The 50,999-nt window shown below is 69.3% G+C and carries 70 protein-coding genes and 1 tRNA gene (2 of these 71 cut by a window edge); 19 read left to right on the top strand and 52 right to left on the bottom strand.

Annotated features, from left to right (window positions below; translation table 11 throughout):
- The 30 genes from AC0IW9_RS00875 to AC0IW9_RS00730 all read right to left on the bottom strand — a co-directional run.
- Nucleotides 1–255, bottom strand: the beginning of a protein-coding gene (locus AC0IW9_RS00875) for a hypothetical protein (protein ID WP_471646312.1). It extends 357 nt beyond the left edge of the window; the window shows 255 of its 612 coding nt (coding positions 1–255); the start codon lies at nt 253–255; its stop codon lies off the left edge, out of view.
- Entirely contained in the window at nt 255–749 is a 495-nt protein-coding gene (locus tag AC0IW9_RS00870; protein ID WP_471646311.1) for a hypothetical protein, read from the bottom strand. Before AC0IW9_RS00870 ends, AC0IW9_RS00875 begins: the two co-directional genes overlap by 1 nt.
- Before the next feature lie 148 nt (nt 750–897).
- Nucleotides 898–1,341, bottom strand: coding sequence for a hypothetical protein (locus AC0IW9_RS00865; protein ID WP_471646310.1), 444 nt, complete (start codon nt 1,339–1,341; stop codon nt 898–900).
- Nucleotides 1,341–1,754, bottom strand: a complete 414-nt coding sequence (locus AC0IW9_RS00860) for a hypothetical protein (RefSeq protein ID WP_471646309.1) — start codon at nt 1,752–1,754, stop codon at nt 1,341–1,343. The genes AC0IW9_RS00865 and AC0IW9_RS00860 overlap by 1 nt, the downstream gene beginning before the upstream one ends.
- Nucleotides 1,735–2,166 (bottom strand): hypothetical protein, encoded by a 432-nt coding sequence (locus tag AC0IW9_RS00855; RefSeq protein ID WP_471646308.1) that lies wholly within the window; start codon nt 2,164–2,166, stop codon nt 1,735–1,737. Before AC0IW9_RS00855 ends, AC0IW9_RS00860 begins: the two co-directional genes overlap by 20 nt.
- Complete coding sequence (locus AC0IW9_RS00850) at nt 2,166–3,083, bottom strand: hypothetical protein (RefSeq protein ID WP_471646307.1); 918 nt, start codon at nt 3,081–3,083, stop codon at nt 2,166–2,168. The genes AC0IW9_RS00855 and AC0IW9_RS00850 overlap by 1 nt, the downstream gene beginning before the upstream one ends.
- 45 nt (nt 3,084–3,128) lie before the next feature.
- Nucleotides 3,129–3,851, bottom strand: a complete 723-nt coding sequence (locus AC0IW9_RS00845; RefSeq protein WP_471646306.1) for a hypothetical protein — start codon at nt 3,849–3,851, stop codon at nt 3,129–3,131.
- 12 nt (nt 3,852–3,863) lie between these two features.
- Nucleotides 3,864–6,425 carry a sialate O-acetylesterase family protein gene (locus AC0IW9_RS00840; protein ID WP_471646305.1) on the bottom strand — a complete coding sequence of 854 codons (2,562 nt, stop codon included), beginning with the start codon at nt 6,423–6,425 and terminating at the stop codon, nt 3,864–3,866.
- A gap of 17 nt (nt 6,426–6,442) precedes the next feature.
- The gene (locus AC0IW9_RS00835) at nt 6,443–6,862 is read right to left on the bottom strand and encodes a hypothetical protein (RefSeq protein ID WP_471646304.1); all 420 of its coding nucleotides are present in this window, start codon (nt 6,860–6,862) and stop codon (nt 6,443–6,445) included.
- On the bottom strand, nt 6,852–7,283 hold the full coding sequence (locus AC0IW9_RS00830; RefSeq protein ID WP_471646303.1) for a hypothetical protein: 432 nt from the start codon (nt 7,281–7,283) through the stop codon (nt 6,852–6,854). The genes AC0IW9_RS00835 and AC0IW9_RS00830 overlap by 11 nt, the downstream gene beginning before the upstream one ends.
- Nucleotides 7,283–7,543 (bottom strand): hypothetical protein, encoded by a 261-nt coding sequence (locus tag AC0IW9_RS00825; RefSeq protein ID WP_471646302.1) that lies wholly within the window; start codon nt 7,541–7,543, stop codon nt 7,283–7,285. The genes AC0IW9_RS00830 and AC0IW9_RS00825 overlap by 1 nt, the downstream gene beginning before the upstream one ends.
- Complete coding sequence (locus AC0IW9_RS00820; protein ID WP_471646301.1) at nt 7,543–10,887, bottom strand: phage tail protein; 3,345 nt, start codon at nt 10,885–10,887, stop codon at nt 7,543–7,545. The genes AC0IW9_RS00825 and AC0IW9_RS00820 overlap by 1 nt, the downstream gene beginning before the upstream one ends.
- Nucleotides 10,888–11,055: 168 nt before the next feature.
- Nucleotides 11,056–11,487: a DUF6950 family protein gene (locus tag AC0IW9_RS00815; protein ID WP_471646300.1), complete on the bottom strand. Its 432-nt coding sequence runs from the start codon at nt 11,485–11,487 to the stop codon at nt 11,056–11,058.
- Nucleotides 11,484–12,065, bottom strand: a complete 582-nt coding sequence (locus tag AC0IW9_RS00810; RefSeq protein ID WP_471646299.1) for a hypothetical protein — start codon at nt 12,063–12,065, stop codon at nt 11,484–11,486. Before AC0IW9_RS00810 ends, AC0IW9_RS00815 begins: the two co-directional genes overlap by 4 nt.
- Complete coding sequence (locus AC0IW9_RS00805) at nt 12,065–12,691, bottom strand: hypothetical protein (protein ID WP_471646298.1); 627 nt, start codon at nt 12,689–12,691, stop codon at nt 12,065–12,067. The genes AC0IW9_RS00810 and AC0IW9_RS00805 overlap by 1 nt, the downstream gene beginning before the upstream one ends.
- Nucleotides 12,691–14,895: a hypothetical protein gene (locus AC0IW9_RS00800; protein ID WP_471646297.1), complete on the bottom strand. Its 2,205-nt coding sequence runs from the start codon at nt 14,893–14,895 to the stop codon at nt 12,691–12,693. The genes AC0IW9_RS00805 and AC0IW9_RS00800 overlap by 1 nt, the downstream gene beginning before the upstream one ends.
- Nucleotides 14,892–15,038: a hypothetical protein gene (locus tag AC0IW9_RS00795; RefSeq protein ID WP_471646296.1), complete on the bottom strand. Its 147-nt coding sequence runs from the start codon at nt 15,036–15,038 to the stop codon at nt 14,892–14,894. The genes AC0IW9_RS00800 and AC0IW9_RS00795 overlap by 4 nt, the downstream gene beginning before the upstream one ends.
- Before the next feature lie 68 nt (nt 15,039–15,106).
- Entirely contained in the window at nt 15,107–15,655 is a 549-nt protein-coding gene (locus AC0IW9_RS00790; RefSeq protein ID WP_471646295.1) for a hypothetical protein, read from the bottom strand.
- Nucleotides 15,655–16,605, bottom strand: coding sequence for a phage tail tube protein (locus AC0IW9_RS00785; protein ID WP_471646294.1), 951 nt, complete (start codon nt 16,603–16,605; stop codon nt 15,655–15,657). Before AC0IW9_RS00785 ends, AC0IW9_RS00790 begins: the two co-directional genes overlap by 1 nt.
- Nucleotides 16,606–16,617: 12 nt before the next feature.
- Nucleotides 16,618–17,058: a phage tail terminator protein gene (locus AC0IW9_RS00780; protein WP_471646293.1), complete on the bottom strand. Its 441-nt coding sequence runs from the start codon at nt 17,056–17,058 to the stop codon at nt 16,618–16,620.
- Nucleotides 17,059–17,060: 2 nt separating this feature from the next.
- Complete coding sequence (locus AC0IW9_RS00775) at nt 17,061–17,642, bottom strand: hypothetical protein (RefSeq protein ID WP_471646292.1); 582 nt, start codon at nt 17,640–17,642, stop codon at nt 17,061–17,063.
- A complete protein-coding gene (locus tag AC0IW9_RS00770; protein ID WP_471646291.1) occupies nt 17,639–17,956 on the bottom strand; it encodes a head-tail adaptor protein in 318 nt (105 codons plus the stop codon). The genes AC0IW9_RS00775 and AC0IW9_RS00770 overlap by 4 nt, the downstream gene beginning before the upstream one ends.
- Nucleotides 17,956–18,609, bottom strand: a complete 654-nt coding sequence (locus AC0IW9_RS00765; RefSeq protein ID WP_471646290.1) for a head-tail connector protein — start codon at nt 18,607–18,609, stop codon at nt 17,956–17,958. The genes AC0IW9_RS00770 and AC0IW9_RS00765 overlap by 1 nt, the downstream gene beginning before the upstream one ends.
- 20 nt (nt 18,610–18,629) lie before the next feature.
- Nucleotides 18,630–18,914, bottom strand: a complete 285-nt coding sequence (locus AC0IW9_RS00760; RefSeq protein ID WP_471646289.1) for a hypothetical protein — start codon at nt 18,912–18,914, stop codon at nt 18,630–18,632.
- A gap of 81 nt (nt 18,915–18,995) precedes the next feature.
- Nucleotides 18,996–20,306, bottom strand: coding sequence for a phage major capsid protein (locus AC0IW9_RS00755; protein ID WP_471646288.1), 1,311 nt, complete (start codon nt 20,304–20,306; stop codon nt 18,996–18,998).
- An 8-nt stretch (nt 20,307–20,314) separates the two neighbouring features.
- On the bottom strand, nt 20,315–21,199 hold the full coding sequence (locus AC0IW9_RS00750) for a head maturation protease, ClpP-related (RefSeq protein ID WP_471646287.1): 885 nt from the start codon (nt 21,197–21,199) through the stop codon (nt 20,315–20,317).
- The gene (locus AC0IW9_RS00745) at nt 21,186–22,403 is read right to left on the bottom strand and encodes a phage portal protein (protein ID WP_471646286.1); all 1,218 of its coding nucleotides are present in this window, start codon (nt 22,401–22,403) and stop codon (nt 21,186–21,188) included. Before AC0IW9_RS00745 ends, AC0IW9_RS00750 begins: the two co-directional genes overlap by 14 nt.
- An 84-nt stretch (nt 22,404–22,487) precedes the next feature.
- A complete protein-coding gene (locus AC0IW9_RS00740; RefSeq protein WP_471646285.1) occupies nt 22,488–24,131 on the bottom strand; it encodes a terminase large subunit in 1,644 nt (547 codons plus the stop codon).
- Nucleotides 24,132–24,163: 32 nt separating this feature from the next.
- Nucleotides 24,164–24,586: a hypothetical protein gene (locus tag AC0IW9_RS00735; protein ID WP_471646284.1), complete on the bottom strand. Its 423-nt coding sequence runs from the start codon at nt 24,584–24,586 to the stop codon at nt 24,164–24,166.
- A gap of 143 nt (nt 24,587–24,729) precedes the next feature.
- On the bottom strand, nt 24,730–25,113 hold the full coding sequence (locus AC0IW9_RS00730) for an HNH endonuclease signature motif containing protein (protein WP_471646283.1): 384 nt from the start codon (nt 25,111–25,113) through the stop codon (nt 24,730–24,732).
- Between the two features lie 39 nt (nt 25,114–25,152).
- Here AC0IW9_RS00730 and AC0IW9_RS00725 point away from each other — a divergent pair, with 39 nt between their 5' ends.
- Together AC0IW9_RS00725 and AC0IW9_RS00720 are read left to right on the top strand one after the other, a co-directional pair.
- Complete coding sequence (locus tag AC0IW9_RS00725) at nt 25,153–25,713, top strand: helix-turn-helix domain-containing protein (protein ID WP_471646282.1); 561 nt, start codon at nt 25,153–25,155, stop codon at nt 25,711–25,713.
- A gap of 233 nt (nt 25,714–25,946) precedes the next feature.
- Nucleotides 25,947–26,390: a helix-turn-helix domain-containing protein gene (locus AC0IW9_RS00720; protein WP_471646281.1), complete on the top strand. Its 444-nt coding sequence runs from the start codon at nt 25,947–25,949 to the stop codon at nt 26,388–26,390.
- A gap of 65 nt (nt 26,391–26,455) precedes the next feature.
- Here the strand turns inward: AC0IW9_RS00720 and nusG are convergent, their stop codons facing one another.
- From nusG to AC0IW9_RS00670, 10 genes are all read right to left on the bottom strand, one after another.
- Nucleotides 26,456–27,067 (bottom strand): transcription termination/antitermination protein NusG, encoded by a 612-nt coding sequence (gene nusG / locus AC0IW9_RS00715; RefSeq protein ID WP_471646280.1) that lies wholly within the window; start codon nt 27,065–27,067, stop codon nt 26,456–26,458.
- 15 nt (nt 27,068–27,082) lie between these two features.
- Entirely contained in the window at nt 27,083–27,259 is a 177-nt protein-coding gene (locus tag AC0IW9_RS00710; protein ID WP_471646279.1) for a hypothetical protein, read from the bottom strand.
- Nucleotides 27,256–28,173 (bottom strand): DUF1376 domain-containing protein, encoded by a 918-nt coding sequence (locus AC0IW9_RS00705; RefSeq protein WP_471646278.1) that lies wholly within the window; start codon nt 28,171–28,173, stop codon nt 27,256–27,258. The genes AC0IW9_RS00710 and AC0IW9_RS00705 overlap by 4 nt, the downstream gene beginning before the upstream one ends.
- Nucleotides 28,170–28,361 carry a hypothetical protein gene (locus AC0IW9_RS00700; protein ID WP_471646277.1) on the bottom strand — a complete coding sequence of 64 codons (192 nt, stop codon included), beginning with the start codon at nt 28,359–28,361 and terminating at the stop codon, nt 28,170–28,172. Before AC0IW9_RS00700 ends, AC0IW9_RS00705 begins: the two co-directional genes overlap by 4 nt.
- A complete protein-coding gene (locus tag AC0IW9_RS00695; protein WP_471646276.1) occupies nt 28,358–28,597 on the bottom strand; it encodes a hypothetical protein in 240 nt (79 codons plus the stop codon). Before AC0IW9_RS00695 ends, AC0IW9_RS00700 begins: the two co-directional genes overlap by 4 nt.
- Nucleotides 28,597–29,106 carry a hypothetical protein gene (locus AC0IW9_RS00690; protein WP_471646275.1) on the bottom strand — a complete coding sequence of 170 codons (510 nt, stop codon included), beginning with the start codon at nt 29,104–29,106 and terminating at the stop codon, nt 28,597–28,599. The genes AC0IW9_RS00695 and AC0IW9_RS00690 overlap by 1 nt, the downstream gene beginning before the upstream one ends.
- Nucleotides 29,107–29,110: 4 nt before the next feature.
- Complete coding sequence (locus AC0IW9_RS00685; protein ID WP_471646274.1) at nt 29,111–29,761, bottom strand: hypothetical protein; 651 nt, start codon at nt 29,759–29,761, stop codon at nt 29,111–29,113.
- Nucleotides 29,762–29,763: 2 nt separating this feature from the next.
- Nucleotides 29,764–29,955: a hypothetical protein gene (locus AC0IW9_RS00680; RefSeq protein ID WP_471646273.1), complete on the bottom strand. Its 192-nt coding sequence runs from the start codon at nt 29,953–29,955 to the stop codon at nt 29,764–29,766.
- A 178-nt stretch (nt 29,956–30,133) separates the two neighbouring features.
- Nucleotides 30,134–30,262: a hypothetical protein gene (locus AC0IW9_RS00675; protein ID WP_471646272.1), complete on the bottom strand. Its 129-nt coding sequence runs from the start codon at nt 30,260–30,262 to the stop codon at nt 30,134–30,136.
- Nucleotides 30,263–30,476: 214 nt separating this feature from the next.
- On the bottom strand, nt 30,477–30,764 hold the full coding sequence (locus AC0IW9_RS00670) for a hypothetical protein (protein ID WP_471646271.1): 288 nt from the start codon (nt 30,762–30,764) through the stop codon (nt 30,477–30,479).
- Between the two features lie 223 nt (nt 30,765–30,987).
- On the opposite strand from AC0IW9_RS00670, the gene AC0IW9_RS00665 reads away from it, so the two are divergent.
- Complete coding sequence (locus AC0IW9_RS00665; RefSeq protein ID WP_471646270.1) at nt 30,988–31,242, top strand: hypothetical protein; 255 nt, start codon at nt 30,988–30,990, stop codon at nt 31,240–31,242.
- A 2-nt stretch (nt 31,243–31,244) separates the two neighbouring features.
- Here the strand turns inward: AC0IW9_RS00665 and AC0IW9_RS00660 are convergent, their stop codons facing one another.
- The gene (locus AC0IW9_RS00660) at nt 31,245–31,484 is read right to left on the bottom strand and encodes a helix-turn-helix domain-containing protein (RefSeq protein ID WP_471646269.1); all 240 of its coding nucleotides are present in this window, start codon (nt 31,482–31,484) and stop codon (nt 31,245–31,247) included.
- A gap of 93 nt (nt 31,485–31,577) precedes the next feature.
- Here AC0IW9_RS00660 and AC0IW9_RS00655 point away from each other — a divergent pair, with 93 nt between their 5' ends.
- From AC0IW9_RS00655 to AC0IW9_RS00590, 14 genes are all read left to right on the top strand, one after another.
- The gene (locus AC0IW9_RS00655) at nt 31,578–31,928 is read left to right on the top strand and encodes a helix-turn-helix domain-containing protein (RefSeq protein ID WP_471646465.1); all 351 of its coding nucleotides are present in this window, start codon (nt 31,578–31,580) and stop codon (nt 31,926–31,928) included.
- Nucleotides 31,929–32,003: 75 nt separating this feature from the next.
- A complete protein-coding gene (locus AC0IW9_RS00650; protein ID WP_471646268.1) occupies nt 32,004–32,294 on the top strand; it encodes a winged helix DNA-binding protein in 291 nt (96 codons plus the stop codon).
- Entirely contained in the window at nt 32,291–32,620 is a 330-nt protein-coding gene (locus AC0IW9_RS00645; RefSeq protein WP_471646267.1) for a hypothetical protein, read from the top strand. Before AC0IW9_RS00650 ends, AC0IW9_RS00645 begins: the two co-directional genes overlap by 4 nt.
- Nucleotides 32,617–32,913: a hypothetical protein gene (locus AC0IW9_RS00640; protein ID WP_471646266.1), complete on the top strand. Its 297-nt coding sequence runs from the start codon at nt 32,617–32,619 to the stop codon at nt 32,911–32,913. Before AC0IW9_RS00645 ends, AC0IW9_RS00640 begins: the two co-directional genes overlap by 4 nt.
- The gene (locus AC0IW9_RS00635) at nt 32,910–33,311 is read left to right on the top strand and encodes a hypothetical protein (RefSeq protein WP_471646265.1); all 402 of its coding nucleotides are present in this window, start codon (nt 32,910–32,912) and stop codon (nt 33,309–33,311) included. Before AC0IW9_RS00640 ends, AC0IW9_RS00635 begins: the two co-directional genes overlap by 4 nt.
- Nucleotides 33,312–33,408: 97 nt before the next feature.
- Nucleotides 33,409–34,341, top strand: coding sequence for a YqaJ viral recombinase family protein (locus AC0IW9_RS00630; RefSeq protein WP_471646264.1), 933 nt, complete (start codon nt 33,409–33,411; stop codon nt 34,339–34,341).
- Complete coding sequence (locus AC0IW9_RS00625) at nt 34,338–35,276, top strand: hypothetical protein (protein WP_471646263.1); 939 nt, start codon at nt 34,338–34,340, stop codon at nt 35,274–35,276. Before AC0IW9_RS00630 ends, AC0IW9_RS00625 begins: the two co-directional genes overlap by 4 nt.
- Nucleotides 35,277–35,301: 25 nt before the next feature.
- On the top strand, nt 35,302–35,523 hold the full coding sequence (locus AC0IW9_RS00620) for a hypothetical protein (RefSeq protein ID WP_471646262.1): 222 nt from the start codon (nt 35,302–35,304) through the stop codon (nt 35,521–35,523).
- Between the two features lie 4 nt (nt 35,524–35,527).
- Nucleotides 35,528–36,421 (top strand): hypothetical protein, encoded by an 894-nt coding sequence (locus AC0IW9_RS00615; RefSeq protein ID WP_471646261.1) that lies wholly within the window; start codon nt 35,528–35,530, stop codon nt 36,419–36,421.
- Nucleotides 36,418–36,627 (top strand): hypothetical protein, encoded by a 210-nt coding sequence (locus tag AC0IW9_RS00610; RefSeq protein WP_471646260.1) that lies wholly within the window; start codon nt 36,418–36,420, stop codon nt 36,625–36,627. The genes AC0IW9_RS00615 and AC0IW9_RS00610 overlap by 4 nt, the downstream gene beginning before the upstream one ends.
- Nucleotides 36,620–36,841 (top strand): hypothetical protein, encoded by a 222-nt coding sequence (locus tag AC0IW9_RS00605; protein ID WP_471646259.1) that lies wholly within the window; start codon nt 36,620–36,622, stop codon nt 36,839–36,841. Before AC0IW9_RS00610 ends, AC0IW9_RS00605 begins: the two co-directional genes overlap by 8 nt.
- Entirely contained in the window at nt 36,834–37,850 is a 1,017-nt protein-coding gene (locus tag AC0IW9_RS00600; RefSeq protein ID WP_471646258.1) for a hypothetical protein, read from the top strand. Before AC0IW9_RS00605 ends, AC0IW9_RS00600 begins: the two co-directional genes overlap by 8 nt.
- Complete coding sequence (locus AC0IW9_RS00595; RefSeq protein ID WP_471646257.1) at nt 37,843–38,097, top strand: hypothetical protein; 255 nt, start codon at nt 37,843–37,845, stop codon at nt 38,095–38,097. The genes AC0IW9_RS00600 and AC0IW9_RS00595 overlap by 8 nt, the downstream gene beginning before the upstream one ends.
- Nucleotides 38,094–39,164 (top strand): tyrosine-type recombinase/integrase, encoded by a 1,071-nt coding sequence (locus AC0IW9_RS00590; RefSeq protein WP_471646256.1) that lies wholly within the window; start codon nt 38,094–38,096, stop codon nt 39,162–39,164. The genes AC0IW9_RS00595 and AC0IW9_RS00590 overlap by 4 nt, the downstream gene beginning before the upstream one ends.
- 28 nt (nt 39,165–39,192) lie before the next feature.
- On the opposite strand, the gene AC0IW9_RS00585 is transcribed toward AC0IW9_RS00590, so the two are convergent.
- The 11 genes from AC0IW9_RS00585 to thrS form a co-directional block, all read right to left on the bottom strand.
- A tRNA-Arg gene (locus tag AC0IW9_RS00585) sits at nt 39,193–39,269 on the bottom strand.
- Nucleotides 39,270–39,349: 80 nt separating this feature from the next.
- On the bottom strand, nt 39,350–40,465 hold the full coding sequence (leuB, locus tag AC0IW9_RS00580; protein WP_471646255.1) for a 3-isopropylmalate dehydrogenase: 1,116 nt from the start codon (nt 40,463–40,465) through the stop codon (nt 39,350–39,352).
- Between the two features lie 17 nt (nt 40,466–40,482).
- Nucleotides 40,483–41,094 carry a 3-isopropylmalate dehydratase small subunit gene (leuD, locus tag AC0IW9_RS00575; RefSeq protein ID WP_471646254.1) on the bottom strand — a complete coding sequence of 204 codons (612 nt, stop codon included), beginning with the start codon at nt 41,092–41,094 and terminating at the stop codon, nt 40,483–40,485.
- A complete protein-coding gene (gene leuC, locus AC0IW9_RS00570) occupies nt 41,094–42,524 on the bottom strand; it encodes a 3-isopropylmalate dehydratase large subunit (protein WP_471646253.1) in 1,431 nt (476 codons plus the stop codon). The genes leuD and leuC overlap by 1 nt, the downstream gene beginning before the upstream one ends.
- 70 nt (nt 42,525–42,594) lie before the next feature.
- Nucleotides 42,595–42,999 carry a 50S ribosomal protein L19 gene (gene rplS, locus AC0IW9_RS00565; RefSeq protein WP_471646252.1) on the bottom strand — a complete coding sequence of 135 codons (405 nt, stop codon included), beginning with the start codon at nt 42,997–42,999 and terminating at the stop codon, nt 42,595–42,597.
- Nucleotides 43,000–43,024: 25 nt separating this feature from the next.
- Complete coding sequence (gene trmD / locus AC0IW9_RS00560; protein WP_471646251.1) at nt 43,025–43,783, bottom strand: tRNA (guanosine(37)-N1)-methyltransferase TrmD; 759 nt, start codon at nt 43,781–43,783, stop codon at nt 43,025–43,027.
- Nucleotides 43,780–44,277 carry a ribosome maturation factor RimM gene (rimM, locus tag AC0IW9_RS00555; protein WP_471646250.1) on the bottom strand — a complete coding sequence of 166 codons (498 nt, stop codon included), beginning with the start codon at nt 44,275–44,277 and terminating at the stop codon, nt 43,780–43,782. The genes trmD and rimM overlap by 4 nt, the downstream gene beginning before the upstream one ends.
- Nucleotides 44,278–44,323: 46 nt before the next feature.
- A complete protein-coding gene (gene rpsP, locus AC0IW9_RS00550) occupies nt 44,324–44,665 on the bottom strand; it encodes a 30S ribosomal protein S16 (RefSeq protein WP_290317834.1) in 342 nt (113 codons plus the stop codon).
- A gap of 51 nt (nt 44,666–44,716) precedes the next feature.
- Nucleotides 44,717–46,114: a signal recognition particle protein gene (ffh, locus tag AC0IW9_RS00545; protein ID WP_471646249.1), complete on the bottom strand. Its 1,398-nt coding sequence runs from the start codon at nt 46,112–46,114 to the stop codon at nt 44,717–44,719.
- Nucleotides 46,115–46,259: 145 nt separating this feature from the next.
- On the bottom strand, nt 46,260–46,772 hold the full coding sequence (infC, locus tag AC0IW9_RS00540) for a translation initiation factor IF-3 (RefSeq protein ID WP_471646248.1): 513 nt from the start codon (nt 46,770–46,772) through the stop codon (nt 46,260–46,262).
- A 72-nt stretch (nt 46,773–46,844) separates the two neighbouring features.
- Nucleotides 46,845–48,794 carry a threonine--tRNA ligase gene (gene thrS, locus AC0IW9_RS00535; protein ID WP_471646247.1) on the bottom strand — a complete coding sequence of 650 codons (1,950 nt, stop codon included), beginning with the start codon at nt 48,792–48,794 and terminating at the stop codon, nt 46,845–46,847.
- A gap of 131 nt (nt 48,795–48,925) precedes the next feature.
- Here thrS and AC0IW9_RS00530 point away from each other — a divergent pair, with 131 nt between their 5' ends.
- Together AC0IW9_RS00530 and AC0IW9_RS00525 are read left to right on the top strand one after the other, a co-directional pair.
- A complete protein-coding gene (locus tag AC0IW9_RS00530; RefSeq protein WP_471646246.1) occupies nt 48,926–50,386 on the top strand; it encodes an NYN domain-containing protein in 1,461 nt (486 codons plus the stop codon).
- 30 nt (nt 50,387–50,416) lie between these two features.
- A protein-coding gene (locus AC0IW9_RS00525; protein WP_471646245.1) for a protein adenylyltransferase SelO crosses the window boundary here: on the top strand, nt 50,417–50,999 show its start. The gene runs 881 nt beyond the window's last position; the window shows 583 of its 1,464 coding nt (coding positions 1–583); its start codon is at nt 50,417–50,419; its stop codon lies off the right edge, out of view.

Here is a 50,999-nt window from a genome sequence, read left to right as displayed (position 1 = left end):
CAGGGTCATCGCCCGGGCGTTCACCATCTCCTCATTCTCGGCCCGGCGCTGCTCGACCGCAATTTCCGCCAAGCGGATCTGCAGCTCGGCGCGCTTTTCCGGCGGCAGGTTGGCGATCGCTGCCGGGTCGGTGCTGCCGGTGACGGCCTGCACCACGGAGACTGCCTGGGCAGCGACGGCCGAGGCCTTCGAGCCACCTAGCCATTCGGCTAGGGTGGGGGCGAGCTGGAGGATGGCGGGCAGGAGCGCGAGCATTACACGGCCTCCGACGCAGCAGCCGCTGCAGCCCACCGGCCGGGCCAGAACTCGGGGTGCGGCCGGCCTGGCCGCCAGTTGCGGAGATAGACCTGCCACCCCCCGGTCTGCTCGGCCGGCAGCGGCGTTGGATCAGCCCAAAGCAGCATCCGCGCAAAGGCACACGCCAGCACATCATTCTGCTCCAGCGCCACATGCACGCTCATCGGGTCGGCCGGCACCAGCAGCGAATCGCAGACCGCCTGCGCCGCCTTGGCCGTGGCGCGATGCTGCAGCACCCCCGCCACCCCACCGCCGCGTTCGAACTGCCAAAGTCCACGGGCAGCCCCCTTCCCACCCCCGGCGATCACCTGGGCGCGGGCACGGAAGCCGCTCTCCTGCCCGGCAATAGCCAGCAGCATAACCCCTGCGCGTCGGTCGCTGCGAATGCCGAGCGTCGCCAACCAATCGAGCGTGGGCGCGACAATGAGCCGCAGCGCCAGGGAGGCGTCCATGGAAATCTCCAGCTTGTGAGAAATGCCGCTTTGCCCGGGCGGCGCGGGGTGGGCATGCTCGACGTGCTGCGGGGGCCATCCCCGGCAATCGCCAGGCCCGCAGCACAAGCCGCCGGTGACCCCCTGCAGGGTCCCGGCGGTTTTCGTTTCAGCCCTTGGGCATATCGAAGGGCGGCAGCGGTGGCGCGTCTTCCAGCGGACCGGGCCATGCCGGCGGCTCGACGCTGTAGAGCCTCGCCATGCTCTCCGCCGTCTGCCGCGCCGCCCGGGCCGCGCTCAGCGCCTGCATGAGCTGGATACGCCAGGTGTACGCGAGGTCGTACCAGCGCCGCGCCACGTCCCAACCGCGGTAGCGATCGGCATTCGTGGTGATGAGCAGCGCCTGGCAGCGCTCGAGGTCAATGCGCTGGTCAGCGATGATCTTGTCGCGCTGCCCGGCCAGCATCTGCAGCTGCTTGTCCTCGGCCGCCTCGCGCGCATCCTCGCGCTTGTCGTATCGGCCGGTCCTGTAAAGGTAGATTTGCCACCCCGCCATTGAGACCGGGGTCAGGATGGAGATGAGCGCCGTTAGCCAAGGCGGGATGTCCGGCATCACCCACGGCGCCCGGCCAAGCGAGCCATGCTCACGAGATTACTGACGGCGAAAACGGCGTAGAGGCCCCAGGACGGTGCGCCAGGATCCACCTGCACGATGCTGATGGTGAGCATCGTCCACCATGCGGCAAGGGTGAAGGCACCGCACCAGCGCGCCGGATAGTGGCCGGAGAGCAGAGCAGCCATCTGGGACAGTCCAAGTGCCACGCCGGAGAACTCCCAAAAATGCGTCCCGGCGAGAGCCCCCAACACGGTGAAGCTGGGACGGCTGGTGACGTCACCAGCGCCGATGATCGTAATCACGGACCAAAGGGCGGCGGCGGCGCCCGACCAGGCTTCGGACCAGAAGGGCGTCCGCTGGAAATAGTCGAGAGCGGTGTAGGCAGCGCGCCTAGCGGTACGGATGGGCATGGCGATGGCGCCTCACATGTGCGTCCACCGGCCGGGCGACCTTGATCGTCGCGGCCAGCGCCAGCAGGGCATAGGTCCCTGCCCCGGTGCCGATCGGGTTGGCCTGGAAGACGCAGAGCGCCACCAAGCCGTGCCAGGCGCTCAGGATGACGGTGGAGGCGACCCAGAACGGCCAGGAGCGTGTCCACCACGCCGAGCCGCCGAGCACCGCCACAAGCCCGCTGGCAATGGCCCAGGCGTGCTCCGACGCCACCGCGGCCATGCCTGCGAAGGCACCGCCGCCGGTGGCGAAGGTGTCCCCGTGCCAGGACAGCACGAGGCAGAACCAAGCCGGCACGGCGGATACGATCAGGTGCAGCACGGCCCAGCCGTCGCGGGTGAGCTCGCGGAGGGAGTGCCGGACGAAGATCATCAGCCGAGCTTGCGGTACGACGCCGCATGCACGGTGAAGATCTGATCGCCGGTCTGCGCCTGCGCTGCCCAGGCCGGCTGGGTGCCAACCCCGAGGCAGCCATCGCAGGCGCCGCCGTCCGCCTTTTCCCGCGGCACATGCTCGGTGAATCGGGCCTTCTCGACGCCATCGACCTTGATGACGATCAGGTCGCGGGACCAGGTCGTCTCATAGACGTGGCGCTCATCGGCCCGGATGCCGGCCAGCCACTTCATTTCCGACTGGTCGTGCCCGGTGTGGCCGTCCCAGTGCAGCGTGGCGATGGCATTGCCGTCGAAGTCGTTTTCGACGATGTCGATTTCCCAGCGCCACACGTCATCCGCCGGCCAGATGCAGGCGAACTTGCCGGGGGCGTTGGACTTCGAGCCGGAGAGCTCCAGCGTGTAGACGCCATAGCCCTGGCCGTCCTCCTTCGGCTTCTGCATGACCCCGGACGGGGAGAAGCCCTCGCCGGCCCAGGATGCGACATCGACCTGGCCGTCGTGCTCCCAGACGCGCCCGTAGTGATGCCGCAGCTTGTCCAGGCCGGCCCAGACCTGCACGCCAGCGGCCGGCACTGTGGCGACCGGCGGCTTGATCTCGACCGGCGCTGGGCCCTCGGCCGGCTTCGGGCTGGCATCGGGCGTCGGCGCCGGGATCTCCGGCCCTTCACGGGTGCCGTCCGAGTAGATCCGGATCTCCACCCAGCGGCCGGTCGCCTTGAAGTAGGCCTGCGTCGCCAGGCCAGTGAGGGTCCAATCGACCGCTTCTCCGACCGGCGCGGACGGCTTGACCACCGGCGCCGGCGGTCCAGCCGCGGGAGGGGTGGCCAGCGCGGTGGACAGGGTGTCGATGGCAAGACGTGCGGCCGCAAGCGCCGCCGAGACTGCGGGATCCATGGGGTGCCTTTCGTGGGGTGGAAGGTAGCTGGCGCCGTGGGGGCGCTAGACGGTGATGCCGCGCTCGGCCATGCGGGCGGCGATATACGTCCGCAGGGTCTGCAGCTGGGTCAGGGTCAGCGCCTGGCCGTAGAGGGCGCACAGCGCGATCTGCGACATGCCGCCGGCGGTACCGCCGAGCACCGAGCCAGTGCGAAAGCCGGGCGCCGCCAGGGCCCGAGCATTCGTGGCGTCGGCCGTGGCCGCTGAGGTCCCATCGGTTAGGTTGTAGAGGATGACGCCGACCCCGGCCTGGGCGACTGCGGCATAGAGGCGCCAAGCGGCGAAGCCGGCGGCGATGTTCAGCGTCGCGGTGCGAACGGTCTTCACGCCCCCGACGGTCCAGTAGGCCGAAGCCCGCAGCACCGTCGCGCCACCGCCATAAATCGAGAGCCCGTCATTGCCATAGCCGCCCGGGGCGATGCGGCTGGCGCCGGCAGCCTGGGTGTCGTCGCTGCGCGCCACGAACAGCATGGTGCAGTCGCCGGTCTCAGCAATCGCATCGGTCAGGTAGTTTGCCGCGCCCAGCAGGTTGGCATAGGTGGGCTGGACGTCCGGGGCGCCGACGGCGACCGCTGCCGGCAGCCCGGCCGCGGCGAGGTTGCGGCGGCTGCGCGCCAGGTTGGAGCCCAGGCGATGCCAGACCAGCAGGTTGGACCGGATCGGCGGAGCTTCGCGGATTGGGTCGAGCGTCGCCGTCACGCCGACGGGCGAGAATGAAAGCGCCATGCGTTGGGTCTCCTAAGCCGCCACGGCGGCGCGCTGGAAGCAGCAGAGCCAGTTGTCGGCCGGGTATGGCTTATCGACGAGCGCCGCGACGTTCTCGGTCGCCGCCATGCCCGCGGCGACGGTGTAGCGGTAGGGCAGCACCGTCGCGTCGCTGTCGCGGACGCAGGTATTGCCCAGCACCGTCTGCCGCCTGCCCGCATAGAGCGTCGGCGCGACCAGCACCCGGTCGAAGCGGATGCGGATCACGGCATCGGCGACGACGTCGACCGCCGTGATGGTCGGGGTGCCGAGGCTGTCCGCGACCTCGAAGCCCTTGGTCGCATAGTCCGTGGCGGCATTCAGGACATAGGGCAGGCCGAAGCGGACCGGCGGCGCCGGCACATGCAGAACGAGCAGGATCTCGTTGCCGCGGTAGAGGATGGCGATCGGCGAGAGCGGCTTCCACCTCAGCCGCTGCACCAGCACGCGGAACATGACCTTGCCGAACTGGCAGCCGAGCCAGCGAAAGCCGTTGGCGTCGAGGTGGATGCCCTTCTCGGTGTAGGGGTAGAGCGGCCCCACCATAAAGGCGTCGGGCTCCTCCTCGCTGAACTCGAGCTGCGCCTGGCCGATGCGGATATCCTTCGGCGCCGGGTCCGGGGGATAGGTGACCCCGTAGCCCGAGGTCTGCGCTATGAAGAAGGCCGCGGTCCGCGCCTGGCCGAACTTGGCCACGGCGACGTCGGCATGCAGATCCGCCCGCAGCTGCCGCACCGCCGCTTTCCAGGCCGCCGCATCGGTGCCGGCCGAATAGTCGTCCTCGCCCTGGATATAGCCGGTGGCGACATGCCGGACCGCGCCGCCGGTCAGCGCCTGCGCCTTGGTCCCGGCGTCGACCAAGCGGCCGTAGAGGCCCGGCGTGGCGCCTTTCGACAGCTGCGCGATCGTCGTGCCGGAGACGCCGCAGACCGCGGTGATGAGCTGGCGGGTCGCATCAGTCGCCTGGTTCAGCTGGTCGAGCCAGAGCCGCTTGAGGGTATTGGCTGCCGAGACCGCCGGCGACTGTCCCAGGTTCGCGGCGCTGGCCGGGTCGAGCGCGGCGATCTGCGCCGGGTTCAGCACGCCGCCGGTGCCGTCCATGACGGTGCCGACCATCGGCTTGAGAGCCAGGGTGCCAACCTGGGCATAGGTGGTTGCCGTCTCGGTGCCGGGCATGACAGCATCGCCGATCATCAGGTTGCCCAGCGTCTGCACGGTATCGAGGGCGGGGAAGCCCTGCTTGGCCATCAGGTTGGACTGCCCCATCCAGGCGGCCAGGCCATAGGCAAGGTCGAAGGGCTGGGCCCCGGTGACCGGCTGCCCCATGACGGCGGCCCGCTGGCCGAGCGCCCAGGCGTTCCACTGCCGAATCTCGTCCGTGCTGAAGGCCGGCCGGACGACGGTCGGGGTGCCATCCGTGGCGACGGTCAGGACGTCGGCGCCGTCACTGGTGGCGATGGCCCGGGTGCCGTCCGCCCGATGCAGCAGCACCAGGCCGCCGCCGGCGAGGTAGCCGGGGCCCGCGTCCAGGAGGACGCCGCCGGCGCCGTCGTCGATTGCGAAGCCTGCCCCGCCGTCGTCCCGGGCGAGTGCCCCCTCGAGGACCGTCCCGCCGCGGACCGGATCAAGCTCGATCCCGCGCGAGCCGTCCGCTGTTTCCAGCCGGGCCGATCCGGCGTTGGTCCCCTCCCGCAGCGTGCTGGACCCGATGCGCTGGGTCTTGCCATCGCCGGAAAGGGTCCGCAGCACGCCGCCGTGGCCATCGGTGAATTCCTCCGCATCCGGATTGTCGGAGGCGGCAGCAACGACGCTGGTCAGGTTCTGCGCGTTGGCCGCGCTCGTCGCCGCCGCGGCTTCGCTGGTCTGCGCCAGGATCCGCGCGGCGTCCGCCGCCGCCTGGCTCGCGGCAGCGGCCGCCGCCTTGGCGTCGGCGGTAGCCCGGGCTTGCTCGGTCGCTGTCCGGTCGGTCGCCACCGCGCCCCGGTCGGCGGCGACGGCTTCGACCATGGGGCCGACCGCCTCCTCCCCAGCGCTGCCTGCCGCGGCCATGAGGCTTTCGCCAGTGATATGCCGGGCCTGCTCGTCTTGGACGCCGACCAGCTTCAGGCCCGGGAGGCTTGCGGCTTCAGGCGTCCGATCGGCTCGGACCATGGTCAGCAAGCCGCCCTCCGGCAGGACCAGAGGCAGGCCGGTCTCGTCGACAAGAATCGGGCCGGTCGGGAGGGCTGGAGACAGCGCCGAGCCGGTGACGGTGACCGGCAAGTCCGGCGTCGCGGCGCCGTCGCAGGCCGCCCGGAAGCGCCACTGGCCGCCCTGGTCTAGGAGGAGGGTGTAGAGCCAGACCCCGGTCCCGCTGGCGTCCATGGTACCGGCCGGGACGGCCAGCTCGACCCCGTCCGGCCGGGAGATCAGCAGCGCGGCGCCGCTGACCGCCACGGGCGCGCCGCCGGCATTGGCAAACGCGAGGCGCAGGGTCAGCGCGGCGTTGACGACGACCGGCGGCGGCAGGGGATCGGTCAGGCCCTCGATCGAGAGCGCGGCGCGGACGAATGCCATGGGCGGGGATCCTTGGGCTAAGGCGAGGGCCAGGGGATGCCACTGGCGGCGGCGGCGACCTCGGCTGGCGTGCCGGCAGCCTCGACCCGCAGCTTGGCGCCGCGGCGGAGGGCCTTGATCAGCGACCCGGTCGACTGCCAGGCGTCGGCCTGGGCGACGACCTGCTGCGCGGCCTCGAGCAGGGTGACGGTGATGCCGACCTCGGCGAAGGCGGTCATCTCGGCGACGACGAAGGGATAATCGGCGGAATCCAGCGTGGCGCCGGCGGCGACCGCGGCGACGGCAGCCCGGCCTTCGGCTTCGGTCGCCTGGTATTCCAGCGCCTGCCCGGCGCCGCCGGTGACGAAGGCCAGGCGCGCCGCCTCGGCCTCGGTGTCGATCCGGACCAGGGCCGCCGCCTTGATCGCCGCCAGGGGCGGGCCGAGGTCAAACCGCATGGATGGTGCCCCGCCAGGCGAGATAGGCCGGCGCGGCCTCGATCGTGATCTCGATCGCGCCGGCGACCGTGCTGGTCAGGACGATCTCGCCGTCCGCGACATCGATCGCGCTGCTATTGGTCGAGCTGCGGACCAGGACCCGGCAGGGCTCCGGCAGGCCGGTGATGACGGCCTCGGCGATGCCGTCCGCGGCGATGGTGGTCGCGCTGATCGTCGGCGCCGGCATGGCCTCCCGCGGCACGACGACGCCGTCGAGGATCCGGAAGGCGGCGGGCGCGGCGGCGACGGCGGCATAGGCCGCCTCATCCTCGAGCCAGGCGACCGCGAAGCCGGGCATGGCCTCCTGCGCCTCGACATCGGCCTCGGGGCAGAGGCCGGCGCCGATGATCAGGCCGTCGCGGAGAATGGCGAAGTACCGCATCACTTCTTGGCCCGCATGACAGAAAGCCGCGAGATGCCCTCGACCGTGGCGGAGTTGAAGCGATCGGTCGCCGCCCCATAGGTCGCATTGTACTTCGACCCGACGACGAACCAGAGCGCATAGATATAGGTGCCGGGTGCCAGCTCCTCGACATAGCTGAAGCCATTCTTGACCCAGCCGACGAAAGACCACTCCGCACCGTTGTGGCGCATGAGCGCGATGCCGTAGCTGTTGACGAAGAGGTCGGTCGGTATCGCCATTATTCTGCGCCTCCCCCGCCGCCGCCACCATCGCCGCCACCGCCCGCGCCACCGCCGCCGCCGTCGATCAGCAGGGTGGCGACCCGCGTCTCGTTCGGATTGCAGACGATCAGCACGCGGCCGTCGGACGTGCCGCCGGGGATGCTGACGCCGACGGATACCAGGCCGACGACGGCATAGCCGTAACTGCTCGGCCCGGACTGGGTGACGTTGTTGTAGGTCGACACGGTCGCCAGGCTGGTGACTGCCGAGCCAGTGATCTTCTCGGTACCGACGACCAGGTTCCGGACCTGGATGCTGTCGGAGATGATCTCCTCCGCCGCCAGGTGATATGCCCGCAATTCGTGCGCCGCGATCTCGGCCGCGCGCAGGCCGCCGAAGGAGCCGATGCCGGCGCGCAGGCTGTTGAAAGTGCCTGCGTCGGCGAAGAGAGCATCCGTGTTGACCTGCTCGGCGGTGACGGTGCGCGTGCGAAGCTGCCCGCCAGAGATCTCGGTCACGCCACCGGCCGCCCAGGCGCCGACCTCGGTCGCGTGGGGCGGCGCTGCGCCGATCGCCGTCTTGGTGAAGAACAGGATCGGGTTGCTGCCGCCAGTGCCGACCAGCTGGATGCGGAGGATCGCCGTCGCCGTCCCGGCCGGCGCAGTGCCGAGCAGGGTATGCTGAGCGAAGTCGGCATCCCGGCCCCCGCCGCCCGGCGCCGTCGTCCCGTTGGAGGTCAACCGGGAAATCTCGAGGCCGGCGCTGTTGCAGAAGATGATGCTGATCACCGCGGCGCAGCGGTTCGTCCCGATGGCCGCACGCGCCTGGACGACGTCGCCCGGAGAGAAGGGAACGCCGGCGATGCCGGCGACCGGCCGCCAGTCTGCATAGGCGCCGGAGCCGACCGGGACGACCACGGTCGGCAGCCAGAGGAAGCCGGAGCCGAGACCGGAGAGGCTATAGGCGCCGAACCCGCCGCTGTAGGATGAGCCGAAGGCGAGGGCCGGGGTGCTGCCGTAGGCGGCCCCGATCCAGCCATCGGTCGTCCGGGTGAGCGTGCTGTTCCAAATGACGTTGCTGTCGCCGACGGCCAGATGCGACGTGTTGACCTGGCCCGCCGCGATCTTGGCCGCGAGGATGCTGTTATCGAGCAGCTTGGCCGCGTCGAGGTCGTTGATTTGCTCGTCGGTCAGCGTGCCGCCCGGGCCGAGGCCGGACACGGTCCGCCGCCAGACGCCGCCCTCGCGAGTGTAGAGCTTGCCGTCCTCCATATTGGTGGCAACCGTGCCGTCCGGCATGTCGACCGAAAGGTCCTCGATCAGCTCGATCGGCTTGATGTTGCTGGCGAACTTGGCGGTCGTCAGGATGGCGTTGCCGATATCGTCGGTCAGCAGGAAGGACGAGGTCCCCTCGACCGGCCCGGCGAAGCCTGAGACGTTCCCGCTCCGATCCCGCGCCCGGACCCAGTAATGCCGCGTCGTGTCGGGCGGCAGGCCGGTGCGGAGGAAGACGCTGGCCCGGGTTTCGCCGATCAGCACCCGCGATCCGGGCGTCGGGTTCGCGCCCTCGTAGACCTCGATCGCGGCCAGGTCGCGCTCCGGCGGCATGGCCCAGGAGACCGCCACCCCGCGCAGGACGCCGGAGGTCGCCAGGCTGCCGGGGACGGATGGCGGGGTGACGTCGGCGCCGGCGGTCGGGGTGGCCAGGGCGGACCAGAGGCCCCGCGACAGACCGGTGACCCCGCGGACCCGGACGTTGTAGGCCTGGCCGGAGATGACCGGCTCCAGCACCGCGAAAAGCACCGGCATGGCGACGTCGCGCGACAGCCATTCGCCGCCGGGGACCTGCCACTGGACCTCATGCGCGAGAACGAAGGGATTGGCGGCGGCCGCCCAGGCAACGTCGAGGGCCGGCGCGACGGTGCCGTCCGCCTGCAGGGCGGTGGAGACGGTGACGCTGACCCATTCGGGCGCCGGAATCGAGAGCGGGTCGACGAGCGTCGTATTCGGGTTGTCGGGGACGCCGATCGCCGCGTCATAGAGCCAGGCGTAAGCCGCGATCTGCTCCTCGGTGAGGGTCAGGGTGACCGTCGCGTCGGAGGGGTTGAAGGTGAAGGCCGAGATCCGGAAGGGCTTCGCCGCCCAGCCGAAGTCCGGGAGGGTGACGGCGATGGTCTGCCAGATCGAGAACTGGATCGCGGCGTAGCGGACCGGCACCTTCAGGGTCAGCGGGTTCCGCATGCGATAGAGGGTCTGCCGCGCCAGGCGCTGCGCCCGGGTCGCATCGTCGACGAAGACCAGCTCGACCTCGCGCCAGATCTCCTCGCCGTCGGCGGCGACCCCGGCGGGATCCTGGAACTGCGGGTATTCGGAGGCCTGGAAGAAGCGGGCCGGGTCGATGAAGGTCCCGCGGACGCCGTTGAACAGCTCGGCGCGCGACGGCATGGTCTGCAGCTCGACCGGGCCGGCGAAGTCGCTCGGGCCGAGGGAGGCCGAGGGGCTGATATAGGCCCCGCCGTGCAGCCGGTACTGGCCGGAGACGTAGACCAGGGCGCCCGCGCCGGCGGCGAGCATCTTCTCCATGATGTCGATTGGCACCTCGTCGAGGGTGAAGGTGCCGTTGACGGTGTAGCGGGTCTGAGTGACCGAGCCGTCGGCGTTCAGCGGGACCTGCTCGTCGCTGAGATTGGCCGCCGCGATGAAGCTGTCGGCGTCCAGCTCGTCGCCGGCGCAGGCCAGGCCATGGGCGCCGGTGAGATAATCGAGAATGCAAAGCGCCCAGTTAATCGAATAGCCGGAAGTCCCGGAGCGCGGATCGAAGATATTGTTTTTCCCGCGGACGGTGGCCGCGATATTCGGAATGCCGCTGAATATGTCGCGGTCATAGATCAGCCGGACATGCAAATACGCAATGCCGCGCAGGATATGGGTCGCGTCCCATCCGTCCGGGCTTTCCGCGATCAGGCTTGGATCCGCGGCGACCTGATCGCCGAGATAAATGCCAAAGCCGGCCTTGCCCGCATATTTGCCGAAGACGACCTGCCCGGCGTCGATATCGGTCAGCGGGACCTCGGTATCGTCGATCCAGAGCGTCTCGACCGCGTCGATCGGATGCCCGGCCAGGGCGACGACCAGGTGCAGGACGCTTTGATCCTCGCCAGAAGAGAAAGCGTAGAGGATTGGCCCGGAGACTTTCTGCCGGCCATAGATGATTCGGCGCGGCGAAATCGGCGAGCGGACGAGCTGCTTCTGATCGGTCGCCGAGTTGTCGAGCGTGGCTGCCTTCGCCTTGGGCGCGGTCGAGGAGAACAGCATACCGAGGCCCATGGCGACGACCGAGCCGATGACGGTGCCCGCTATCAACGCGCCGGTTGCTCCCAAGAGAGCGATAACGGCTGGCGCAGCGGCCACGGCGTAGGTCGCCACAGCGGCCACGACAGCGATTAAGAGTGGCGGCATTGCGCCTCCGAATTGTCCGGCCCGGCCGGAATGCTGTTGGGGGCGGCCCGCTTTGCATGGGGGCCAGACGCGCTAGATTGCCCAGGTCCGCTTCGCATACCGCCGCGGCAGGAAGCGCAGCCCGTCGAGGCCGGTGATCCCGATGCGGTCGTCGAGGACGACGCCGACCAGCATCTGGTTACCGGTGTCGACCAGGGCCCAGTCGCCCCGCATGGCGAAGGCCGGCGGGCATTCGGGGGCGCCGAACTCCTCCATCGTCTGCGCGACCGCCGCCTCGAAGCCGCCCCGCTCGGCGAGGATGGCCTCGAGCGCCGCCTCGTCGTCATAGGAGCCGCGGATCCAGGCGGCCGGGTCCTCGCCTGTCAGGGCGACCGTGACGTCGGCCGCGAAGCCGGCACAGTCCTGGCCGCCCCAGTAGAAAGGCGCCTCCCGGCGGTCCTCGACGATCGCGGCCAGCCGCTCCGGCCAGTCGGGAAAGCGGCGCCGGGCCGGTGCGGTCCTCACCGGTTATGGTCCCACCAGGCGCGGCCGGGCCAGACCAGCGCCTTCTCGACGGTCGAGGCGACGAAGCGCAGGCCGGCGTCGTCGGGGTAGACCCGGCGCTGATCCTCGTCGGTGTAGCGCCGGACCTTCGGCCGCTCCCAGTCCGCCAGGCGGTTCTGCAGCCGGACGGTCACCGTCGCGGTATCGCCGACGCGAACGTCCATCTGATCCATTCGGCCGCGAAAGAACAGGATCGGCGCGGCGATCGGCTGATAGGTGGCCGGGTCGAGTGGGACCTCCCAGACCGTGCCGCGGCGGCCCTGGTAGGCCTGGATCAGGGCGATTGCCACGCTATCCCGCGGTATGCCGGAGAGCTGAACCGATAGGTCGAAGCTCCGCAGCTCGGCGCTTTCCTCGATAGCCGAGATCCCGCCGAGGGCGCCGACCCCGAGGAAGGGCGAGCCATTCAGGACGATATCCGCCGGCGACCCGTTCATCCGAACGAAGCCGGAGGGGAAGTCCAGCTCGATCGCCACCGTCCGGACCGGGGTCTCGCTGGCGACCGCCGCCGCGGCGGCCGGGGATAATCCTCGGGTCATCAGAAGATGGCCTCCTCGATCTGCAGCGACACGGCGGCGAAGACCCCGCGCTCGTAGTCGAGCCCCTGGTCGTCGCTGGACAGCCGCCAGATCGCCTTCGGGGCGGTGATCTCGATCGGCGTGCCATTGGTCGGCGAGCGGCGGATCGGCGGGGCGATTGGCAGCGGGCCGAGGCCGGCGTTATCGGTGAAGACGTCCTCGGTCAGCATGTGCATGACGGCGCGGCCGGTCGGATCGGTCCAGCCGACCAGGTCGCCGGTCCGGAAGGCGTAGGCCCCGCCGCCGGCCGCCCATCCGGTGGTGATCAGGACACGGCCGCTCTGCCCGGCGCCGCTGACCGCCGGCGCGCCGCCGCGGGTGCCACGCCGGGGCATGGTGGCCGACGGCCCCCAGCGGAACCGCCCGGCCCGGCCGCCGAGGGAGGCGATAAAGGCCTGCATGATGCGCCACTGGGCCTCCGGCAGGTTCGCCCAGCGCAGCTCGGCCATCCAGCGGGAGCCGGGCTGCTCGAGGGTCTGCTCGGTGCCGTCGAAGGGCGAGCGGCCGCCCGACTGGGTATTGGCGGCGAGTGCCAGCCGGGCGGAATTCGGGTTCCGCAGGGTGGCGGGCCAGTTGAGGATCGCCATCAGCGCCGCCCGAAGGTGCGCGCATCGGCGCCGCCGCGGTTGACCCGCGCGGTCAGGTCGGCGCGGGAGGCGGCGAGGATGGCGGGGACGCGCCGGGCGAGGACCGCATCGATCCGCTGCTCGACCCCGGCGTCGGCGCCGCGGGCGTCGATGGAGATCTGAGGCCCGCCGCCGCCCCCGTTCATGGTGACCGGGATGGTCCGGCCGTCCGGCAGGGGGACATAGGCCTCGGCGTTGACCCGACGCTCGCCGAAGATGGCGACCTGCGGGCTGCGCGCGATACCGCCGCCGGCGTATTTCTTCAGGGGAAGGTCGCCGAGCGCCGTCATGATCCCGCCGTTCGCATAGAGGCCGCCGTAGGCCGGTGTGGCGGCCGGAGCCGGGGCAGCGCCGCCGCCGAAGTAAGAGCCGATCGCGCCGGTGATCTGCCCGCCCAGCGCCCCAGCCGCCTGCTCGAGCTGCTTGCCGACGGTCGCTTTGAAGATGATCTGGGCGATCTGCTTCTCGAGCGAGGTCAGCACGTCGCCGACCTTCTTCCCCTCGAAGGCGACCCCGCTGAAAGCCTCTTCGAAGGCGCTGCCGATATTGGCGACCGCCCCGGAGAAGTCCTTCAGCTTCCGCATCTGCTCGTCGCCGAAGGCCAGGTCGCCGGCGTTCTTGATCCGCTGCAGGGCCTCCGGGGAGGCCGGATCGAGGCCCTGCCCGGTGATGCGCTGCCGCTCGTTGAACTCGCCGAGGAAGCGGGCCCGCTCGTCCGGCAGCATGCCCATGGCGGTGCGGTTCGCACCCTGCTGCCCGAAGGCCTGGCCCTGCTGAAAGAGCGCGTTGCGGTTCTGGATCGCCTCGTTCAGCCCGACGATCTGCTCCCGCTGGCCGCGGATGGTCGCCAGCTGCTCCTCGAGCGCCGCCTTGGTCCGCGGATCGGTCTCGGTCTTGATCCGCGCCTGAATGGCGAAGGTGACCTTGTCGACCTCGAAGGCCTGGCGCGCCAGCATCGCCTCCCGCGGCGTCTCGGCCGTGGCCAGGGCCTGCGCCAGCTTCAGCTGCTCATTCGAGCGCAGGATCTCCGCCTGACCGCCGCGCAACGCCGACTGGAAGCGGTTCTCCTCCGCCTGCGCCGAGCGGCCCGCCGCCGCCGCGCGCTTGGCCTCGGCCTCGGCCGCCTGGGCGACGGCGTAGGCCTGGCTGTCGGTCGCGGCGGCGACCCGGGCGCGAATGACCCGCTCCGCCTCGAGCCCGACCAGGCCCTTCTCCCGGGCCTCATTCTCGCCGCGGATCCGCGCCTGCTCGATCGCCGCCTGCTGCGGGTTCATGCCGCGGACCCGCCGGGCCTCGGCCGCCTCGCGCTCGGCACCCTCGATCAAGTCGCGGCCGGCGCCGAAGCTGCCCGGGGAGCCGTTGAGCCGGTCGAGGGTCGCCCGCTCCCGCGTCTGCCGCCGGGTGGCCTCGTCCGCCTCGAAGCGCGCGGCCTGCAGCTGCTGCTCGAGCGCGGCGATCGTCGCCGCGCCCTCGGCCGGGGTCTGGCCGGTGACGCCGCGCCGCCTCGCCAGCGCCGACGGCGAGGGGCCGGTCGAGGCGCCGCCGCGGGCGCGGGCGAGATCCGCCTCCAGCTCGGCGATCCGGCCCCCGGCCTCCTCGGCGTCGTTGCTGGCCTTGCCCAGCTCGGTCGTCGCCGCGGTGCGGGCGTTGCTCAGCTGCTCCTGCCGCAGCCGGGTCGTCTTCTCGATCGTGGTCTCGAGCAGGCTGTTGATGGAATTCTGCCCGGCGATCCATGCCTGGTTCGCTTTGGTGATCGCCTCGACGCTGGTCGCCACGTCGAGCAGCTTCAGCACCAGGATGCCGACGGTCAGCACGGCGCCGGCGATCGCGCCACCGGTGCCGAACACGCCGAGGAACTGCGAGGCCTGCTGCGACAAAGCGGTCATCGCCGAGGTCCCGCCCTGAACCTGGACCGCGAAGTCCTGCAGCTGGTAGCCGGCGGACTGGACGCCCTGCTGCAGGCGGCCGAACTGGGCCGTGCCTTCCTTGGCGCCCTCGCTGACCTGGGTCAGCCCACCGCCGCGGGCCCCGGCCTTCGCCGTCGCCGCCTCGAGCCGGCGCAGCGCCTCCTCGCCCGCCGTACCCATGGCGCGGAGGTCGGCCTGCAGCTTCTCGGCATTGCCGACCGAAAGCTGCAGGGTGATCGCGCGAGTGCTGCCGCTCATTCTGCAGTTTCCTTGCGGTCAGCCAGGCCGGAGCGAATGCCCTCAGCCGCGGCCATGACGAGATCGGCCGCGATAGCCGCCGGGACGCCAGCGGCTTTGGCGAGGGCGAGCGCCCCGCCCATGTCGACCGTGGCGACCGTCATCCCGCCGCCGGTCAAGCTGGCCTCGGCCGCCCGAAGGCAAGCTGCGCCATCGGCGGTCTGCGGCAGGTTCAGCTCGCCTGGACAGGCGGCGCATCCTGGTCGTTCGCCGGCGCCGGCGCCGGGCCACTCGGCTCGGTCTGGGCAGCCGCCACAGGATCGGGCGCCGCCGCTGTATCGCCACTGGCAGAGGTCCCGGAGCCGTTTCCCTCCGTGTCCAGCTGATCCAGCTGCTCGCGGAGGAGGCGATAGAACTCGCGGCCGAGGTCCGGATGCGCAGCGAAGGCGGCCAGGGCTGGCGCGGAAACCGGCAGCGGCTCGCCTGCCTCATCGCCCAGGCCTTCCCACTGGAGGATGGCATACCGGGCATAGGCTTCGCAGAGGAACTGCCACTGCAGGCCCGCCAGCCAGGCCGCATTCGCGCCGTTCGGCCCGTCCGCCGGGAGTGGAGTGCCGGCGGCGGCCGCATCCTCCGCCTCGATCTTCGCCGGGCGAACCCGGTTGAGAGCGTCGGAGAAGGCGGCCTCCGAGATCGCGGTGGTGAGCGGCCGCACCTGCACCTTGACGCCGTGCGGCAGGGTCAGCCAGCGCGGCTGCCGGTCGAGGGACAACTTGAGCATCAGTACGCCGCCACTTGGTTCTTTAGGGTGACCTGCAGCAGGCAGGCCGCCGTCGGGTCGTAGCCGGCGATGAACGGCAGGGTCATCGACACGCCCCGGGGGCCATCGACCGCGCGGCCGCGGCGCTGGAGGAAGGCCCGGGGATAGAGGAAGGTGATCGAGGTGTTCGCCGCGATGGTGAGGCTGTACTCGATCGCCACCGGGGTCTTCGCTATGGCCATGTCGACCTGGCTATGGTCCTTGAAGCGCAGCTGCACCTCGCCCGAGCCCTTCGACTGGCCGAAGTCGACCCCCTCGACCTGATCATCGCTGCGGATCGTGTCGTCGACCGCCGCCATGTCGTTCGTGAACCGCATGGTCCCGCCGGTGACCGCCGCCAGGGTGGACCCGGCCAGCCTCACCAGACCCTGCGGCCGCTGGAACCGGGTGAAGGCGGCGGTCGTCGGCGTACCGGCCCCGCTGCTGCCCGCGGTGATCTCCTGCATGCCCAGCAGCCCGATGGTGGCGTCGGCGCCGCCGGTGTCCGAAACCCCGATGTCCAACGTGTTGGCTCGGACGCCGAGGTAACGCTCGAAGCGGGTGATGTCCGGGAAGGCCTTCTCGAAGCCCATGCTGGGCAGCGCGGCAGAGCCCGACTTGAAGACGTGGGTGTAGTTCGTGGTCCCCGTCGTGGTCGGCGAGCCCAGCAGCAGCCGGAGCCACTTGCCGAAATGCACGGTATCGAGCGGCACCCGGGCCGGGCCGCCGACGGTCACCTTGCCATAGAAGGGATCGGCTGCGTCCCGGTTCGGATTGGCCGACAGGATCTCGTCCTGCGACAGCTCCTGATCGGCGCCGAGGCCGAAGGTGAAGCAGGGCATCTGGTCCCAGTTGCCCGTGGGAGCGGTGTTCTCGGTGGTCTCGATCTTGGAGTAGAGCTTGAAGCTCGCTCCCTGCGCGCCGACTGGCATGGCGATGCTCCTTCAGGTTAGGTCGCGGACCAGCGCCGTCGACGTGATGTCGCACTGCGCCCAGGACCTGGCGCGGGTGAAGCTTTCGCCCTCGGCGAGGGTCAGGCCGTCCATCAGGATCAGCCCATAGAGGGCCGGATCCGGCGACCAGCCGAGCAGCGCGTCGCGGACCTGGGTGAAACAGGTGATCAGCTGCTCGCTGGCGTCCTGCCCGCGCGCGTCGACGGCGGAAGAGACCGCGAGGACGATGGACAGCTGCGAATTGACCTCCTGGTCCAGGCCGGAGAGCAACTCCTCGCCGGTCGGGGTGATCCCCTGCAGCAGGACGAAGGCATGCGGGACCGGGAGATCGTCGGCGGTGACCGCCCGCTTGTAGTCGATCGACCCGGCGACCCGGTTCTCGAAGATCGGGCACTCCGCCCGCAGGCGCGGGATGATCAGTCTCGGCCGCATGGTTATCTCCCGAAGGCGACGAAGAGGTCGACCGCCCGCTCGACCCGGGCCTGCATCTCGACGTCGAGCCGGGCCTGTAGCGGTGAGAAGACCGGCCGCGGGGCGATGGCGCCGACCCGCCGGTTCACGCTCTTGCCCCGCTGGCTGCGCTGGGTCCGCTGCTTGGTGCCGAACTCGAGGAAGTGCCGATAGAAGGCCGTCCCGCGGTCGGCGAAGATGGTCGCGCCGTAGGCCTTCGTCTTGACCCGGATCGAGCGCAGCTCGGTCCCGGTGAAGCTGGCTGGCGCCTCGCCCGGCGCGGAGGCCCGGTAGGCCCGCGTCTTGACGCTGCGGCGCACGACGGTCCGGACATTCGCCGTCCGCCCGAAGATGATGGTCTTACGGCTGCTGCGGCGGAAGGCGGCCCGGCTGGACTGTCCCCCGTAGGCCTTGCCCGATTTGGGCCGGCGCAGCTCGTTCTTCAGCTCGGCCTCGAACCGCTTCGCCAGGTCGCGGACCGCGCCGCGGAGCGTCTCGTCCAGCCGGCGCGCGGCGATCTGCAGGTCAAGGAAGGTCTCGCGGCCGCTGATCTTGAGGTCGATCACGTCGTCAACTCTTCGGCCATGATTTCGAGCCAGGTGCGCCGCCCGTCGATATCGCGGGCGTCGGTCACGCTGAACCGCCGGCTGCCCTGGCTGATGAAGTCGAAGGCGGCGGCGTCGCGGTACCGCATGACGATGCGATGCGTCGGGCCCTCGCCGACCTGGATCGTCGCGGCGTAGACCGAGCCCTTGGTCGCCTCGATCTGCGCCCAGGTATGCGCGATGGCGGTATAGGTCTCGGTCAGGCTGACCTCGGCGTCCGGCGCCTGGGTCCGCTTCTCGAGGGCGACGTGATGCCGCAGCCGGCCGGCCGGCATCAGAGCACCCGCGGCAGGCGGTAGGGGGTCAGCAGCCGCTCGACCGCCGGATTGGCCTGCAGGTTGCGGTTCTGCGTTCCCTCGCGGTTCTCGAAGAAGTCGCCGATCAGCAGGAACATGGCCGCTTTGAGTGGGGCCGGGACGGCGCTGGGGCTGGCATAGCCGGCCCGGTACTGGATCCGGACCGCACCGCGGAGGCTGGCGACCACGCCCGGCCAGACGCTGCCGGGGTAGACCTGCGCCGGGGTGGCGAAGTCGCCGCTGGGGGCGTCCAGCTGCCACGCCGAGGTCGGCAGGATGGTGGCCGCGCCGGCGGCGTCATAGGTCGAGATCGAGAGCAGGGAGATGCAGGGCGGCATGGGCAGCTCGATCGGCGCGCAGCGCCCGGGGAAGCCGGAGAGGCGCAGCTCCCAGTCCTGCGGCAGCAGGGCCCGGCCGGTGATGGCCTCGACGTGCTGCCGGGCGGCGACGATCCAGCCCTGGATCAGCGCGTCCTCGGCCGTCGTCTCGACCTTCAGGTGCGCCTTCGCCTCGAGCAGCACGATCGGCTCGACCGAGGGCGGCGCGACCTGGCGGAGGACCGTGGTGCCGCGCTGCAGCGCGACCTCGCCGCCGAACCAGCCGAGCGCGGGGTATCCAAGATCAATGGGCATGGCCTACCCCGCGCCGCTGGTCAGTACGTCGGATCGTTGAAGTCGATCTGGCTGCTCTCGGCCGGCAGGCCCTTGCGGGGCGTGCTGTCGATCGCCGGATGCCCCATCGGCAGGGCGTCGACGACCGCCTGCTCGACGGTCGCGCCCGACGTCGCGGTCGTCGTGGTCGCTTCGGCGGTGCTGCCCTCGGTCTCGGGCTTCGAGGAGGGATTCGCGGCCGCGGCCTGCTTCGCCTCCGCCAGATCCTTCTCGCGCTCCGCGGCCAGCTCGGCCTCGGTCTTCTGCGCCTGCGCCTTCGTCGTCATGCTCTCGCCCTCTGTTTGCTGGCTGTTTGACTGACTGCGCCCCGAAACGGGGAAAGGGCGGCCCGAAGGCCGCCCCGTCTGCTACGCCGCGACCTTTAGGAGCCGCATCGGCTCGGGGTTCTTCACCCCGCCGCCGACCCGCTTCGTCGTGTAGAAGCCGACATAGGGCTTGTTGGTCAGGGCATCGCGCAGGACCCGGATGCCGACCCGGTCGACGACAACATAGGTCGCGGCCAAGTCGCCATAAGCCGCGACGATGTTGCCGGCCGCGACGTTCTGCATGTCCGGCAGGTCGACGACCGGCTGCCCGCCGATGGTCGCCGGCTCGCCCGCCTGGAAGCTCGGCTGCCAGAGATACTGGCCGTTGCTGTCCTTCAGCTTGCGCGCCGCGGCGGTCGAGGAGCGGTTGATGAAGAGGCGCGCATTGGCCTGGAAGGCGGCCGGCAGGTCGTAGAACAGGCTGATGAAGCCATCGGTCGTCAGTGCCGCCGCGGCGCCGCTGTTGACCACGGGGATCGCACCCCAGGGGTGCCGGGCCGCATTGGTGCCGCCGGTCGCATAGGTCAGCAACCCATACGGCTTATTCGTGCCGTCGCCGGTGGCGAAGGCGATGCCCTCCTGCCGAAGGAACTCGGTCTCGACCTCGTCGGCGAGCCAGGTCTCGACGTTGAACTCGATATCGTCGAGCGCGTCCTGCGTCGAGAACGGGAAGGCATAGATCTGCCCCGGGGTGAAGGTCAGCGGCGCCAGCGTCGGCGTCGAGGTGGCCGGCCGGGACGCGGTTTCGCCGACCCAGCCGCTGCCGACCGCGCGGTCGGAGAACAGATGGGTATAGCCGGCCTTGGTGATCGACTTGACCGTCGCGTACTGGCGGAAGGGCGAGACGATCTTCAGCTTCTTCTCGACCTCGCGGTCCCACTCGATCGGCGCGGCGTAACCGCCATCGCCGGCCGAGCCGACCGAGATCGCGGCGCGGATGCCGGTCTTCTGCGCCGCCCGGACCTCGCGCTCCTGCTCGCCGGTGCGGAACCAGTCATCGAAGGTCTGGGCATAGGCCCGGTCTTCGGCCGACTGGGGCTCGCGGGTGCCGCCGGCGCCGGCGTTGATGCCGGCGAGCTGCAGGTTCGCGGTATCGAGGGCGGCTTGCAGGCGACCGACGTCCGCGCTGATGCGCTCGACCTTCTCGTCGAGGACGACGTCAGCCTTGGCCTTCAGCGCCTTGTCGTTCTCCTGCTTGAAGGCCTCGAAGGAGGTCTGCAGGTTCGCCAGGATCTTCGCCGGATCGACGCCGGCATCGGCGCGCGGCGCGGCATAGACGGCGCGGGGCCGGCGCGCCGCGTGCGACGAAAGCGCCGTGGATGCCGCCAGGCTGGCGGCGCGGGGGATATGCATCGGGGGTCCTATGACTTGAAGGAAGCGAGGAGATCGACGGCAGCGCCGATCCACGGGGGAGTGCCAGCGTCCGGCTTGGCATCGCGGGCAGCGTCCGGCTTGCCCTTGATCTGAGAGAGGATCGCCCGGGCTTCGGTCCGCGGGTGTTCCTTGCAGAGTGCTAGCTCCGCGACATTCAACGCCGACCGGACCTTGCCCTGCTCGCGGGCGGCCGGATCCTCGGCGATGGCATCGGAGGCGAGGAGGGCATCGGCGAAGCCAAGCTCGACCGCCTGGCTGCCGCCGAAATAGGTCCCGTCGCCGCGCGCGGCTTCCATCCAGCCAACCACCGCCTTGACGTCCTGCCCGGTGCGGGTGGCGTAGACGTCAGCCATCGCTGCGTCGAAGGGCTCCAGCCAGGCGGCGGTCTCGAGCATGTCGTGCCGATTGCCGACCGCCATGACCCAGCAATTGTGGATCATCAGGAAGGAGGCGGCGCCGATCTGGATCTCGTCGCCAGCCATGGCGATGATCGAGGCGGCGGAAGCGGCCAGGCCGAGGATCTTGACCGTCACCTTGCCCGGGTGCTCGCGCAGGATGTTGTAGATCGAGATCCCTTCGAACATGTCCCCGCCGGGGCTGTTCAGATGGACCTCGACGTCCCGGGCGCCGATCGATCGCAGCGCCGCGGCGACCCGCTTCGCGGTGACCCCGCCGCCGGTCCAGAAGTCCTCGCCGATGACGTCGTACATGGTGATGACGTTGTCGCCGACCTCGCCGGCTGCCTTGATCCCGGCATTCCACTTCTCGAAAGCGGCCGGCCGGGAGGGCGTGGCGACGTCGCCGGGGCGGCGGGCGTCGATCTTGCCCGGCTTGCCCTTCGCATAGACCGTCGGCCGATTACGCTGCTGCATTGCCGGGGGCTCCTGCTTTCGCCGGGGTGGCCGGCTGGGTCATCGGATTGGTCAGCTTGTCGGCGTCCGGGTCGGTGCTCCGGCCCTGGCCGGTGACGTCGCGGACCTCGTTCTGCGTCATCCAGCCCCGCGCGCCGCCGGCGCCGAGCGCCTTGGCGAAGAATTCGGCCTGGTCTTTCAGGGTGCCGCGCAGCAGCTCCTGCTCGTCGAAGTCGGCGCGGTAGCCCTGCCTGCGCTCCTCGCGGGTGAGGCAGACCCGGCCGATGCCCTCCTCCCAAATGCGGAACCAGGGGGCGAGGCCGAACCGGACGAAGAGGATCGCCAGCTGCTCGATCCCGGTCCCCCAGCTGGTGTCGTCCATCATCAGCAGCGGCCGGGGGACGCCGAAGGCCCGGGCGACCTCCTCGATCTGCATCGTCCGCTGCTCGACGTGCTGGCTATCCCGCGACGTGCTCGGCAGGGCCTTCATATCGAGGCCTTCCTCGGCGACCAGCCACTCCGCGGCATTGTCGGCGCCGGACTTGGCCCGGAGGCTTTCCCTCAGCCGCTGAACCGCCCCGTCGCTGAGGGTCTTCGGGTGCGACAGCACGCCGCCGGCGAGGACGCCGTTGGCGAAGAGGCGGGCGGCGGCGCGCTCGGCCTGCAGAGCGATGCCGATCGCCTCCTGCGCCACGCCCAGCCGCGAGATCCCGTCGACCCCGTCCTTCGTCAGCCCGCGGAGATGCAGGATCTCGGCCTGGTTGTAGTCGACCGGCCCGCCGCGCTCGCGGTTGTAGGTATAGGTGATCGTCCAATCGAGGTTCTGCCGCCAGGTCACGCGGCTGGGGTCCAGCGGGATCAGCGCCAGGATCCGGCCGGCGGAGCGGATGACAAGCGCATAGGCGTTGCCGTCGATCAGCAGCCGCGACTGCATGTAGGCCTTGAAGTCGAAGGGCGATTGCCAGCTGTTCGGGCTGTCGGTCAGGACGTCCCACAGCGGATGGCTGGTCGCATCCTCGACCTTCCCCTTGGCGCCTCGCCGCAGGTAGAGCGGCAGCATGCCGATCGAGGAGGTCAGGACGTCGATGCAGCGCCAGACCGCCATGTTCCGGAGCGCGGTATCGCGGCCGACCGTAGCCCCGGAGGCGGTCTTTCCGCCCTTCAGGTAGTCCGCCAGCGCGGGGTCGAGCAACGACATGCCCCACATGCCTTGGGCGTCCGCCATGGGCGGCGAGGCCGAGGCCTGCAGGTCGTCGGATCCGCGGAATAGCTCGCGGACAGCCGCTAGAAACGCCATAGGCCCCTCGCTTCAGGACAGCAGCAACAGGCCGCGGCTTTCGTAGACCGAGGGGCCCTGGCTTTCCGGGTTCATCGCCATCAGGGCCGCCGCATTGAACAGCGCGATCAACGGGTCGATCTTCGCCGATCCGGCGGTCGCCTTGGTGATGGCGATCGCGTTGCCCTTCTGCTCCGCCTTGGCATTGCCGAGGACCCAGTCCATCAGCGGTTGCCCGCCATGGACCATGGTCCGGTCCGCCAGCCGCCGCTCGACCGTCTTGATCGCCCCATTCAGCCGCCAGCCCTGCGGGATGGCGATCACGGTCCCGGGCTCGATCTCTTTCTGCGCTAGGGCGTCGACGATCGCCGAAATTCCCGCCTGGTCGACCCCGACCCCGTTCTTCTCCGGCAGCAGGCCCGCCGCCTTGATCCGGTCGACGATGTCGGCGACCTCGGCCGCGTCGTCGACACCATCCTCGACCAGCACCAGGTCGCCCTGGTCGGCGAAGTCCCGCAGCCGGGAGGCGATCTCCTTGCGCCGCTCGAGGACCGAGGGATGCGCCCAGGCCCGGCCCCATACCAGCCACTGCCGGGTCAGCCGGTCCCGGCCGATAACCGCCAGGCCGAGGAGATCGTCCAGCCCACCGCCATCGATCCCGACGACCACCGCATCTGACCGCTCGAGGATAGCCTCGAGGTCGACCCCGATCGCCCTGGCCTTCAGCCAATGCTCGGCGCCGACCCAGCCATCGCCGGACAGCCCGAGCCCGATCTCGACGTTCGCATGCTGCGAGGCGAAGAGGAGCAGCGCCTCGGTCCCGTCCTGCTCCGCCTTTGCCAGTTCGCGGTCGAGGAAGGCCAGATCGACCGACTTCCCAAGGTTCGGATTGACCCGGGCCATGTGCGCCGGGGTCTTCCAGCCATTGTCCTGCGCCAGCGCCGGCGGCAGCTCATAGAGGACCGGCAGCAACGGCAGAGCCTGCTTGCCATCGCGGACCCGGCGGGCGGTGTTCAGCTCAGCCCGGAAGACTCCGGCCGGGACGGTCTTCGACTGGGTTGAGATCTGCAGCAGGAACCCCTCTGGCCGGGACGCAAGCGCACCGCGGAGCTCGACGAAGACTTCTCGGGCCCGCGGCTTGGCGGCGAAGACGTGGGTTTCGTCGATCAGGATGTAGGCCGCCTTGACCCCGGTAATCGCGTCGGTGTCGGCCGCCTTGATCTGGATCATCGCGCCGCTCTGGCGATGCTCGATCGTCCGGATATGCCGGCTGATCTTGAAGAGAGCCTTCAGGTCCGGGTCGAGGGCGATCATCCCGGTCGCCGAGCGGAAGGAGATATCCGCAATCTCTTTCGTCGGGGCGATCAGCAGCAGTTCGGCCTCGGGCCGCTGGTTCATGATCGCCGCGGTCAGGATCACGCCGGCGGCGTTGGTCGACTTCCCATTCTTCTTGGGGATCAGCAGGAAGGCCTCGCTGATCGCCCGCCGGCCGGTCTGCGGATCCAGCGCCCCGAACAGGCCCCGGACGATGTCCCGGAACCAGTCGCCGGTCGCATCCGCCAGCGCCGGCGTGCCGATCACGTCCGGCAGCCGGAGGCGGTTGAAGATCCGGACCGCCTTCTCGGCTTCCGGCGACCTCATCCATGACAGGTCGGGGACCAGCGAGCGGCCCGCCATGATCCGGTCCTGCCAGTCGGGACAGGCGACCATCAGTTGGGCGCGCGACCGCGGAAGGCGAGATCGCTGCCCCATTCGGAGCCCTGGCCCGCAAGTTCCGCCGCCCGCTGTGCCTGCTGCTTCTTTCCGAGCTTCTCCGGCTTGGCTTCGGGCTGGGTCTCGCCGCCGCTGAAGGCATTCTCGGCGGCGACCCGATGGGTCATCAGCTCGAGGTGCTTGCCGGCCGAGACATTCCCCTTCCGGGCCGCGGTGTAGAGCAGTTGCAGGATCTCGGCACGGCGCCGGGCCGGGCCGTCAGCCAGCTCGGCCGCGAAGTGCTTCCGCAGGGCCGGCTCGCTGCAGCCGATGACCGCGGCGATCCCGATGTGCTTCATCCCGCAGGCGGCCAGCTCCTCGACCTGCAACCGCTGCTCGTCGGTCGGGACAATCTCCGGGCGGCCGTGTTTCGCTGGCATGAGGATTCCAGAGCAGGCCGGAGGGCCGAAAATCCGGTCCGGCGAAAATTATCTTTGCGTGCCGGGGGCGCGGTCCCGGCGGCGTCGAGGGCCAGACTTTCGACCCCCCCCTCCCCGATCCGCGACCGGGGCCGCGGTGGCGCCTACCCCTGCCCGCTGGCCTGCCGCTGCGACGCCTGGGCGTGGCAGGGCCGGCAGATGGGCGCCAAGTTGCTGAGGGCTAGGCGGCGGGGATCAGCCAGGCTGGTGAACCCCTCAAGGTGGTGGACCTCGACCGCTTGGGTCACCCTGCCCTGCTCGGTGCAGCTGCGGCAGAGAGGCTCAGCCTCGAGGACCTGCAGCCGAACACGGCGCCAGTCGGCGTCATAGCCCCGGGATGCGGCGCTGCCCTGCCGGCCGGTGAAGCCGGTACCAGCGCCGGCGCTGCCGACCATGAGGCTCGGCCGAGGGGCGCTGCTGGTGTCGAGCACAGCGAGGGGTGAGATGAGCTGGCGCAGACGAGGCGTGCGGGGCGGGTTGAAGGTCATTGCGTCGGCTCCACCTGATCCTGTTACATCTCGGATCGCATGAACCCGCCAGCATTTGGAGCAGAAGGTCGACCCGCCCCTGACCAGGCCAGCCAAGGGTTCGCCGAAGTCATTTTTCGAGACGACATTCAGAGCAGCATTCAATTTGAAGTAGGAACCATGATCAAACTGCCTGCGAAAGACCTGACCAGCCTCCCAGACAATGGCGACGTTCCCGCTCGAGACTTATCGAGCAGGAAAGCAGATGAGGTTGATCATTATGTTGGTCGACGCGTCAAAGAGCGTCGGATGATGTTGGGCTTGAGCCAGTCCGATCTCGCTGAGAAGGTCGGCGTATCTCACCAACAGGGCCACAAATATGAAACCGGGATGAACCGTATTTCGGCAGGACGTCTTTCGGTCATAGCAAACGTTCTAGACGTTGCTCCAGCTTGGTTTTTTGCAGAATACCAAACATATTTGATTGATACTGCGGCCCCAAAGCAAAAGAAAATGCTCTTGGAGCTTATAAGCAACTTCAATCTTATCACCGATCCACAGCACCAAGACGCAATATCTAAGTTAGCGCGAGCGTTGGCAGCGACACCTTACAGACCTTAGGGCGATTTCCAGTTGATCGGGACTACCACTCCGACATCATCAGCAGGACCCACGTCATCCGGATTAGCCTATCAACTCAGTCACAGCCACGGCAACGCGACGTTGATCGGCAAACAATAACTCCATAGTGAGTGATTAACTTCCGCGTGCGTCTATGAAATTTACCGAACAAGTCATCCCCATTCATTCGGACGTTTAGTACTCAAGGTAGACATATTCTGCAGAGAATGATCGTGAAGACGAACCTTGATGTGAGTTCAGGCGCTGAGCCAGGGGCAGACGATCTTCATGATCCCGCCCAGACTTCGGGCTTCAAAAAGGCCGACAAGGTCGATCAGTATGTTGGTCGGCGAATAAGAGAGCGCCGGCTGATGGTGGGAATGAGCCAGTCTGAACTCGCAGCCAAATTGGGCATCAGCTACCAACAGGCTCACAAATACGAACGTGGTCAAAATCGAATAGCGGTCGGTCGCTTAGTTGTCGCTGCACAAGCCATGAACACTGACCCAGCTTGGTTTTTTGAGGGCTACGAAAGCTCAAGCCTTGCAGTTACGGCACCAAAGAATCAGCGAATGATGCTCGAGATGATGCGTAACGTCGAACTCATTCAGGATATCAGGCAGATCGAAGCGATTTGTGCGATGGCGCGGGCAATGACGGCGAAATCAGAAGACTGAAGCTATCCAGTTCCGGAGAACTGCTTCCAGGGTTGCCAGCACGTAGTTCGAATTCACTGCCGCGGTCAGGGAGTAGGCTCAACTTGGTCTCGGCGCATCTCCGCACGCCGCGGCCCGCCGAGCACTTCGAACAGCAGCCCCACCCGCTCGTCGGTGCTCCACTCGCAAAAAGCACGACGCCCGGCGAAGGGCCCGCCCGTGATGCGCACCCAGGTGCTGGGATCCAGCGGCGGCAGCAGGTCGGGAACCGATAGATCCTCGATCACGCCTTCCTGGCTGGCCCGGCTGAGCAGGAGCATCATGAACCCGACCGAAACAACGGCAGGCGCTTCGCTGTTGCCGATGGCCGAGATGATGCGGGCTACCCCCGGCTCGCCCTTGATGCGCTGCCAGCGGTCACTCGGCTGCCACAGCACGAACAAGTAGCCTGGGAAGGCGGCGCGCGTCTCGGTGCGGCTCGGGCGCTTGCCCGTGGCCGGCAGCCTGATGCGAATGAGGGGCAGGAATGCCTGGAAGTCGAGGCTGCGAACGGAGGCGGCCGCCAGGCGCTCAGCCTGGTACTCGGTGGCGATGACGTGCCACTCCTGGTCCACCATGCGTCCGCAGTCCTGGTCGCCGAAGAGGGCGCCGGGAGGACGATTCGAGCCATAGCGATCGCCGAATCCGGTGTCAATCATTCCCGAAGTGGCCCCTCATGCTGGCTTCCTCGCGGCGGCTTCCGCCTCAGCGCGCTGGATGACCCCGTCGTCGAAGCCGGCCGCCTTCAACCGGGCCGCCGCCTCGATCCAGTCCCGCGTGTCGCCGATCGCCGCACGCCGCGCTGCCTGCTCGGCGCGGAACTGGGCATCGAGCGGGAATGCCTCGCTCACGCCGCAGCTCCCACCGCCACCAGGTCCACCCGCGCCCCAACCGCCGCCTCCAGCGCTGGCCCCCACTCCCGTCGGACGTGGTCGGCGTGGAAGCGCTTCGGCGCCTGGACCGTGGCGCGGCCATCGTGCACCTCGCCGACCTCCAGCGGCTCGATCCAGGTTCGGAAATCGAGGAGCGACATGCCGCGGGCCCGGAACGTCGGCCACAGCGGCGAGGTTGGCTCGGGCAGCGGTGGCGCGGCGGCCGGCGGCGGCCTAGCGGCTTCGGCCACAGCCCGCGGATTGGTCCCGGTGGCGCGGAGCCCGGCGTGCTGCCCGGCCCATCCCGGCGGCCTTGCCTTCCTCCCGATCGGAGATCCGGCCTGTTCCCCCGGCGCGCCAGCGTCGGGGGTTAGGGGGTTTCTTTCTTCTCCCTGTCCCTGTCCCTGTCCCTTGCGATCCTTTAGGGATTCCTCTGGCGATCCTTCCGCGATCCCCTGGCGATCCTCCGGCGATCCTTCTGCGACGTTTTCCGCATCCTTCCGCGATCCCCAACGGACCTCATTCCCCTTCCTTCCGCGAGCCCGCTGCAGGAGCTTCTTCTCCCAGGCCTCCATGGCCTTCTCAGCCACTACGGGGTGATAGAGGCGCCCGTCCGAGCACTTCACCCAGCCATGCATCGCCATGGCCTTGACCTTGCTCCAGCGCGGCCCGGCGCCACTGAGGTAGGCGAGGTCACGGGCATCATCGGGCAGGCTGGCGGCGGGAACCTGCCCCCATGCCTTGCACCAGAGCGCCACCGCCGCCTTGAATTCCTCGCCGGTGCTGCGGGCGAAGAGGCTGCTGTCGAGCAGTCGGGCGCAGTCCAGCGGCATGAAGCCGAAGTCCCGCAGGTCACAGTCGGCCGGCGTCAGCGGCTCCGGGAGCTCGGTCATGCGGCGTTCCTCGAGGGCATCTGCCCCGCCATGAAGATCTCGGCTTCGGTCATGGCCGCGACCTCGGCTGCATCGCGCAGCAAATCGGCAATGAGGCTTGGCAGCAGCTTCACCGGCACGCCGCGGCCCATGCCTTGCAGCATCTGGAGCATCGCAGCATTGGCCCGCATGCGATCGGCGACGGTCATGTCCGCACCTCGAAGACCAGCGACACCACCAGGCGCCCCTGGCACTGCAGGATGATGGCTGGGGCGTCGGCGCTGACCTGCGCCCCGATTGCGCACCAGCCTCGAGCCTCGCCGGCCCACACCTCGGCTGATCCCAGCGCCGCCAGCAGCGCCGCGGGATCGATGCCACGCGTGGCGCCTGGCGCGGGGCCGGTGGGCGCCGGCGGTGGCTCCAGCGGGGTGAGCAGGTCGAGCATCAGGCGCTGACCTTGGCGCCGCTCAGCAGCGCCGGCTGGCGGTGCCATCCGGTATGGTAGGCCCAGCAGACGAGGGCATCGGCGGCGTCGTCTGTGGCCGGCGTGAAGCCCTGCTCGCGGGCCCACGCCAGCACCGCCGCCTTGCTCATGCCCTTCGGGAAGGTGCCGCGGCCCAGCACGTCCTTGCGGGCGGTCTGGACGTGGACCCGGGCGTAGGAGACGCCGTTGTCGAAGCACCAACTCGCCACATGCGCGGCCAGGCCCAGCGCCATCTCGGCGGCGTTCTGCGAGGAGAAGTCGCCGGAGACCAGGGGCGCCTCGCAGATGATCTCGCTGAAGCCATGCACGGCAAGCGCGTCGTCCAGCCAGCTGATCAGCGCCATATAGACGGCGCCATGGCAGGCGCCCTCCAGCTGCACCGCCCCAGCCCGCGGGCGGGCGCCTACGGGGCCGACAGCCCAGCCGGTGCGGCGGGCCAGATCCAGGGCCAGGACGATGCGCACGGCCATGGATTCAGTCCATCGCCCGATGCGAGGCGGCGCTCGATCCCCGCGGCCGGCCGCGGCTACGGCTGCCGGGCTTCGGCGCGGCGCGGCGCTCGATGCCCGCCTTCCCCTTGCCCGGCTTTCTGCCCTTCTTCTCCGGCTTCAGCGGGGTACCGTCCTCCGGCAGGTCGGTGAACAGCCGCTGCGCCAGCGCTGCCTGCCCATCCTGCCAGCCCTTGAAGAACTGCTCGTGGTTGGGCGTGCCGGGCATGAAGCTGTGGTCGGTGGAATTGCGCCCGGCCAGGCCGGCGGCATGCCCCTGTTCGTAGATCGCGGCCATGTCGAGATCGCCGACCGCCTTGTCCGAGGGGGAGCCGGCATCGTCGCTGCCGACGAAGAGCGAGGCCTGCGCGCCGATTGGCAGCTGCGCCCAGCGGCAGTAGCGGAGGGCGGAGGAGAGCAGCAGCTCGGCCTCCTCGGGCTCCATGTTCCGGAGCTTCCAGAAGAGGGCGAAGCCCTTCTTGTCGACGCCCATCTTCTCGAAGCGGGCATGGATGGCACGGGCGAAGCCGGCTGCGCTGGTGCGCTTGGTCTCCGCGGCGACGAACTCGGCGAGGGTGGAGACGAAGTCGTTGGGCGAGGTTCCGCCCTTGGGGATGTCGAGTGTGGGGTCGGGCATGTTCACTCGCTGGGTTGGAGAAAAGGCGCCCCGGAGGCGGGGGCCCCCGGGGCGAGTTGGCCCATCACGCCGGGATCGCGCGAGGCACCGTCGATGGAGGAAACGCCGCTGGGATTGACCGGCCCAGGCCGTGATCGCCCGCGGCCGCGGCTGATGCCGCCCGGCAGCGCGCGGGTGATGGGGGTGGCGCTCAAGGCCGCAGCTCCGGCTCAGCCTGCCGGCGGGAGGTCCTGGCCTTGCGTGCCTCGGCGGCGGCCTGGCGCGCGGCGGCGGGGTTGTCGCAGGGCGTGCAGACCCTGGCGCTCCGCGATGCTGGGATGAAGTCGCCGTCGCAGCGCGGGCATCGGCGAACGGGAATGCACCGGGTGAGACTCATGAGCAATCGTCCCCGGAGACGCCCTCACCGCGGCTGGGTGAGCTGCAGGCGGCGATGGCGATGATCGCCACGACGACGAGGGTGACCAGCGCCCCATGCGCCATGGGGCAGAAGTCAAAGATCATCGTCGATGTCCTCCAGCTCGCCGGCGAAGTCGCTGAGCCGGATGCCGACCTCGAGCACCAGCGCGAAGTAGAGCAGGACGCCGATGAGGTAGCTCATCGCGCGGCGACCTGGACCGCTACATGCGATCGCGTAGCGCCTGCCACCATTCCGCCTTGCGCACTGCCGCGGTTGCGATTTTCTGCCACATGGCCTGCATCCTCCCTGCGATCCACCTCATCCATGGGGTCCCTCCAGCTTGCTCAAGCGGGCGCGAAGCAGCGTCAGCTCATGGTCGAGGCGGGCTTCCTGCTCACGAAGCAGCCGCTGATGCGCGGCCTTCGCGGCGAGGTATTCGGCGGCGCCGATGCGCACGGGCTCGCCGTTCAGGAGCGCACGAACCCTGCGGGCCGAAATGCCCAGGGCGCGGCCAGCCTCGTGCCAAGCCAACTTCATCCCGCGCGCTCGGTAAGGCTCGGCCGCGGCGGCAGCGATGCTGCGCATGTCGCCGATCACGTCACTCATTGCCGAATTCTCGGCACGCTCTGCCAAACGCACGGCACGGTTCCTCGCCATTGTTGGGGGCATGGAAGACGGGCCCAGCAACTGCGATGGAAGGGACGAGAGCGGCGCCGGGCTGGAACCCGGCGCCGCAAATCGTTACATGCGTAGTGCCGTCGGCCTCATTGCCGCCTAGACCAGGCAACGCCAACGTGGAGACATCATTGCGAGTGGTGGGGCGACGAAGGTGAACCGAAGCGGCGCGTTCGTGGCTGGGATGTTGACCAGCGGCGGGCTGGCTTGGCTGTTGCACTATGACCATGGCCACGTGATCGCCATCGCCATGGGCGTGTGGGCGGGCGCCCTCATCTGGTTGGACGTCCGGTCGACCATTCGTTTGAACATCGCCAGATCGGATCTGATCGCCAGCAACATCAACGCTCGGCTGAGCCGGATCGAACAACGACTTGGGCTGCACGCCGGCGCCAAGCAGGTCGAGTGACATCAGGCAGCCACCTGCGGCTGCGCTTGGACGCCTGATGCGGCCGGCGGATCGAACAAATCGGGCCGGCTGACATGGACTGGCACCCCTATGGTCTTGGCCATCTCAAGCGCTCGGGAGGGCGCAATCTTCTTCGCACCGGCCCTCCACCTGTAGACGGTGACAAGATTGACCCCAGCCCGCTCGGCCAGAGCCCGCGTGGTCAGCTGATTGGCTTTCATCCAGGTATCGAGCTGCGTCATTCAAAAATCTTGCCCATCAGGCAACTTGCCCGTCAAGCAAAAATTGCCTGCCAACTCATGGTGGGATAACTGACATTGTTGCACCATCCATTGATGCCCGCCAAAAAGCCACCCCGCGCAGCGCCTATCACCCTTAGGACTTGGCGCCTATATCGTGATTTGACCCTAGAACAAGTAGCCAACAACCTGGGTGTAGGGCCGCAAGCCGTACATAAATGGGAGGTTGGAAAGACGCCCGTGAATTTGGAGATCCTGCAGCTACTGGCGGAGGTCTATGGGACGACGCCCGATGCGCTGCTGTTCGATCCATCCGAGAGCAGTCACGTTGATCGCCTCCGGCGGGCATCTGAGGTCCTGAAAAAACTCCCATCAGAGGATGCAGAGAGCTGGCTTGGCGTTGGGAGAGCAATGGCGAAAGCGACCAATCCACCCGAGAAAAAATAGCCCGTTAGGCAAAATTAGTTTGACGGCCAGTTAGCCCATTAGGCAAAATGCTTCCACACCTGATGTGGAGGCCACATGCCACGCCCCGCCGATCCGTTCCTCGCCGCCGCCCGTGTCCGCCCCGACATGACGTGCCGGCAGGTCGCCATCCTCAATGTCGTGGTCGCGGAGCCTGGGCTCTCCACCATGGCCTATGCCGGCGCGCTGGAATTGCCGAAGCCCGTCATCACCCGCGCTACCGGCGCGCTGGCTGACATCGGCCTGGTGCAGTCGGTGCCGGATGCGCGGGACCGCCGACGGGTGATCCTGACGCCGACGGCGGAAGGCAAGAAGCTCTCCGCCTCGCTGTTGCAGGTGCCGGCGTGACGCCTCGCCCCTTCCCGCTGCTCACCGCCGAACAGAGCGCCGCCTTCTACGCGCCGGCCGGCAGCCTCTCCCGGCAGGACGTCTTCGACGCCCCCTTCCGCGTCATCGCCGGCCCCGGCGACCTCATCCGCCACATGCTGTTCGGCCCGCCGCCGACGCCCCGCCAGCGGCTCGAGGCCCGCCTCCGCGCAACGCTGACCGCCGCCGCCCGCATCCGCGCCATCGAGGCCGTGCTGCCCGGCGCCGACCCGGGCGGGCTCACCGCCACCCGTCTAGAGGTCCAATGCGAGGCCATGCGGCTGCGGCTGAAGGAATTCGCGGCATGACCTTCGACATCAGCCAGTTCCGGCGGATGCCGGCGCACGCGACCGAGGTAATCACCCGGCGAATCATGCGGGCGCACCACTTCCGCCGGCGCTGCGATGCCTACCTAACGGCGTCGAAGACGGTGCCTTCTCATCATCCGCAGCACTTCCGAGCGCTTGCCCTGGCCGACGCGGCCGAGGCGCGGGCGCAGGCCTTCGAGGCGCTGCTGGCGGGCCACGCGGAGCGGGCCGTCGCCTTTCGCGCAGTGGCTGCAATGCAGGGCGCCCGGGCGAAGGCGATGGTGGCGCTGTGAGCGCGGCCGCCTTCTCCGGCTTCACCCCCGGCCCGCATCCGCAGAACGAGGGCGCGCCGCCGAAGCCCTTCGGCACGGCAGCCGCGGCCTGGTTCTGGGCATGGCAGATGCTCGAGGCACGCCGCGACGGTGCTGGCATGCGCTTCGGCAGCATGGGCATCCGGCCTTGCGAGCCGGATGACGTGGTCAAGGTGCTGGATCGGCTTTTCCGCGCCGGCAAGGTCACCATCAGCCACGCGCATCTGCTGCGAATCTATGGGGAGAAGGGCCGCGCGCCCAATCCGCAGATCCCCGCCGAGCGCGCTGACGTCCAGCTTTGGGACGACGCCATTCGCGCGCTCGACTGGCCGCTCAAGATCAAGGGCATCGTCGCTGGCCGGCCGGGGGTGACGCCATGATCGATCAGCGCGAGCTCCTGCCGATCTGGGCACTGCTCGGCCTGGCGGCGATGGCGGGCGGCTTTGGGCTCGCTGTCGCGGCGGGGTGGCTGCTGTAATGGCGCTGCTGCCGATCCCCGCCGATCTCGAGGCCTGGCACGCACTCCGCGGCCAGCATGTCGGTGCCAGTGAAGTCTCCGCCCTGTTCTCGGCCGAGCCCGCCTATGCCTCCGGGGTCTATGCCCTCTGGCAAGAGAAGGCCGGCCGCATCCCGCGGCGCCAGGTCGACAACCCCCGCACCCGCGCCGGCCTGGCGCTCGAGGTGGCCATCGCCCAGCTTGCAGCGGACCAGGAGGGCTGGGATGTCTCCCCTGCCCTCTACGCCTCGCGTGACGGCCTGGGCGCCACGCTCGACCGGATCATCCCGGCGCCCGGGCCTGCGGATGGTGACGTGCAGGGCCCCGGAGTGCTGGAGCTCAAGAACGTCGACTGGCTGGTGCACAAGCGGTCCTGGGGCGGGGAGCCGCCGATCCACATCCTGCTGCAGCTGCAGGCCCAGCTCGCCGCCTCCGGCTTCTCCTGGGGCGCCATCGCGGCGCTGGTCGGCGGGAACGACCTGAAGGTCTATCGCTACGGGGCGCGACCGACGCTGCATGCCGAGATCCTCCAGCGGGTGGCTGCCTTCTGGCAGTCGATCCGGGACGGCAAGCCGCCGCGGCTGGACGGGTCCGATGCGACCTATCAGGCGATCCTGCAGCTGGTGCCGGAGATCGACCGCGAGGAGATCGACCTCACCGGCGACAACGAGGCCCCGGTCCTCTGCGCCCAGTACCTCCGCGCCGCCGCGGCGGAAAAGGCGGCGCAGGCCGAGAAGGCCGAGGCGCGCAACCGCCTCCTCGAGCTGCTGGGCCACCACGCCGTGGGGCTGATGCCCGACTTCCAGATTTCCGCTGCCGACATCGAGGGCCGCCCGCCGCGCCCGGCGAAGCCCGGCGAGATCATCCCCGGCCGCGCCCATTCGCGCCGCCTCAGCGTGAGAGAGTGGACATGAGCGAGTTCGATGACGGCCCGGCGCAGACCTACCGGGCGGAGAACAACCCCTTCGCCAAGGCCGCGCCGGAGCATCTCTCCGCCGGCGCCGTGGCGGTCGCCAGCGAGAGCGCGATCGCCGAGGCCCAAGGCCGGCTGCTGATCGCCAAGCGCTTCCCCCGGGACGAGCAGCAGGCCTTCGCCCAGGCCATGGAATCCTGCCGCCGGCCGAGCCTGGCCGCGGTGGCGAACTACAGCTTCCCCCGTGGAGGGCAGGCGGTGGCCGGGCCAAGCATCCGACTGGCCGAAGAGCTGGCCCGCTGCTGGGGCAACATCGTCTTCGGCATGCGCGAGCTGTCGCGGAAGCAGGGCGAGAGCGAGATGGAGGCCTTCGCCTGGGACCTCCAGACCAACACCCTGACGACGCAGACCTTCACCGTTGCGCACCTGCGGGACAAGCGCGGCGGGGCCGAGAAGCTGAAGGACGAGCGGGATATCTACGAGGTCACCGCCAACATGGCCTCGCGCCGGCTGCGGGCCCGCATCCTGGCGGTGCTGCCTCCCGACCTGGTGGATGCGGCGGTGGCGCAGTGCCGGGAGACGCTGAAGAGCGGCGGCGGCAGGCCGCTGGCCGATCGCATCCGGGAGATGACCCAGGCCTTCGTCCGCCTCGGCGTCACCGCGGCAATGCTGTCGCAGCGCCTGGGCAAGCCGCTCGATGCCGCCACCCCGGATGACGTCGCGGATCTGCGCGGCATCTACCAGGGCATCAAGGATGGCGCCTCCGGGATCAACGACTGGTTCGGCGCCGCGCCGACGCCCCAGGGCTCGCGCCTGGATGCCATCGAGGCCGGGGCCGCTGCGGCCAAGGCACCTGCCGCAGCCGCACCGGCAGCAAAGACGGAACCGCCGATCGGCAACGCCACCGAGGAAGACCTCGCCGCCCACGCCCGCTGAAGCCACTCACCCGGAAAGAGCACCCATGTCCGACGCCCAGCCCACCACGCTCCCCGAGCCGGAGCCCGAAGCCTCCGCCGCCGCCCCGGCCTTCGCCACCCTGGTCGCCATAGATGGGCGGCTGGTGCGGCTCTCCCCCGACGCCGGCGGCGTCTCCCTGACGATCGAGGGGCGCAAGGCGGTGACGCTCGACCGCTTCCAGGCGATGGCGCTGCGCGCTGCCGTCGCCGCCATGCCGGAGGGCTGAGCCGATGGCCTGGGAAGACATCCTCCCCGGCGTCTCCGGCCGCCGCGGCAGCGCAGAGCGGATCCGCCAGGTTACCATGGCCTGGCGCGTCACCAGCGGCCGCAAGGGCCCGTCCTGCATCGTCACCCTCGGCGGCGAGGTGGTGGGGAAGCTAGGCTGGAAGGAGAAGAGCCGGGCCAAGGTGCAGATCGACCGCGCCGCCGGGCTGCTCCGCGTCGCCGTTGCCACGGACGGGGGCAACTGGTCCTTGCTAGGGAAGAAGGGCGAGAAGCTGCTGCACATCACCTTCCCGCTGCCGCTGACCGCGGAAAAGCAGCCGGCCGCCCGGGTGGAGCATCAGGTAGCCGACGGGGCGCTGGTGCTGACCCTGCCGGAGTGGGCCAGGGCAGTGCGCAAGGATCCTCTGCAGGCCGCCCCGGCACCGGCACAGCAGCCGCCGCCCCGGCCGCCAGTCGAGCCCAACGAAAGCCGGAAGAAGGCCCTGGAGGCGATCAGCGCCGCAGCGACCATGCCGGCCGGCGCCGCCGACCCTGTCCCGGTCGACAAGCTGTCCAGCGAGCGGGAGGCGCTGTTCCGCAAGATGTGGATGGACCCGGCCCATCCGGTCAGCGCCGTGCTGCGGGCGATCAATGGCCTGCCTGGCGAGCGCTATGCTGCAGGCACCAGCATGTATTCGCTGGCGAAGCGGCTGGGGCTGCCCACCGCCCGGCCGACCGAGGCGGCAGTACCGGCGGCAGTCGCGTCTGTGCCGGCCGAGATCGCTGACGCGGATGAGCGCGAGGCCGAGACGATGGTCATCGCCGGCAAAGGCGCCCGGGCGATCGCGGAGGAGTTCGGCTGGGACCTCGCCAAGGCGCAGGCCTTCGCGGCTCGGGTGCGGGGTAAGCAGGCGGCATGACCCGCGCCGACCTCGCCCCCGCCCTCCGCGTGGTCGCGCAGTCCATCTGCGCCGAGTGCGCCGGGCCGCAGGACGAGCCCTGCCCCACCTGCCACCGCGGCGCCGTCACCCTGATGGGCCGCTTCCTCAGCGCCCTGCCGCCGGCGGCGAGCATCACCCCGGCCGGCCTGGCCGCGGATATTCGGAGGAACGGCACGGATGGCTGAAGCGCCTGCCGATGGCGCGTCCTTCAACTGGTCGCACCCAAGCCTCGGCTACCCCGGCCATGTGCATGCCCGGCGCGAGGGCCATGACCTGGTGCTGATCGTCACAGGCAATGCCGGAGGAAGCATCGCCGGTAAGCTCGGCGGCATGCGGATGCCGCGGGCTGCTGCGGCGGATATGGCGCGCTTCATCCTGGAGGGTGAAGCTCATGGCTAATCTCGATCGGCTCAACGGCGCTGGTGAGGTCGTCGACCGTGGGTGTTGGCTGGTCTGCTGCCTGAAGCGCCTCCACCAAGATGCCCTGCAGCTCGTTATATGGCCTGGTATCTGTCGGCTGCCGATCTCCGACATCCCCATACATCGCCAACCATTTGCGCAGCGTATCTTGGACGGCCGGAACCTTGATGAGCTGGTCAACGCCGTCCCCGTGACACTCGACGTCGAACCTGGCGGACAGCCCGCACCAGGACGCCAACATCACACGGCCCTGCCGCTTTGTGATCAGGTCAGTCATTGCGCCGGCCATCACCGAAATTCGATCAATTGCTTCTACAGTGCTGGCGCCAACCACGCGGTTAAATCATTGCCACACAGTGGATTAATTCAGAGCCGGCAACTTATAGGCAACAGCACCATGGTTTATGTGCGCAACTTGAAATTTAGCGCACCTTTATCTGCAAGACACGTCTGGGCGACAAAGACTTCCAACGCGCAAGTCGATATTGCAGCGACAAGCCTAGGGCGCGTTGATGTCTTCACTGCCGTCAACCAGTCCCAGGTCCAGCAGCGCTTGCACGACGATCGGGTTGAGTTCGGAAAAGGGCTTTGCCGTTCTTGGCGCCCTGTCGCCAGGCATACCGTTCACACCCATCCATTCACAGAGCGCCATCGAAAATTCTGGTTTCCCAAGAATTGGTTCAATCCTCGACCAATGACCTCCAAGGTCAAACTTGGCAAACAAACCGAGCCACGACACGACCAACTCATTTCCGTTTCTAACTACAATTGGATCGGTCATTGCGAAGACCTTCCGAAGCCAAATTTCGAATTAGTCTATTCAAGGACGCATTTGGTCGGCTTGGGTTCATTAACCGAAAGCAAGAGCGGAAACTGGCGCCAAGCCGAAGAGCAGGCTCACGCTCCATGCACCAGGTGCCTTTTTGCTGAGGCCGCCAGCGCCATGCATGACGACCGCGAGCATCGGGAGGCACCGCTCCATGGCTGAGCAGGCCCGACAGTCCACGACGCCTTACTGGCCGGCGGCGATGCGCGCCGAACGCGCCGCAGCCTACCTCGACGTATCGACCACCTATTTCCGCACCAGCATTGCCCCTGCCCTCAACCCGATCCGGCCCAGCCCCAGCGTGGTCCTCTTTCTCCGCAGGGATCTGGACGGCTGGCTTGACCAGCAAGCGAGCGGGGCGGCAGCCTCGATCGACACCCCGAACCCCTGGCACCACACCCCGGCATGAGCCCCGCCCGCGTCGCGCTAAAGCACATCAGCCGGTTCAAGGATCGCCACGGCCACCTGCGCCACTACCTCCGGCTGCCAGGCCGCAAAGCCATCGCCCTGCCCGGCCTGCCCGGCTCGCCCGAGTTCATGGCCGCATATCACGCTGCCATAGCTGCGCCGGCCGAGGCGCCCGCCCCTGCGCCCCGGCATGCCCCAGGCAGCCTGAATGCCCTGGCGATCTCCTACTATGCTACCGAGGCGTTCGGCGGCCTCAGGGCATCCACTCAGGCGGCCTATCGCAGGATCGTCGAGGAGATACGCGCCAGCCATGGCGCCCTCCCGGTGCGGCTGCTCGACGCCCAGGGCGTGCGCATTCTGCTGGCGGCCAAGGATCGGCCGACCGCTGCGAACCATCGGCTGCGGCTGCTCCGCGCCCTCGTCACCCACGCCATGGAGCTCGGCTGGCTGGCGGCGGATCCGACGGTCGGCGCCAAGCGCCGGCGATACCAGACGGATGGCTTCACCAGCTGGACCGAGGCCGACATCAGCGCCTATGAGGCGCGCCACCCAAGCGGCACGCAGGCGCGGCTGGCCCTCGCCCTGCTGCTCTACACCGGGCAGCGGCGGAGCGACGTCATCCGCATGGGTCGGCAGAGCCTGGCGCCCGGCGGGATCGCGCTGCGGCAGGTGAAGACCGGGCATCGCCTCACCGTGCCGCGGCATTCCGCCCTCGATGCCGAGCTCGCGCAGGTGCCGAGCGATCGGCTGATCTTCCTGGCCAACGACAATGGCCGGCCGTGGAAAAGCCCGGGGGCCTTCTACAACCAGTTCAAGCGGTGGTGCGCAGAGGCAGGACTGGAAGGGGATCGCTCACCGCATGGCTTGCGGAAGGGATGCGGCCGCCGGCTGGCCGAGGCCGGGGCCACGGTGCACCAGATCATGGCCATCCTGGGCGTGTCGTTGAAGACCGCGGAGATCTACACCCGGTCGGCGGAACAACAGATGCTGGCGGCGGCTGGGATGGCTCGGATTGAGAACATCACTTCCAACCCATCCGGCGGGGTTGGAAATCCCGGAGCCAAGTGATTGTTCTGATTGGCTCTGAGAAAGAGAATGGCGCGCCCGAAGAGATTCGAACTCCTGACCCCCAGATTCGTAGTCTGGTGCTCTATCCAGCTGAGCTACGGGCGCGCATGCCGCTATCACGGCGAGGCGGCGGAATAGCGGAGGCTGCGCCGCGGCGCAACCCCCAATCCCACCGCCGAAACCGATCAGGCGGAAAGCTTCTCCAATTCGCGCATCACCGCCTCGCCCATGACGCTGGTGCCGACGCGGGCCATGCCGGACTGCATGATATCCGCGGTGCGCAGGCCGCCGCCCAGCACCTTCTCCACCGCCGTCTCCAGCAGCGCCGCATCCTCCTCCATGCCGAAGGACCAGCGCAGCAGCATGGCGAAGGACAGGATCTGCGCGCAGGGATTGGCGATGCCCTTCCCGGCGATATCCGGGGCGCTGCCATGCACCGGCTCGTATAGCGCATGGCGCTTGCCCGTGGTGGCATCCACCGCGCCAAGGGTGGCGGAGGGCAGCATGCCGAGCGAGCCCGTCAGCGCCGCCGCCAGGTCGCTCAGCAGGTCGCCGAAGAGGTTGGAGCCGAGGATGACGTCGAACTGCTTCGGCCGCGAGCAGAGCTGCATGGCGCAGTTGTCGGCATACATGTGCCCGAGCTCGACATCCGGGTATTCCGCCTTGCCGATCTCGCCCACCACCGCCCGCCACAGGCGGCCGGACTGCATGACGTTGGCCTTCTCGACCGAGGTCATCTTGCCCCGGCGCTTCCGCGCCAGGTCGAAGCCGACGCGGGCGACGCGGGCGATCTCGTCCTCGGTATAGACCTCGGTATCGATCCCCCGCCGCTTGCCGTCCGGCATGGTCTCGATCCCGCGCGGCTCGCCGAAGTAGATGCCGCCGGTCGATTCGCGCACCACCATGATGTCCACGCCGCGGACCACATCCGCCTTCAGCGAGGAGGCATCGACCAGCGGGTTCAGCACCAGCGCCGGGCGCAGGTTGGCGAAGAGCCCCAGCTCCTTCCGCAGCCGCAGCACGCCGAGCTCCGGCCGGTTCTCGAAGGGCTGGTTGTCCCACTTCGGCCCGCCGACGCTGCCGAACAGCACCGCATCCGCCGATTTGGCGCGGGCCACCGTCTCCTCCGAGCAGGGCGTGCCCTCGGCATCGATGGCGGCGCCACCGACCAGCCCTTCCTCGATGCGGAAGGTCACGCTGCGGCGGCGGTCCATCCATTCGATGACGCGGCGCACTTCGCGCATGACCTCGGGGCCGATGCCGTCACCCGGCAGCATCAGCAGCGTCTTGTTCGCAGCCATGGATTCCGCTCCTCTGCTCAGCCCTGCAGCCAAGGCTGGGCGGCCTTCTGCTTCGCTTCGAAACCGTCGATCGAGGCGCCGTGCTGCATGGTCTGGCCGATGTCGTCGAGGCCGTTCAGCATCAGGTGCCGGCGCAGCGGGTCGATCTTGAACGGGATCTCCTCGCCGGAGGGCCGCACCACCACCTCGCGTTCCAGGTCCACGGTGATCCGCGCATTGCCGCCGAGCCGGGCATCCTCCATCAGCTGCTCGCAGACCTCGCGCGGCAGGCGGACCGGCAGCACGCCGTTCTTGAAGCAGTTGTTGTTGAAGATATCGGCGAAGTCGGGGGCGATGACGCAGCGGATGCCGAAGTCGAGCAAGGCCCAGGGCGCATGCTCGCGCGACGAGCCGCAGCCGAAATTCTCGAAGGCGATGAGCACCTCGGCCTTCCGGTAGGGCTCCTGGTTGAGGACGAAATCGGGATTCTCCGAACCGTCCTCGCGGTACCGCATGTTGGCGAACAGATGCTTGCCGAAGCCGCTGCGGCTGATCGACTTGAGGAAGCGGGCCGGGATGATCTTGTCAGTATCGACATTGGCGGCCGGCATGGGCGCCGCGATGCCGGTCAGCGTGGTGAAGGCCTGCATCACACACTCTCCTTCGGCTGGAAGTCGCGCACATCGGCCAGATGGCCGGCGATGGCGGCGGCGGCGGCCATGGCCGGGCTCAGCAGATGCGTCCGCCCGCCCGGGCCCTGGCGGCCCTCGAAGTTGCGGTTGCTGGTGGAAGCGCTGCGCTGGCCCGGCGTCAGCTTGTCCGGGTTCATGCCGAGGCACATGGAGCACCCCGCCTCGCGCCACTCGAAGCCGGCCTCGCGCAGGACGCGGTCGAGCCCTTCGGCCTCCGCCTGCTTCTTCACCAGGCCCGAACCCGGCACCACCAGGGCGCGCACGCCATCGGCCACGCGGCGGCCCTTGGCGATCGCCGCGGCGATGCGGATATCCTCGATCCGGCTGTTGGTGCAGCTGCCGATGAAGGCGACGTCGATCTTCAGGTCCTGCAGCCGCTGCCCGGGCGTGAGGCCCATGTATTCCACCATGCGGCGGAGCTGGGCACGGCGGGCCTCGTCGTCGGCCTCCTCGGGGTTCGGCACCACGCCGGTGATCGGCAGCACGTCCTCGGGGCTGGTGCCCCAGGTGACCTGCGGCGCGATCTCATGCGCGGCCAGCTTCACCACCGTGTCGAAATGCGCGCCCTGGTCGGTCGGCAGGGTCTTCCACCAGGCCAGCGCCTGCTCGAAGGCTTCGCCCTTCGGCCCGTCCGGGGTCTTCATGATGTAGTCGAAGGTGGTCTGGTCGGGCGCGATCAGCCCGGCCCGCGCACCGCCCTCGATCGCCATGTTCGAGACGGTCATGCGCCCGGCCATGTCGAGCGCGCGGATGGTGTCGCCGCAATACTCGATGACATGGCCGGTGCCGCCGGCGGTGCCGATCTTGCCGATGACGGCCAGGGTGATGTCCTTGCCGGAACAGCCGACCGCGAGGTTGCCCTCGACCAGCACCTGCATGTTCTTCGCCGGCTTCTGCAGCAGCGTCTGGGTTGCCAGCACATGCTCGACCTCGGAGGTGCCGATGCCGAAGGCCAGCGCGCCCATGGCGCCATGCGTGCTGGTATGGCTGTCGCCGCAGACGATGGTCATGCCCGGCAGCGAACGGCCCAGCTCCGGCCCGATCACGTGCACGATGCCCTGGCGGTCATCCAGCAGCGGGATCAGCGGCATGCCGAATTCGACGGCGTTGCGCTGCAGCGTCTCCACCTGCAGCCGGCTCTCGGGATCGACGATCCCGGTGTAGCGGCTGGCATCGGTGGCGATGTTGTGGTCGATCACGCCCAGCGTGCGGTCCGGCCGGCGCAGCTTGCGGCCGGCGGCGCGCAGCCCGTCGAAGGCCTGCGGCGTGGTCACTTCATGGGTGAGGTGAAGGTCGATGTAGAGCAGGGCCGTACCGTCGGGCAGCGTCTCGACGACATGCGCGTCCCAGATCTTGTCGAACAGCGTGCGCGGCTTCTGCGCTGACATTGCTTATCCCTCACCCAGTCCAAAAAAACCGAAGCCCCGCACCGGTCCGGTGCGGGGCCCTCGGGGTCGCTCAGGCCTTGGCTTCGGCCGGTGCGGCTTCGGCCTTGGCCGGCCGGGGGTCGCGCTTCTCGACGATGCGCGCCGCCTTGCCGGTCCGGCCCCGCAGGTAATACAGCTTCGCGCGCCGCACCTTGCCGCGCCGCAGCACGGCGATCTCGGTGACGGAGGGCGAGTACAGCGGGAAGACGCGCTCGACGCCCTCGCCGTAGGACAGCTTGCGGACGGTGAAGTTGCTGTTCACGCCCTTGTTGCTGCGGGCAATGACCACGCCCTCATAGGCCTGGCTGCGGACGCGCTCGCCTTCGACGACGCGCACCATCACGCGCACCGTGTCGCCGGGGCCAAAGTCCGGCACGGCGCGGGCGGCGGAGAGGCGGGTCAGCTGTTCCGCTTCGAACTGCTGCAGCAGGTTCATGGCTTGGTCCTTTTCGTATCTTGATTTAGGCGGCGTCGGGCTGGCCGGCAAGCGGAGCGCGCGAAGCAGCGATGGGGTTGGCCGCCGCATAGCGTGCCCAGAGATCGGGGCGACGCTCGCGGGTGATCGTCTCGGCCTGCGCCCGCCGCCAGCGCGCGATCTCGGCATGATGGCCGGAGAGCAGCACGGGCGGCACGGCGCGGTCGTTCCAGACCGTCGGGCGGGTATAATGCGGGTATTCCAGCAGGCCGGAGGAAAAGCTCTCCTCCTCGCCGCTCTCGGCCGCGCCCATCACCCCGGGCAGCAGCCGCACGCAGGCATCGAGCAGCACCAGCGCCGCCGGCTCGCCGCCCGAGAGCACGTAGTCGCCGATCGAAACCTCGATCATCTCCCGCGCCTCGATCACCCGCTGGTCGATGCCCTCGAACCGGCCACACAGCAGCACCACGCCAGGGGCCGCGGCGAAGCCGCGCACCATGGCCTGGTCCAGCGGCCGCCCGCGCGGCGTCAGCACCACCAGGGGCCGGCCGGGCGTTGCCGCCAGCGCCGAAGCGCAGGCCGCATCGACCACATCCGGCCGCAGCACCATCCCCGCGCCGCCGCCGCAGGGCGTGTCGTCCACGCTGCGATGGCGGTCGGTGGCGAAGCCGCGGATATCGATGGCCTCCAGCGCCCAGCGTTCCTCACGGAGCGCCTTGCCTGCCAGGGACTGGCCGAGCGGCCCGGGAAACATCTCGGGGAAGAGGGTGAGGACGGAGGCGTGCCAGGGGGACACAGCATTCATGCGGCATCCTCCGAACCGGGTTCCGGCTTCACGATGATCTCGTCCGGCGGGATGACGACGACGCGCCCGGCCTGGAGGTCGATCACCGGCACCGCCGCCCGGGTGAAGGGCACCAGCCGCTCCGGCGTCGCCTCGATCACCAGGAAGGCGCCGGCGCCATGGTCCTCCACCGCGCGGATCAGGCCGAGCAGCTCCCCCGCTTCCGTCTCGGCCCGGAGGCCCAGCAGGTCGGCTAGGTAGAACTCCTCCTCCTCCGCCGGCGGCAGCAGCGACCGTTCCACGTAGAGCCGTGTTCCGGTCAGCTTCTGCGCCGCATCGCGGTCGGCCACGCCATCGATCCGCGCCACCCCTTCGGAGAGCAGCGTCACGCCATAGCGCTTGGTGCCGGCCTCGTCGGTCAGCGGGCCATAGTCGGCGATGGCGGCCGGATCGGCGGTGAAGCTGCGCAGCTTCACCAAGCCGCGCACCCCGTGCGGCCTGCCGATCTCACCCACCAATATCCGCTTGCCCGACACCGGCCCTGGTCCCCTGGCTTAGGTCTTAGCCGGCCGCCGCTGCGGCGGCCGCGGCGCGCTCCTGCGCCTTCTTCTTCGGCAGCGACTGCTTCGGCTGCTCCGGGAAGACCGGCATCGGCGCGAGGTCGGCCTTGCCGAGGAACTTCGCCACGCGGTCGGTCGCCACGGCGCCCTCGCCCAGCCAATGCTTGATGCGCTCGTCGACCAGCCGCACGCGGTCGGTGTGGTCGGAGGGCAGCATCGGGTTGTAGCTGCCCAGCTTCTCGATGAAGCGGCCGTCGCGCGGGCTGCGGCTGTCGGCCACCACGATGTGGTAGTAGGGACGCTTCTTGGCGCCGGCGCGTGCGAGGCGGATCTTCAGGCCCATGGTATCAGTGTCGCTCCGTGGATCAGTGTTGGGGATTGGTGTGGGTCTGGCTCAGTAGGGACGCCGGCCGCCGGGGCCTTGCTTCCCCTGCGGCATGAGCGCGGCGAGGCCGCCGCGCATCATCCCCTTCTGGCCGAGCTTGCTCATCCGCTTCATCATCGCGGACATGTCGTCGAACTGCTTCAGCAGCTTGTTGACCTCCTGCACCGAGGCCCCGCTGCCGGCGGCGATGCGCTTCTTGCGGGAAGCCTTGATGAGGTCCGGCGTGCGCCGCTCCTTCACCGTCATGCTGCCGATGATGGCCGCCTGGCGCTTCAGGATGGTGGTGTCGAGGTTGGCGCCCTCGAGCTGCTGCTTGATCTTGCCCACCCCCGGCAGCATGCCGAGGATGCCGGACAGCGAGCCCATCTTGCCGATCTGCTTCAGCTGGTTGGCGTAATCCTCCAGCGTGAACAGGCCCTTCTGCATCCGGGCCGCCATCTTCTCGGCATCGGCCTGGTCGATGGTCTCGGCCGCGCGCTCGACGAGCGAGACGATGTCGCCCATGCCGAGGATGCGGGAGGCGATGCGGTCGGGGTGGAAATCCTCCAGCGCATCCAGCTTCTCGCCGGCGCCGAGCAGCTTGATCGGCGCGCCGGTCACGGCCCGCATGGACAGCGCCGCGCCACCGCGGGCATCGCCGTCGATCCGGGTCATGACGATGCCGGTGACGCCGACGGTATCCTGGAAGGCGCGTGCGGTGTTCACCGCGTCCTGGCCGGTCATCGCATCGACGACCAGCAATGTCTCATGCGGCCGGGTCGCGGTCTTCACCGCCGCCACTTCCGCCATCAGCACGACGTCGATCGCCAGCCGGCCGGCGGTATCGAGGATGACCACGTCGAAGAGCTCGCGCCGCCCGAGGTCCATCGCCCGCTCGGCGATCTGCAGCGGCGTCTGCCCGGCGATGATCGGCAGGCTGGCGACGCCCACCTGCTTCGCCAGGGTCTCGAGCTGCAGCTGCGCCGCGGGGCGGTGCACGTCGAGGCTGGCGAGCAGCACCTTCTTCTTGTCGCGGGTCTTCAGCCGCAACGCGATCTTGCCGGAGGTGGTGGTCTTGCCCGAGCCCTGCAGCCCGACCATCAGGATCGGCACCGGCGACGGCGCATTGAGATCGAGGCCACGGGCCCCGGTATCCCCCTCGCCGCCGCCGAGCGCCTCGACCAGGCAGTCGTTGACGATCTTGATGACCTGCTGCGCCGGGGAGACGCTGCGCAGCACCTCCTGCCCGACGGCGCGTTCCCGCACTTTGGTGGTGATGTCCTTCACCACCGGCAGGGCGACATCGGCCTCCAGCAGGGCGACGCGGACCTCGCGGAGGGCTTCCTGCACGTCGGCATCGGTCAGCGCGCCGCGACGGCGGAGCTTGTCGAAGACCCCGTTCAGCTTGCTGGACAATGCCTCGAACATCGGAAGAACCCGTCCCCTTTCCCGCCACGCCATAACGTATCGCGCCGCTGCGCGAGTCTTCGCGGAGCGACGGAGCCCCCTGCCCGGCAGGGGACCTAGATAGCCGAAGCCGGACGCCTAAGACCCGGCGCCCGTTTGGTCAAGCCTATTTGGGCGCCAGCACCATGATCATCTGGCGGTTCTCGAGGCGGGGCATCTGCTCGACCTTGATGGTCTCGCCGAGCTCCAGCCGGATCCGTTCCAGCACCTTGATGCCGAGATCCTGGTGGGCCATTTCGCGGCCGCGGAAACGCAGGGTCACCTTGACCTTGTCGCCTTCCTCGATGAAGCCCTTCATCTGGCGCATCTTCACGTCGTAGTCGTGGTCGTCGATGTTCGGGCGAACCTTGACTTCCTTGATCTCGACGACTTTCTGCTTCTTGCGGGCCTCGTTGGCCTTCTTCTGCTGTTCGTACTTGAACTTGCCGTAGTCGGTGATCTTGCAGACCGGCGGCACCGCGTTCGGGCTGATTTCGAGCAGATCCAGCCCGACCTCGAAAGCCTTCAGCATTGCCTCGCGCGCCGTCATGACGCCGAGCATTTCGCCATCCTGATCGATCAACCGAACCTGGGGGACGCGAATCTCCTCATTGACCCGCGGTCCGTCGCGGGTCGGCATCTGGTTCGAAACGGGACCTCTGGCTATGGTCGTCTCCTGTCGTTCTGTGGGTCGGTAGTTATGGGGCCTGCCTCACGCCGCTGCAACAGCAGGCGCAAGGTCCGGCGGCATTGCCTCTTTTGCGAGCAGGGCGACGGCCTCGGCCAGCGGCAGGGTCACCTGCTCCCGGCCCGGCAGGCGGCGCAGCACCAGGCTGCCCTCCTCGGCCTCCCGCCGGCCGACCACCGCCAGCACCGGCACGCGCTGGTCGATGTGGTCCACCACCTTGCGGTTGATCTTCTCGTTCCGCAGGTCGAGCTCGACCCGCAGCCCGGCCTTGCTCAGGGCCGCCGCCGCAGCCCTGGCGAAATCATCGGCATCCGAGACGATGGTCGTCACCACCACCTGGACGGGCGCCAGCCAGAGCGGGAAGCGCCCGGCATGCTGCTCGATCAGGATGCCGATGAAGCGCTCGAAGCTGCCGAGGATGGCCCGGTGCAGCATGACCGGGCGGCGCCGGGTCCCGTCCTCGGCCACGTATTCCGCGTCCAGCCGCTCCGGCAGCACGAAATCCACCTGCAGCGTGCCGCATTGCCAGTCCCGGCCGATCGCGTCGCGGAGGACGAATTCCAGCTTCGGGCCGTAGAAGGCGCCCTCCCCCGGGTTCAGCTCGTACTCGACGCCGGCCGTCTTGCAGGCCTCGCGCAGCGCGCCCTCCGCCTGGTCCCAGACCGCATCGGCACCCGCCCGCTTGGCCGGCCGGTCGCTGAACTTCACCCGGAAATCGGCGAAGCCCAGGTCGCGGTAGATCGAGGAGAGCAGCGCCACGAATTCCACCGTCTCGGCCGCGATCTGCTCCTCGGAGCAGAAGATATGCGCGTCGTCCTGGGTGAAGGCCCGCACCCGCATGATGCCATGCAGCGCGCCCGAGGGCTCGTAGCGGTGGCAGGAGCCGAATTCGGCCATCCGCAGCGGCAGCTCGCGGTAGCTGCGGAGCCCCTGGTTGAAGATCTGCACGTGGCAGGGGCAGTTCATCGGCTTCAGCGCCAGGACGCGGTCCTTCTCGGACTCGTCCTCGACCCGGGCGATGAACATGTTCTCCCGGAACTTCTCCCAGTGGCCGGAGGCTTCCCAGAGCTTGCGGTCCACCAGCTGCGGGGTCTTCACCTCCTGGTAGTCGGTCCGGTCGAGCCGGCGGCGCATGTAGTCCTCCAGCACCCGGTAGAGCTTCCAGCCCTTGGGGTGCCAGAAGATGCTGCCCGTCGCCTCCTCCTGGAGGTGGAAGAGGTGCATCTCGCGGCCGATCTTGCGGTGGTCGCGCTTCTCCGCCTCCTCCAATTGGTGGAGATAGGCGTCCAGCTCCTTCTGGTCGCGCCAGGCGGTGCCGTAGATGCGGGACAGCATGGCGTTGCGGTGGTCGCCGCGCCAATAGGCCCCGGCCACCTTGGTCAGCTTGAAGGCGCCGCCGATATCCCCGGTGCCGCGCATATGCGGGCCGCGGCAGAGGTCGATCCAGTCGCCCTGGCTATAGAGGCTGATCTCGACGTCGGTCGGCAGGTCCCGGATCAGCTCCGCCTTGTACTTCTCGCCCTTGTCCTTGAAGAACTCGATCGCCTCGTCGCGCGGCATAACGCTGCGCACGAAGGGCGCGTTGCGGGCGATGATCTCCCGCATCTTCGCCTCGATCGCGCCGAAATCCTCCGGCGTGAAGGGCTCGTTGCGGGCGAAGTCGTAGTAGAAGCCGTTCTCGATCGAGGGGCCGATCGTCACCTGGGTGCCCGGGTAGAGCGCCTGCACGGCTTCCGCCAGCACATGCGCCGTATCGTGCCGGATCATCTCCAACGCCTCCGGGTCGCGCCGGGTGATGAAGCGCACGGCGGCGTCCTGGCCGATCTCCATCGAGAGGTCGCGCGTCACCCCATCCACCTGCATGGCGAGCGCCGCCTTGGCGAGGCCGGGGCCGATCGCCGCCGCGACGGTAGTCCCCGTCACCGGCCCATCGAAGGCGCGGACGGAACCGTCGGGTAGCGTGATCGCAGGCATGGGAATGGCTTGTCCTGTCCGGGTGCTTGGGGCGCGGACCATGGGCAGCGCGGACGCCGCTCGTCAAGCGCCGCGCTTGCGGCATCCCGGCATGGTACCGATATTCGCGTCCTATTTCGGAGTGACCCTCTGTGCCGGAGCCGCGTCGCGCCGCTCTCTATGTCGATTTCGACAATGTCTTCTCCACCCTGGCCGGCCTCGACGAATGGGCCGCCTGGAATTTCGCCGCCAGCCCCGGCCGCTGGCTCGCCTGGCTGGCGGAAGCGCTGCCGGGCGGGCCGCGCCGGTTGCTGGTGCGGCGCTGCTACCTGAACCCGGCCGGCTGGACCGAGCCGGAGGCGGGCGGCAGCCTGTCCCGCTGGCTCGGCCAGCCGCGGATCTACTACAGCCGCTTCCGCAGCGACTTCGTCCGCGCCGGCTTCACCGTGGTGGATTGCCCGCGCCTCGCCCGGCTGAAGAATGCCGCGGATATCGTCATGGCGCTCGATATCGCCGATGCCATCGCCCACCCCACCCGCTTCGAGGATTTCCTCATCCTCTCGGGCGACAGCGACTTCACCCCGCTGCTGCACCGGCTGCGGGAACATGACCGGCGGGTGCTGGTGGTGACGCACGACGTCTCCGCCCAGGCCTTCCGCGCCGCCGCCGACCTCGTCGTCCCGCTCGGCGATTTCGCCGAGGCCACGCTGGCCGAGGCCGCGCCCGTCGCAACCCCGGCCACGCCCGCGACCATCGCCCCCGGGGCACCGCCCGAAGCCGATGCCATCCCCGACCCGGGCGAGCCGGAGGCCCAGCGCGCCGCCATCCTCGCCGCCCTGCGCCGCCTGGTGGCCGCCGCGCCCGAGCCGCTGCACCTGCCGGCGCTGGGCAAGCGCATCCATGTGGATTGCGGCGCCTGGGTCCGCCGCAGCCGCTTCGGCGGCGCCGGGACGCTCGCCCGGCTGATCGAGGGCGCCGGCGACCTGAAGCTGGAAGCCGGCCCCGGCGGCGGTTGGATCTTCGACCCGCGCCGCCACGCCCCGCCCGCCGCGGCCCTGCCCGAGCCCGCGGACGACCCGCTCTCCCGCGCCCTGGCCGAGCTGCGGGGGGCGCTGCGGGACACCCAGGAGCTTCCCCGGCTGGGAACGGAGGAGCTGGAATTCGTGCTGGGACGGCTGGCCAGCCTGCTGCCGCTGCAGGGCGGCCCGGGCGGGGCGGCCCGCGCCGCCCTGGTCTCGGAGGCGGTCGGCGCCGGCTTCGACGTCCAGGCCAGGGCGGTGGACACGCTGGTGCAATGGCTGCTGCTCGCCCGCTTCGACTGGCAGCCGGCGGCCGATCCGGTGGGGACCGTCTGCCGCCTCGGCCGTGCCTTCTATGCCGAGCTGACCCGGCAGGCCGCCGCCTCCGGCCAGCGGCTGCGGCCGGAAACCCTGACGGCGCTGCGGGACTGGATCGGCCTCGGGTCCCGCCCGGTGACGGAGGAGCCCGGTCCCGAGGCGGCATCGCCCGGGTCGATACGCGCCGATGCGTTGATAGGGCCGGCCGCCATGCCCACCTCCGAAGCCGCGCCCCCGTCAACGACCCAGGACGGCGAGGCCCCCCCAGCCCCCTGAGGCGTGGCGGGCCGCGCCGGAGGCCTCCGCATGTCCCTCGCGATCGACTTCGACACCAGCTATACCCGCCTGCCGGACCGGTTCTATGCCCGCCAGGCGCCGCAGCCGGTGGCCGCCCCGCGCCTGATCCGGCTCAATGCGCCGCTGGCCCGCCAGCTCGGGCTCGACCCGGATGCGCTGGCCAGCCCGGAGGGGCTGGCCATGCTCGCCGGCAATGCGCTGCCCGAGGGCGCCGCCGCGCTGGCCTATGCCGGGCACCAGTTCGGCAATTTCGTGCCCCAGCTCGGCGACGGCCGCGCGATGCTGCTCGGCGAGGTGGTGGACCGCGATGGCCGGCGCCGCGACCTCCAGCTCAAGGGCTCCGGCCGCACCGCCTTCTCGCGCGGCGGCGACGGGCGGGCGGCGCTCGGCCCGGTGCTGCGGGAATACATCGTGAGCGAGGCCATGGCCGCGCTCGGCGTGCCGACCACCCGGGCGCTGGCGGCGGTTGCCACCGGCGAGAGCGTCTGGCGCGAGACGGCGCTGCCCGGCGCGGTGCTGACCCGCGTCGCCGCCAGCCATATCCGCGTCGGAACCTTCCAGTTCTTCGCCGCCCGCGGCGACGTGGAGGGGC

The organism is Belnapia sp. AC561 (assembly GCF_979252845.1).
The sequence above is the reverse complement of the archived record's forward strand: the minus strand, read 5'-3'. Positions and strand labels throughout refer to the sequence as shown.

Bases quoted from the DNA above. Each gene is read 5' to 3' on its own strand.
- leuB (WP_471646255.1), bottom strand. From the start codon at position 40,465: ATGGCTGCGAACAAGACGCTGCTGATGCTGCCGGGTGACGGCATCGGC.
- AC0IW9_RS00650 (WP_471646268.1), top strand. From the start codon at position 32,004: ATGCCACGCCCCGCCGATCCGTTCCTCGCCGCCGCCCGTGTCCGCCCC.
- AC0IW9_RS00690 (WP_471646275.1), bottom strand. From the start codon at position 29,106: ATGGCCGTGCGCATCGTCCTGGCCCTGGATCTGGCCCGCCGCACCGGC.
- AC0IW9_RS00670 (WP_471646271.1), bottom strand. From the start codon at position 30,764: ATGAGTGACGTGATCGGCGACATGCGCAGCATCGCTGCCGCCGCGGCC.
- AC0IW9_RS00655 (WP_471646465.1), top strand. From the start codon at position 31,578: ATGCCCGCCAAAAAGCCACCCCGCGCAGCGCCTATCACCCTTAGGACT.
- AC0IW9_RS00730 (WP_471646283.1), bottom strand. From the start codon at position 25,113: ATGACCTTCAACCCGCCCCGCACGCCTCGTCTGCGCCAGCTCATCTCA.
- AC0IW9_RS00825 (WP_471646302.1), bottom strand. From the start codon at position 7,543: ATGGCGATACCGACCGACCTCTTCGTCAACAGCTACGGCATCGCGCTC.
- AC0IW9_RS00840 (WP_471646305.1), bottom strand. From the start codon at position 6,425: ATGGCATTCGTCCGCGCCGCGCTCTCGATCGAGGGCCTGACCGATCCC.
- AC0IW9_RS00745 (WP_471646286.1), bottom strand. From the start codon at position 22,403: ATGGCGGACGCCCAAGGCATGTGGGGCATGTCGTTGCTCGACCCCGCG.
- thrS (WP_471646247.1), bottom strand. From the start codon at position 48,794: ATGCCTGCGATCACGCTACCCGACGGTTCCGTCCGCGCCTTCGATGGG.
- AC0IW9_RS00610 (WP_471646260.1), top strand. From the start codon at position 36,418: ATGACCCGCGCCGACCTCGCCCCCGCCCTCCGCGTGGTCGCGCAGTCC.
- AC0IW9_RS00590 (WP_471646256.1), top strand. From the start codon at position 38,094: ATGAGCCCCGCCCGCGTCGCGCTAAAGCACATCAGCCGGTTCAAGGAT.
- AC0IW9_RS00675 (WP_471646272.1), bottom strand. From the start codon at position 30,262: ATGATCTTTGACTTCTGCCCCATGGCGCATGGGGCGCTGGTCACCCTC.
- AC0IW9_RS00625 (WP_471646263.1), top strand. From the start codon at position 34,338: ATGAGCGAGTTCGATGACGGCCCGGCGCAGACCTACCGGGCGGAGAAC.
- AC0IW9_RS00605 (WP_471646259.1), top strand. From the start codon at position 36,620: ATGGCTGAAGCGCCTGCCGATGGCGCGTCCTTCAACTGGTCGCACCCA.
- AC0IW9_RS00725 (WP_471646282.1), top strand. From the start codon at position 25,153: ATGAACCCGCCAGCATTTGGAGCAGAAGGTCGACCCGCCCCTGACCAG.
- AC0IW9_RS00810 (WP_471646299.1), bottom strand. From the start codon at position 12,065: ATGACCCGAGGATTATCCCCGGCCGCCGCGGCGGCGGTCGCCAGCGAG.
- AC0IW9_RS00780 (WP_471646293.1), bottom strand. From the start codon at position 17,058: ATGCGGCCGAGACTGATCATCCCGCGCCTGCGGGCGGAGTGCCCGATC.
- AC0IW9_RS00790 (WP_471646295.1), bottom strand. From the start codon at position 15,655: ATGCTCAAGTTGTCCCTCGACCGGCAGCCGCGCTGGCTGACCCTGCCG.
- AC0IW9_RS00795 (WP_471646296.1), bottom strand. From the start codon at position 15,038: ATGACGGTCGCCACGGTCGACATGGGCGGGGCGCTCGCCCTCGCCAAA.
- AC0IW9_RS00750 (WP_471646287.1), bottom strand. From the start codon at position 21,199: ATGCAGCAGCGTAATCGGCCGACGGTCTATGCGAAGGGCAAGCCGGGC.
- trmD (WP_471646251.1), bottom strand. From the start codon at position 43,783: ATGAATGCTGTGTCCCCCTGGCACGCCTCCGTCCTCACCCTCTTCCCC.
- AC0IW9_RS00800 (WP_471646297.1), bottom strand. From the start codon at position 14,895: ATGAGCGGCAGCACTCGCGCGATCACCCTGCAGCTTTCGGTCGGCAAT.
- rplS (WP_471646252.1), bottom strand. From the start codon at position 42,999: ATGAACCTGCTGCAGCAGTTCGAAGCGGAACAGCTGACCCGCCTCTCC.
- AC0IW9_RS00630 (WP_471646264.1), top strand. From the start codon at position 33,409: ATGGCGCTGCTGCCGATCCCCGCCGATCTCGAGGCCTGGCACGCACTC.
- AC0IW9_RS00705 (WP_471646278.1), bottom strand. From the start codon at position 28,173: ATGACCGAGCTCCCGGAGCCGCTGACGCCGGCCGACTGTGACCTGCGG.
- nusG (WP_471646280.1), bottom strand. From the start codon at position 27,067: ATGATTGACACCGGATTCGGCGATCGCTATGGCTCGAATCGTCCTCCC.
- rpsP (WP_290317834.1), bottom strand. From the start codon at position 44,665: ATGGGCCTGAAGATCCGCCTCGCACGCGCCGGCGCCAAGAAGCGTCCC.
- AC0IW9_RS00865 (WP_471646310.1), bottom strand. From the start codon at position 1,341: ATGCCGGACATCCCGCCTTGGCTAACGGCGCTCATCTCCATCCTGACC.
- leuC (WP_471646253.1), bottom strand. From the start codon at position 42,524: ATGTCAGCGCAGAAGCCGCGCACGCTGTTCGACAAGATCTGGGACGCG.
- ffh (WP_471646249.1), bottom strand. From the start codon at position 46,114: ATGTTCGAGGCATTGTCCAGCAAGCTGAACGGGGTCTTCGACAAGCTC.
- AC0IW9_RS00785 (WP_471646294.1), bottom strand. From the start codon at position 16,605: ATGCCAGTCGGCGCGCAGGGAGCGAGCTTCAAGCTCTACTCCAAGATC.
- AC0IW9_RS00700 (WP_471646277.1), bottom strand. From the start codon at position 28,361: ATGACCGTCGCCGATCGCATGCGGGCCAATGCTGCGATGCTCCAGATG.
- AC0IW9_RS00850 (WP_471646307.1), bottom strand. From the start codon at position 3,083: ATGGATCCCGCAGTCTCGGCGGCGCTTGCGGCCGCACGTCTTGCCATC.
- AC0IW9_RS00685 (WP_471646274.1), bottom strand. From the start codon at position 29,761: ATGCCCGACCCCACACTCGACATCCCCAAGGGCGGAACCTCGCCCAAC.
- AC0IW9_RS00600 (WP_471646258.1), top strand. From the start codon at position 36,834: ATGGCTAATCTCGATCGGCTCAACGGCGCTGGTGAGGTCGTCGACCGT.
- leuD (WP_471646254.1), bottom strand. From the start codon at position 41,094: ATGCAGGCCTTCACCACGCTGACCGGCATCGCGGCGCCCATGCCGGCC.
- AC0IW9_RS00640 (WP_471646266.1), top strand. From the start codon at position 32,617: ATGACCTTCGACATCAGCCAGTTCCGGCGGATGCCGGCGCACGCGACC.
- AC0IW9_RS00765 (WP_471646290.1), bottom strand. From the start codon at position 18,609: ATGCCCATTGATCTTGGATACCCCGCGCTCGGCTGGTTCGGCGGCGAG.
- AC0IW9_RS00615 (WP_471646261.1), top strand. From the start codon at position 35,528: ATGGCCTGGGAAGACATCCTCCCCGGCGTCTCCGGCCGCCGCGGCAGC.
- AC0IW9_RS00770 (WP_471646291.1), bottom strand. From the start codon at position 17,956: ATGCCGGCCGGCCGGCTGCGGCATCACGTCGCCCTCGAGAAGCGGACC.
- AC0IW9_RS00735 (WP_471646284.1), bottom strand. From the start codon at position 24,586: ATGCCAGCGAAACACGGCCGCCCGGAGATTGTCCCGACCGACGAGCAG.
- AC0IW9_RS00830 (WP_471646303.1), bottom strand. From the start codon at position 7,283: ATGCGGTACTTCGCCATTCTCCGCGACGGCCTGATCATCGGCGCCGGC.
- AC0IW9_RS00860 (WP_471646309.1), bottom strand. From the start codon at position 1,754: ATGCCCATCCGTACCGCTAGGCGCGCTGCCTACACCGCTCTCGACTAT.
- AC0IW9_RS00695 (WP_471646276.1), bottom strand. From the start codon at position 28,597: ATGCTCGACCTGCTCACCCCGCTGGAGCCACCGCCGGCGCCCACCGGC.
- AC0IW9_RS00855 (WP_471646308.1), bottom strand. From the start codon at position 2,166: ATGATCTTCGTCCGGCACTCCCTCCGCGAGCTCACCCGCGACGGCTGG.
- AC0IW9_RS00755 (WP_471646288.1), bottom strand. From the start codon at position 20,306: ATGCATATCCCCCGCGCCGCCAGCCTGGCGGCATCCACGGCGCTTTCG.
- AC0IW9_RS00805 (WP_471646298.1), bottom strand. From the start codon at position 12,691: ATGGCGATCCTCAACTGGCCCGCCACCCTGCGGAACCCGAATTCCGCC.
- AC0IW9_RS00870 (WP_471646311.1), bottom strand. From the start codon at position 749: ATGGACGCCTCCCTGGCGCTGCGGCTCATTGTCGCGCCCACGCTCGAT.
- AC0IW9_RS00660 (WP_471646269.1), bottom strand. From the start codon at position 31,484: ATGACGCAGCTCGATACCTGGATGAAAGCCAATCAGCTGACCACGCGG.
- AC0IW9_RS00845 (WP_471646306.1), bottom strand. From the start codon at position 3,851: ATGGCGCTTTCATTCTCGCCCGTCGGCGTGACGGCGACGCTCGACCCA.
- AC0IW9_RS00835 (WP_471646304.1), bottom strand. From the start codon at position 6,862: ATGCGGTTTGACCTCGGCCCGCCCCTGGCGGCGATCAAGGCGGCGGCC.
- AC0IW9_RS00740 (WP_471646285.1), bottom strand. From the start codon at position 24,131: ATGGCGGGCCGCTCGCTGGTCCCCGACCTGTCATGGATGAGGTCGCCG.
- AC0IW9_RS00760 (WP_471646289.1), bottom strand. From the start codon at position 18,914: ATGACGACGAAGGCGCAGGCGCAGAAGACCGAGGCCGAGCTGGCCGCG.
- infC (WP_471646248.1), bottom strand. From the start codon at position 46,772: ATGCCGACCCGCGACGGACCGCGGGTCAATGAGGAGATTCGCGTCCCC.
- AC0IW9_RS00620 (WP_471646262.1), top strand. From the start codon at position 35,302: ATGTCCGACGCCCAGCCCACCACGCTCCCCGAGCCGGAGCCCGAAGCC.
- AC0IW9_RS00595 (WP_471646257.1), top strand. From the start codon at position 37,843: ATGGCTGAGCAGGCCCGACAGTCCACGACGCCTTACTGGCCGGCGGCG.